54 protein-coding genes and 2 pseudogenes (2 of these 56 only partly in view) are annotated in these 56556 nt (G+C 57.1%); 13 read left to right on the forward strand and 43 right to left on the reverse strand.

The features are described from left to right. A protein-coding gene (gene dnaB / locus IM295_RS18790) for a replicative DNA helicase (RefSeq protein WP_008503375.1) crosses the window boundary here: on the reverse strand, positions 1 to 1123 show its 5' portion. The gene continues 290 nt to the left of window position 1, outside the view; only the first 1123 of its 1413 coding nucleotides appear in the window; the start codon lies at positions 1121 to 1123; the stop codon falls past the left edge of the window. A gap of 66 nt (positions 1124 to 1189) precedes the next feature. Between dnaB and IM295_RS18795 the strand changes: the two genes are divergently transcribed. Next, positions 1190 to 2173: a quinone oxidoreductase gene (locus IM295_RS18795; protein ID WP_063437700.1), complete on the forward strand. Its 984-nt coding sequence runs from the start codon at positions 1190 to 1192 to the stop codon at positions 2171 to 2173. Positions 2174 to 2357: 184 nt separating this feature from the next. Here the strand turns inward: IM295_RS18795 and pspG are convergent, their stop codons facing one another. From pspG to IM295_RS18815, 4 genes are all read right to left on the reverse strand, one after another. Beyond that, complete coding sequence (gene pspG, locus IM295_RS18800; RefSeq protein WP_028015168.1) at positions 2358 to 2600, reverse strand: envelope stress response protein PspG; 243 nt, start codon at positions 2598 to 2600, stop codon at positions 2358 to 2360. Between the two features lie 135 nt (positions 2601 to 2735). Next, positions 2736 to 3731: a tRNA dihydrouridine(20/20a) synthase DusA gene (dusA, locus tag IM295_RS18805; protein WP_136344138.1), complete on the reverse strand. Its 996-nt coding sequence runs from the start codon at positions 3729 to 3731 to the stop codon at positions 2736 to 2738. An 82-nt stretch (positions 3732 to 3813) separates the two neighbouring features. Continuing rightward, the gene (gene traF / locus IM295_RS18810) at positions 3814 to 5073 is read right to left on the reverse strand and encodes a conjugal transfer protein TraF (protein ID WP_153657273.1); all 1260 of its coding nucleotides are present in this window, start codon (positions 5071 to 5073) and stop codon (positions 3814 to 3816) included. 225 nt (positions 5074 to 5298) lie between these two features. Then, on the reverse strand, positions 5299 to 5787 hold the full coding sequence (locus IM295_RS18815) for a cupin domain-containing protein (RefSeq protein WP_045260944.1): 489 nt from the start codon (positions 5785 to 5787) through the stop codon (positions 5299 to 5301). 115 nt (positions 5788 to 5902) lie between these two features. Between IM295_RS18815 and zur the strand changes: the two genes are divergently transcribed. Next, entirely contained in the window at positions 5903 to 6415 is a 513-nt protein-coding gene (gene zur, locus IM295_RS18820; protein WP_028015164.1) for a zinc uptake transcriptional repressor Zur, read from the forward strand. Between the two features lie 48 nt (positions 6416 to 6463). Here the strand turns inward: zur and IM295_RS18825 are convergent, their stop codons facing one another. The 5 genes and pseudogenes from IM295_RS18825 to IM295_RS18840 all read right to left on the reverse strand — a co-directional run bounded on the left by IM295_RS18825 (position 6464) and on the right by IM295_RS18840 (position 9280). Next, positions 6464 to 6673: a CsbD family protein gene (locus IM295_RS18825; protein ID WP_014882139.1), complete on the reverse strand. Its 210-nt coding sequence runs from the start codon at positions 6671 to 6673 to the stop codon at positions 6464 to 6466. A gap of 49 nt (positions 6674 to 6722) precedes the next feature. Further along, positions 6723 to 6797: pseudogene (locus IM295_RS23305) on the reverse strand (hypothetical protein); the annotation flags it as partial. Further along, a complete protein-coding gene (gene dinF / locus IM295_RS18830; RefSeq protein ID WP_193067168.1) occupies positions 6794 to 8131 on the reverse strand; it encodes an MATE family efflux transporter DinF in 1338 nt (445 codons plus the stop codon). The gene dinF and the pseudogene IM295_RS23305, both read right to left, overlap by 4 nt. A 63-nt stretch (positions 8132 to 8194) precedes the next feature. Beyond that, the gene (gene lexA / locus IM295_RS18835) at positions 8195 to 8803 is read right to left on the reverse strand and encodes a transcriptional repressor LexA (protein WP_028015162.1); all 609 of its coding nucleotides are present in this window, start codon (positions 8801 to 8803) and stop codon (positions 8195 to 8197) included. 108 nt (positions 8804 to 8911) lie between these two features. Beyond that, the gene (locus IM295_RS18840) at positions 8912 to 9280 is read right to left on the reverse strand and encodes a diacylglycerol kinase (protein ID WP_049137653.1); all 369 of its coding nucleotides are present in this window, start codon (positions 9278 to 9280) and stop codon (positions 8912 to 8914) included. Positions 9281 to 9434: 154 nt separating this feature from the next. On the opposite strand from IM295_RS18840, the gene plsB reads away from it, so the two are divergent. After that, complete coding sequence (gene plsB / locus IM295_RS18845; protein WP_028015161.1) at positions 9435 to 11855, forward strand: glycerol-3-phosphate 1-O-acyltransferase PlsB; 2421 nt, start codon at positions 9435 to 9437, stop codon at positions 11853 to 11855. Positions 11856 to 11957: 102 nt separating this feature from the next. Here plsB and gntU read toward each other — a convergent pair whose 3' ends face one another. The 5 genes from gntU to IM295_RS18870 form a co-directional block, all read right to left on the reverse strand. After that, on the reverse strand, positions 11958 to 13298 hold the full coding sequence (gene gntU / locus IM295_RS18850; RefSeq protein WP_193067169.1) for a gluconate transporter: 1341 nt from the start codon (positions 13296 to 13298) through the stop codon (positions 11958 to 11960). Positions 13299 to 13301: 3 nt separating this feature from the next. Further along, positions 13302 to 13829 carry a gluconokinase gene (gene gntK / locus IM295_RS18855; RefSeq protein ID WP_045260947.1) on the reverse strand — a complete coding sequence of 176 codons (528 nt, stop codon included), beginning with the start codon at positions 13827 to 13829 and terminating at the stop codon, positions 13302 to 13304. Positions 13830 to 13955: 126 nt separating this feature from the next. Next, positions 13956 to 14951, reverse strand: coding sequence for a gluconate operon transcriptional repressor GntR (gntR, locus tag IM295_RS18860; RefSeq protein WP_014882133.1), 996 nt, complete (start codon positions 14949 to 14951; stop codon positions 13956 to 13958). Positions 14952 to 15042: 91 nt separating this feature from the next. Further along, positions 15043 to 15738, reverse strand: a complete 696-nt coding sequence (locus tag IM295_RS18865; protein ID WP_003861565.1) for a pirin family protein — start codon at positions 15736 to 15738, stop codon at positions 15043 to 15045. A 123-nt stretch (positions 15739 to 15861) separates the two neighbouring features. After that, positions 15862 to 16899: an oxidoreductase gene (locus tag IM295_RS18870; protein ID WP_028015159.1), complete on the reverse strand. Its 1038-nt coding sequence runs from the start codon at positions 16897 to 16899 to the stop codon at positions 15862 to 15864. Positions 16900 to 17155: 256 nt separating this feature from the next. Between IM295_RS18870 and yhhY the strand changes: the two genes are divergently transcribed. Next, complete coding sequence (yhhY, locus tag IM295_RS18875) at positions 17156 to 17644, forward strand: N-acetyltransferase (protein WP_193067170.1); 489 nt, start codon at positions 17156 to 17158, stop codon at positions 17642 to 17644. 86 nt (positions 17645 to 17730) lie between these two features. Here yhhY and ggt read toward each other — a convergent pair whose 3' ends face one another. After that, positions 17731 to 19476: a gamma-glutamyltransferase gene (ggt, locus tag IM295_RS18880; RefSeq protein WP_193067171.1), complete on the reverse strand. Its 1746-nt coding sequence runs from the start codon at positions 19474 to 19476 to the stop codon at positions 17731 to 17733. A gap of 123 nt (positions 19477 to 19599) precedes the next feature. On the opposite strand from ggt, the gene IM295_RS18885 reads away from it, so the two are divergent. After that, positions 19600 to 19971, forward strand: coding sequence for a DUF2756 family protein (locus IM295_RS18885; RefSeq protein ID WP_045260950.1), 372 nt, complete (start codon positions 19600 to 19602; stop codon positions 19969 to 19971). Here the strand turns inward: IM295_RS18885 and ugpQ are convergent. The 10 genes from ugpQ to livK form a co-directional block, all read right to left on the reverse strand. Beyond that, on the reverse strand, positions 19961 to 20701 hold the full coding sequence (gene ugpQ / locus IM295_RS18890) for a glycerophosphodiester phosphodiesterase (RefSeq protein ID WP_193067172.1): 741 nt from the start codon (positions 20699 to 20701) through the stop codon (positions 19961 to 19963). The two genes, IM295_RS18885 and ugpQ, sit on opposite strands and share 11 nt — an antisense overlap. Next, positions 20698 to 21768: a sn-glycerol-3-phosphate import ATP-binding protein UgpC gene (locus tag IM295_RS18895; RefSeq protein WP_028015154.1), complete on the reverse strand. Its 1071-nt coding sequence runs from the start codon at positions 21766 to 21768 to the stop codon at positions 20698 to 20700. Before IM295_RS18895 ends, ugpQ begins: the two co-directional genes overlap by 4 nt. Position 21769: 1 nt before the next feature. Beyond that, positions 21770 to 22615: a sn-glycerol-3-phosphate ABC transporter permease UgpE gene (ugpE, locus tag IM295_RS18900; protein WP_193067173.1), complete on the reverse strand. Its 846-nt coding sequence runs from the start codon at positions 22613 to 22615 to the stop codon at positions 21770 to 21772. After that, a complete protein-coding gene (gene ugpA / locus IM295_RS18905) occupies positions 22612 to 23499 on the reverse strand; it encodes a sn-glycerol-3-phosphate ABC transporter permease UgpA (protein WP_023618241.1) in 888 nt (295 codons plus the stop codon). The genes ugpE and ugpA overlap by 4 nt, the downstream gene beginning before the upstream one ends. Positions 23500 to 23604: 105 nt before the next feature. Continuing rightward, entirely contained in the window at positions 23605 to 24921 is a 1317-nt protein-coding gene (ugpB, locus tag IM295_RS18910) for a sn-glycerol-3-phosphate ABC transporter substrate-binding protein UgpB (protein WP_023310025.1), read from the reverse strand. Between the two features lie 256 nt (positions 24922 to 25177). After that, positions 25178 to 25891 carry a high-affinity branched-chain amino acid ABC transporter ATP-binding protein LivF gene (livF, locus tag IM295_RS18915; protein WP_008500102.1) on the reverse strand — a complete coding sequence of 238 codons (714 nt, stop codon included), beginning with the start codon at positions 25889 to 25891 and terminating at the stop codon, positions 25178 to 25180. 1 nt (position 25892) lies between these two features. Then, positions 25893 to 26660, reverse strand: coding sequence for a high-affinity branched-chain amino acid ABC transporter ATP-binding protein LivG (gene livG, locus IM295_RS18920; RefSeq protein WP_028015149.1), 768 nt, complete (start codon positions 26658 to 26660; stop codon positions 25893 to 25895). Continuing rightward, positions 26657 to 27934, reverse strand: a complete 1278-nt coding sequence (locus IM295_RS18925; RefSeq protein WP_045631383.1) for a high-affinity branched-chain amino acid ABC transporter permease LivM — start codon at positions 27932 to 27934, stop codon at positions 26657 to 26659. The genes livG and IM295_RS18925 overlap by 4 nt, the downstream gene beginning before the upstream one ends. Beyond that, a complete protein-coding gene (gene livH, locus IM295_RS18930; RefSeq protein WP_193067174.1) occupies positions 27931 to 28857 on the reverse strand; it encodes a high-affinity branched-chain amino acid ABC transporter permease LivH in 927 nt (308 codons plus the stop codon). Before livH ends, IM295_RS18925 begins: the two co-directional genes overlap by 4 nt. 46 nt (positions 28858 to 28903) lie before the next feature. Continuing rightward, a complete protein-coding gene (gene livK, locus IM295_RS18935; protein WP_028015146.1) occupies positions 28904 to 30013 on the reverse strand; it encodes a high-affinity branched-chain amino acid ABC transporter substrate-binding protein LivK in 1110 nt (369 codons plus the stop codon). Positions 30014 to 30437: 424 nt separating this feature from the next. On the opposite strand from livK, the gene panM reads away from it, so the two are divergent. Further along, positions 30438 to 30827 carry an aspartate 1-decarboxylase autocleavage activator PanM gene (gene panM / locus IM295_RS18940; RefSeq protein ID WP_028015145.1) on the forward strand — a complete coding sequence of 130 codons (390 nt, stop codon included), beginning with the start codon at positions 30438 to 30440 and terminating at the stop codon, positions 30825 to 30827. Between the two features lie 95 nt (positions 30828 to 30922). Here panM and livJ read toward each other — a convergent pair whose 3' ends face one another. The 6 genes from livJ to ftsY form a co-directional block, all read right to left on the reverse strand. Further along, complete coding sequence (gene livJ, locus IM295_RS18945; protein ID WP_072201786.1) at positions 30923 to 32023, reverse strand: branched chain amino acid ABC transporter substrate-binding protein LivJ; 1101 nt, start codon at positions 32021 to 32023, stop codon at positions 30923 to 30925. Between the two features lie 197 nt (positions 32024 to 32220). Continuing rightward, positions 32221 to 33486, reverse strand: coding sequence for a 4-aminobutyrate--2-oxoglutarate transaminase (locus IM295_RS18950; protein WP_126346026.1), 1266 nt, complete (start codon positions 33484 to 33486; stop codon positions 32221 to 32223). Positions 33487 to 33622: 136 nt separating this feature from the next. Further along, complete coding sequence (gene rpoH / locus IM295_RS18955; protein WP_028015143.1) at positions 33623 to 34480, reverse strand: RNA polymerase sigma factor RpoH; 858 nt, start codon at positions 34478 to 34480, stop codon at positions 33623 to 33625. Positions 34481 to 34731: 251 nt separating this feature from the next. Beyond that, positions 34732 to 35787 (reverse strand): permease-like cell division protein FtsX, encoded by a 1056-nt coding sequence (ftsX, locus tag IM295_RS18960; protein ID WP_028015142.1) that lies wholly within the window; start codon positions 35785 to 35787, stop codon positions 34732 to 34734. Beyond that, positions 35774 to 36445 (reverse strand): cell division ATP-binding protein FtsE, encoded by a 672-nt coding sequence (gene ftsE / locus IM295_RS18965; RefSeq protein WP_003861525.1) that lies wholly within the window; start codon positions 36443 to 36445, stop codon positions 35774 to 35776. Before ftsE ends, ftsX begins: the two co-directional genes overlap by 14 nt. A gap of 2 nt (positions 36446 to 36447) precedes the next feature. Beyond that, entirely contained in the window at positions 36448 to 37908 is a 1461-nt protein-coding gene (ftsY, locus tag IM295_RS18970; protein WP_126327285.1) for a signal recognition particle-docking protein FtsY, read from the reverse strand. Positions 37909 to 38035: 127 nt separating this feature from the next. On the opposite strand from ftsY, the gene rsmD reads away from it, so the two are divergent. Both rsmD and IM295_RS18980 read left to right on the forward strand, forming a co-directional pair. Next, positions 38036 to 38638 (forward strand): 16S rRNA (guanine(966)-N(2))-methyltransferase, encoded by a 603-nt coding sequence (gene rsmD / locus IM295_RS18975; protein WP_193067175.1) that lies wholly within the window; start codon positions 38036 to 38038, stop codon positions 38636 to 38638. After that, complete coding sequence (locus tag IM295_RS18980) at positions 38622 to 38903, forward strand: DUF1145 family protein (RefSeq protein ID WP_014882110.1); 282 nt, start codon at positions 38622 to 38624, stop codon at positions 38901 to 38903. The genes rsmD and IM295_RS18980 overlap by 17 nt, the downstream gene beginning before the upstream one ends. A gap of 59 nt (positions 38904 to 38962) precedes the next feature. Here IM295_RS18980 and IM295_RS18985 read toward each other — a convergent pair whose 3' ends face one another. Next, positions 38963 to 39319, reverse strand: a complete 357-nt coding sequence (locus IM295_RS18985; RefSeq protein WP_028015139.1) for a DUF2500 domain-containing protein — start codon at positions 39317 to 39319, stop codon at positions 38963 to 38965. A gap of 129 nt (positions 39320 to 39448) precedes the next feature. Here IM295_RS18985 and IM295_RS18990 point away from each other — a divergent pair, with 129 nt between their 5' ends. Beyond that, complete coding sequence (locus tag IM295_RS18990; protein ID WP_028015138.1) at positions 39449 to 40075, forward strand: lysoplasmalogenase; 627 nt, start codon at positions 39449 to 39451, stop codon at positions 40073 to 40075. 76 nt (positions 40076 to 40151) lie between these two features. Next, complete coding sequence (zntA, locus tag IM295_RS18995; RefSeq protein ID WP_193067176.1) at positions 40152 to 42323, forward strand: Zn(II)/Cd(II)/Pb(II) translocating P-type ATPase ZntA; 2172 nt, start codon at positions 40152 to 40154, stop codon at positions 42321 to 42323. Between the two features lie 93 nt (positions 42324 to 42416). On the opposite strand, the gene IM295_RS19000 is transcribed toward zntA, so the two are convergent. The 8 genes and pseudogenes from IM295_RS19000 to malK all read right to left on the reverse strand — a co-directional run bounded on the left by IM295_RS19000 (position 42417) and on the right by malK (position 50559). Beyond that, the gene (locus IM295_RS19000) at positions 42417 to 43703 is read right to left on the reverse strand and encodes a TRAP transporter large permease (RefSeq protein ID WP_028015136.1); all 1287 of its coding nucleotides are present in this window, start codon (positions 43701 to 43703) and stop codon (positions 42417 to 42419) included. 10 nt (positions 43704 to 43713) lie between these two features. After that, a pseudogene (locus tag IM295_RS19005) lies at positions 43714 to 44223 on the reverse strand (TRAP transporter small permease). A gap of 12 nt (positions 44224 to 44235) precedes the next feature. After that, positions 44236 to 45207: a TRAP transporter substrate-binding protein gene (locus IM295_RS19010; protein ID WP_060573129.1), complete on the reverse strand. Its 972-nt coding sequence runs from the start codon at positions 45205 to 45207 to the stop codon at positions 44236 to 44238. Between the two features lie 200 nt (positions 45208 to 45407). Beyond that, on the reverse strand, positions 45408 to 46277 hold the full coding sequence (gene ubiA, locus IM295_RS19015; protein WP_028015133.1) for a 4-hydroxybenzoate octaprenyltransferase: 870 nt from the start codon (positions 46275 to 46277) through the stop codon (positions 45408 to 45410). Positions 46278 to 46289: 12 nt separating this feature from the next. Further along, complete coding sequence (ubiC, locus tag IM295_RS19020; RefSeq protein WP_193052750.1) at positions 46290 to 46787, reverse strand: chorismate lyase; 498 nt, start codon at positions 46785 to 46787, stop codon at positions 46290 to 46292. Positions 46788 to 46967: 180 nt separating this feature from the next. Then, positions 46968 to 47921, reverse strand: coding sequence for a maltose operon protein MalM (malM, locus tag IM295_RS19025; protein WP_045631390.1), 954 nt, complete (start codon positions 47919 to 47921; stop codon positions 46968 to 46970). A gap of 113 nt (positions 47922 to 48034) precedes the next feature. Further along, positions 48035 to 49378 carry a maltoporin gene (locus IM295_RS19030; RefSeq protein ID WP_028015131.1) on the reverse strand — a complete coding sequence of 448 codons (1344 nt, stop codon included), beginning with the start codon at positions 49376 to 49378 and terminating at the stop codon, positions 48035 to 48037. 71 nt (positions 49379 to 49449) lie between these two features. Then, on the reverse strand, positions 49450 to 50559 hold the full coding sequence (malK, locus tag IM295_RS19035; protein ID WP_028015130.1) for a maltose/maltodextrin ABC transporter ATP-binding protein MalK: 1110 nt from the start codon (positions 50557 to 50559) through the stop codon (positions 49450 to 49452). A 370-nt stretch (positions 50560 to 50929) separates the two neighbouring features. Here malK and malE point away from each other — a divergent pair, with 370 nt between their 5' ends. The 3 genes from malE (at position 50930) to malG (ending at position 54690) form a co-directional block, all read left to right on the forward strand. Continuing rightward, positions 50930 to 52120 (forward strand): maltose/maltodextrin ABC transporter substrate-binding protein MalE, encoded by a 1191-nt coding sequence (malE, locus tag IM295_RS19040; protein ID WP_032644952.1) that lies wholly within the window; start codon positions 50930 to 50932, stop codon positions 52118 to 52120. Positions 52121 to 52240: 120 nt separating this feature from the next. Next, complete coding sequence (gene malF, locus IM295_RS19045; RefSeq protein ID WP_047362613.1) at positions 52241 to 53785, forward strand: maltose ABC transporter permease MalF; 1545 nt, start codon at positions 52241 to 52243, stop codon at positions 53783 to 53785. A 14-nt stretch (positions 53786 to 53799) separates the two neighbouring features. Beyond that, positions 53800 to 54690 carry a maltose ABC transporter permease MalG gene (gene malG, locus IM295_RS19050; protein ID WP_006810496.1) on the forward strand — a complete coding sequence of 297 codons (891 nt, stop codon included), beginning with the start codon at positions 53800 to 53802 and terminating at the stop codon, positions 54688 to 54690. 96 nt (positions 54691 to 54786) lie between these two features. Here malG and psiE read toward each other — a convergent pair whose 3' ends face one another. Continuing rightward, on the reverse strand, positions 54787 to 55197 hold the full coding sequence (psiE, locus tag IM295_RS19055; protein ID WP_136195995.1) for a phosphate-starvation-inducible protein PsiE: 411 nt from the start codon (positions 55195 to 55197) through the stop codon (positions 54787 to 54789). 162 nt (positions 55198 to 55359) lie between these two features. Further along, positions 55360 to 56556 carry the 3' portion of a YjbH domain-containing protein gene (locus IM295_RS19060; RefSeq protein WP_028015126.1) on the reverse strand. It continues 900 nt past the right edge of the window, so the window shows 1197 of its 2097 coding nt (coding positions 901-2097); its start codon lies off the right edge, out of view; its stop codon occupies positions 55360 to 55362.

Consider the following 56556-nt stretch of genomic DNA (forward strand, 5'->3'; position numbering starts at 1 on the left):
GCAGCTCTTTAGCTAACGCCTTGAGCGAGCGGGAAATCTCTGCAATTTCCAGCGTACGGTTGTCTGAGAGCGACGGGACGCGCATCAGCTGAAGGTAGTCGATCATGATAAGGCCGATGCCGCCGTGTTCGCGGGCGATGCGGCGCGCGCGGGAGCGCACTTCCGTCGGCGTCAGGCCGGAGGAGTCATCGATATAGATGTTCCGTTTTTCCAGCAGAATGCCCATGGTGCCGGAGATGCGCGCCCAGTCCTCGTCGTCGAGCTGGCCGGTACGGATGCGGGTCTGATCCACGCGCGACAGGGATGCCAGAGAACGCATCATAATCTGCTCCGAGGGCATTTCAAGGCTGAAAATAAGCACCGGCTTATCCTGCAACATCGCCGCATTTTCGACGAGGTTCATCGCAAATGTTGTTTTACCCATCGACGGACGCGCCGCGACGATAATTAAATCCGACGGCTGTAAACCGGCAGTTTTTTTGTTCAGATCGTCATAGCCTGTGTTCACCCCGGTCACACCGTCGTGCGGCTGCTGGAAAAGCTGCTCTATACGCGCAACGGTGGCGTCGAGCACGTCGGCGATGTTTTTCGGGCCTTCATCTTTGTTGGCACGGCTTTCGGCGATTTTAAAGACGCGGGACTCGGCAAGGTCGAGCAGGTCTTCGCTGGTGCGGCCCTGCGGGTCGAATCCGGCTTCGGCGATTTCGTTCGCTACCGAGATCATCTCGCGGACGACGGCACGTTCGCGCACGATGTCGGCGTAAGCGCTGATGTTAGCCGCACTTGGCGTGTTTTTTGACAGTTCTGCCAGGTAGGCAAAGCCGCCGACGCTGTCCAGCTGCCCCTGACGCTCCAGCGATTCCGCGAGCGTGATCAGGTCAATCGGGCTGCCGGACTCCTGTAGGCGCGCCATTTCGGTAAAGATATGGCGGTGCGGACGGGTGTAGAAATCTTCAGACACTACGCGCTCGGCGACGTCGTCCCAGCGTTCGTTATCCAGCATTAAACCGCCCAACACCGACTGTTCCGCTTCAATCGAGTGCGGCGGGACTTTTAACCCTGCGACCTGGAAATCACGCTCGCGAGGTTCAGTCTGTTTGTTGAAGGGTTTGTTTCCTGCCATAGTGAATGGAGTTACCGAGATAAAGAGTGGGTCGAAAGATTACCATATTTTTCTTACGGAGGGAGCATGGCAACGCGCATTGAGTTCCAGAAACACGGCGGTCCTGAAGTGCTGAAAGCGGTGGAGTTCACCCCCACCGCGCCTGGCGAAAACGAAGTGCAGGTTGAAAACAAAGCCATCGGCATAAACTACATCGATACTTATATTCGCGGCGGGCTCTACCCGCCTCCGTCAATGCCGAGCGGCCTGGGCACTGAGGCGGCCGGCATCGTCAGCAAAGTGGGCAGTGCGGTTAAGCACATCAAAGAAGGCGATCGTGTGGTATACGCACAGTCTGCCCTGGGCGCTTACAGCTCCATCCACAACGTCCCGGCGGACAAAGCCGCCCTGCTGCCGAACGCCATCACCTTTGAGCAGGCGGCCGCCTCATTCCTGAAAGGGCTGACGGTCTATTACCTGCTGCGCAAAACCTACGAAATTAAGCCCGATGAGCAGTTCCTGTTCCATGCTGCCGCCGGTGGCGTGGGGCTGATTGCCTGCCAGTGGGCGAAAGCTTTAGGCGCGAAGCTGATCGGCACCACAGGCAGTGCGCAAAAAGCCCAGCGTGCGCTGGACGCGGGCGCATGGCAGGTGATCAACTACCGGGAAGAGAGCATCGTCGAGCGGCTAAAAGAGATCACCGGCGGCAAAAAAGTACGCGTCGTGTATGACTCGGTGGGGAAAGACACCTGGGAAGCGTCGCTGGACTGCCTGCAGCGTCGCGGGCTGATGGTGAGCTTTGGTAACGCCTCAGGCGCTGTCACCGGCGTCAATCTCGGTATTCTGAATCAGAAAGGGTCGCTGTACGTGACGCGCCCTTCTTTGCAGGGTTACATCACCAACCGGGAAGAACTGGAGGAAGCCAGCAACGAGCTGTTCTCGCTAATAGCCAGCGGCGTGATTAAGGTGGATGTGGCGGATGCGCAGAAATACCCGCTAACCGATGCGCAGCGTGCGCATGAGGTGCTGGAAAGCCGGGCGACGCAGGGTTCAAGTCTGCTAATCCCCTGACCCCCAAAAAGAAATTGGGCTTCCCGTGGGAAGCCCTTTCTTTTTTTAGTTCGGCTGTATGTAGGGTACAGCTCGATGAATTCTGTAGCGGCAGCCATAGTGACAGATTCGATAAGTAAATCCTATTCTGTTCTAAGCCATGCTGCCGGAAAAGTTACAAGTATGTGACGAACCCCTCAATACCTTAGTAACGGAAGCGGTTATTGCGCTGATAAGTCGGCAGTTTTGGCGCTTTAATCGCCCGTATTACCCACACCACGGCGATAGCCAGCAGCAGCCACGGCAGCAGTTTGATCGTCAGGGCAAATAATCCGCCGATAAACATAACTACCGTGGCCACAACGAGCGCGGCCAGAATGCCGAGCAGCGACACGCCCGTGACCATCAGCATGACAAAAAAGCCAATCACAAAAAGTAGTTCAAGCATGGTGCTCTCCCACGAGTTCCCGAATGATGCTGCAATCATTACAAGAATCATGCCAAAGCTAACCTATTGTTCTTAAAGCAAAAAGCCCCGCGAGGATCCGCAGGGCGTGGTGAATTTGACGATCTTTTAGCGAAATTATCGCTTATCCGCCACCAGCCGCAGCGCATGTTCCAGCACCTCAATATCGGCACCGGCTTTATGCGCGTTCTCACTGAGGTAGCGACGCCACTGGCGCGCGCCCGGAATACCCTGGAACAGGCCAAGCATATGGCGGGTGATGTGGCCTAGATAGGTGCCATTGCTCAACTCGCGCTCAATGTAAGGGTACATGGCACGCACGACGGTAACCGGATCGGTGTCTGCGCCTGCAACGCCAAAGATTTCGCGATCGACCGTCGCCAGAATGCCCGGATTTTGATACGCCTCGCGCCCGACCATCACGCCATCCATATGCTCAAGGTGCGCTTTCGCCTCTTCCAGCGACTTAATACCGCCGTTGATTGACATCGTCAGGTGCGGGAAATCACGTTTCAGCTGGTACACGCGCGGGTAGTCCAGCGGCGGGATCTCACGGTTCTCTTTCGGGCTAAGGCCTGAAAGCCAGGCTTTGCGGGCGTGGATGATAAACATCTCACACTCGCCTTTCCCTGACACCGTATTGATGAAATCGCACAGGAATTCGTAGCTGTCCTGGTCGTCAATGCCGATACGGGTTTTGACCGTCACCGGAATGGAGACCACATCGCGCATCGCTTTGATGCAGTCCGCCACCAGCTGTGCGTTACCCATCAGACAGGCGCCGAACATGCCGTTTTGCACGCGGTCGGAAGGGCAGCCAACGTTCAGGTTGATCTCGTCGTAGCCGCGTTCTTCCGCCAGCTTTGCACACTGGGCCAGCGCGACCGGATCGCTGCCCCCCAGCTGCAGCGCAACCGGATGCTCTTCTTCACTGTATGCCAGGTAGTCGCCCTTACCGTGAATAATTGCGCCCGTGGTCACCATTTCGGTGTACAGCAGCGTATGGCGGGAGAGCTGGCGCAGGAAATAGCGGCAGTGTCTGTCCGTCCAGTCGAGCATTGGCGCAATAGAGAAACGGTGTGCAGGAAAAGCGGTCTGGAGTTCTGACGACATGGCGAAGTTTTAAGCATCTGGTGGAAAAGGGGCGCTACTATAGCACAAAGAAAAGCCGGAGGCGCAGCGCCTCCGGTGTACTTTAGAACGTCATGCTCAGCTGAGCCCCTGCGCCCCAGGTTTCGTCCTCGCCATACAGACCCATCAGGTCAACATGAACGGTATTAAACGGCGCGAAACCGACACCGCCGGTAAAGACGTTGCTGTCGTTCCCTTTCATATCCGCACGATAACCGGCACGCACCGCCAGCCAGCTCAGCGGAGTCACTTCAGCACCGACCCCAACATACTGCGACGTATCTTCGCTCTTAAATCCTTTGGTTTCGGTCAGATCGCCATCGGCGGTCAGGGTCACCAGATCGTTGTGCCAGGCAGCACCCGCGGTCACTAGCGGACGGATCTGGTAGGTGTCTTTATAGCTCACCACTTCCCCCGTACGCCCGTTGCGGATGCGGATATCTTTGGTGTCGATATCGCGCGACATCAGGTTTTGCCCGCTCACGCCGACCGTCCAGTTTTCGCCAAAATCAGCGGCAATACCGGCATCGACGTTAAAGCCGGTATCGTCTGTACGGTAGCGGCTATCGTTCCACTTATTACTGTCGTAATCGTAGATCGAGGTGGTGTAGTTATAGATCCAGCTTTTTTGCAGTTTTGGCGTCACGCCCACGGAAACCGGAACGCCGCCAAGGTCAAACTGACGGGCAACGGCAATACCGTAGTCGGAGATAATCGCCGCCCGACCGGACGCCGTTGAGTTGAGGTTTTTAGTGATCTGGTCCGTGCCGTTCAGCGCAGCGTCCAGGGCAACGCCGGCAGCCACCAGATTGCTTCTTTGAATACCGCGCAGATAATCAATATCCTGCTGGTCGATAGACGAACTTACCCGGCCATGGGCGTACCCTTTCGCCATAAAGGCCACGGAAAGCACATCGTTAGGGATACTCACGGCAAGGCCTGCTCCTGCCGTCGCGCGAGCGGTTTTGCCCTTGAGATAGTCCAGCTCATCGGCCAGATCTTTGGCCGCGCCCTGGAACTGGTTGATGGAGCCTAACGGATTAGTAATAACCTCGATTGGCGTAAGGTTATCAACCACATCCTTATAGTGATTGATTTTGTCGTTGATGGTATCAATCTCATCCTGAAGATTGTCCTCATCCGTTACCTGCACCCCAACGGATGGCAAAATAACCGTCACGTCATCGTCCGGTTTTGCCTTTGCCAGCAGCGCGGGGTTAATTAACGCCCCGCTACCATAATTGCCCGAAGCAACGCCGGTGCCCCCCATCGCGTCGCTACGTGATTCTGTCCAGGTATTGGCTGCTCCCGCCTGATTTGCCATAAACAAGGAGACAGCGATGCTAACCACCGAAAATTTAAAATGTTTTTTCACAGTATGCCCGTCTTATAGTCTGTTATGAAATAACCCCTGTCTGTTATCCCCCAAACAGGCGCGAACTATTGCTGTGAATAAAGATAAAAAGACCCGCTAATTCATTCCCTAAGTAAAACTTCCTTACGGCCTGTTGTAATTTGTGACGGCCCTCAATATTTATAGAAGAGGAAATTATTTTTTCCCAGGTTTTCCATCGTGCGGCCCAAAAAACTGTGGCGGATGGTCTACCCAGCGATCTTCCCGCGTGGCGGCATAAACCGGGTTAAGCGGATAGTAGATGCGGTTGTGCTTCTTGTTGGCCTCCCCCACCACCAGCAACCGCACCTCTTCTTCCGTGTTGTTGATAAAGGTGTGGCACACCCCCGTTCCGGCGGGAAAGCCCACGCTGTCTCCGGGTTCGAGTTTCCACAAATAGCCATTAATCCAGGCTTCAGGATAGCCCTCAAGCACGTAGATAAACTCTTCTTCGTCACTTTCCGCATGGGGATAGGACGTCCGACGCCCCGGCGGTAAACGTTCATGATGAATGCCTATACGCCTGAGGCCCAGGCTGCGCGCCAGCGGCGATCCGATGGAAAAAAGCTCGTTACTGTCGGGGTAGGTGGCGTCATCTGGCCCTTCTACGTCGCGCCAGTGCTTGATACAGTCTGGTTTTTTCATTGTTACATTCCCGGTTTGCGATGCGTCAGGTATAGCACAGCCTGGCGGATATCGGTGTTTTTGCCAGAACATGATAAAGTGAGGGTTTTATCTCCCAGAACATCCGAGGTGCTAAATGGATAAGTCCACAAAAGAGCTGTTAGCGCAGGCCGAAAAGCTGTGCGCGCAACGCAATGTGCGCCTGACCCCGCAGCGCCTTGAAGTCTTGCGCCTGATGAGCCTGCAACAGGGGGCGATCAGCGCCTACGATCTACTCGACCTGCTCCGCGAAAGCGAGCCGCAGGCTAAACCGCCCACGGTGTATCGCGCGCTGGATTTCCTGCTGGAACAAGGGTTTGTGCATAAAGTCGAATCCACAAACAGCTATGTCCTGTGCCATCTTTTCGATCAGCCAACGCATACATCGGCCATGTTTATCTGCGATCGTTGCGGCGTAGTGAAAGAAGAGGGAGCGGAAGGCGTAGAGGACATTATGCACACGCTGGCGGCAAAAATGGGTTTTGCCCTGCGTCATAACGTGATTGAAGCGCACGGGCTGTGTTCTGCATGCGTTGAGGTGGAAGCCTGTCGACATCAGGATGCGTGTCAGCACGACCACTCAATTCTGATAAAGAAAAAGCCGCGTTAGCAGCAATAGAAAGGCGGCTCTTAAGCCGCCTCTGTGGGTTATTCAGCGCTACCAGCGGTAGTCGTTACGGGTTTCCCAGTCTTTGACTTCGTTTTCCGCCTGATCTTTCGCGTAGCCGTAACGTTCCTGAATTTTACCGACAAGCTGATCGCGCTTGCCTTCAATGACGGTCATATCGTCATCAGTCAGCTTACCCCACTGTTCTTTCGCTTTACCTTTGAACTGCTTCCAGTTGCCGCCGATTTCGTCTTTATTCATCATCGTGTCCTCTTAGTTAAGCGTCGGGTCGTAACGTCCGTTACGTTCTTTTCTGCTGGACGTGATAATAATTGTAGCTAAGGATTCGGCAGTTGATTTCATATTCGGAATCTTTAACCGTCACGATATATCGTGACGGGAAGGAAGCCAGGTATTATTTTGCCAGTGGCGATGCCAGATAAAGGCAAGGGAGAGGCCGCGCAGGGAGAGAAAGACCGCAAGCGCCAGCCACAAACCGTGATTACCCAGCCACGGAAGCGTCAGCAGCGTCAAACCAAACCCCGCCGCCGCAACCGCCATACTGTTGCGCATTTCCGCTCCGCGCGTCGCACCGATAAACATGCCGTCCAGCAGATAACACCACACTCCCACCACCGGCAAGATCACCTGCCAGACGATGTAGTGGTCCGCCAGTTCGCGTAAAGCCGGGATCGAAGTGAGTAATGCAATAATGTCACGGCCAAAACAGGCATAAATCAGTGCAAACGCCAGCGCGACCAGTCCCGCTTGTCGACAGGCTGCCCGCCAGACATCCCTAAGCTGGCCACTTTCCCGCGCGCCGTACGCCTGCCCGGAATGCGCCTCAACGGCGTAGGCGAAGCCGTCCAGCGCGTAGGCGGTAAACGTCAGCAATGTCATCAGGACCGCATTCACCGCGACGATCTCAGGCCCAAGACGGGCACCAAAAACCGTCAATGCGCCAAAACAGAGTTGTAGCAGAAGCGAGCGCAGCATGATGTCACGGTTGAGCGCCAGCAGTTTACGGATATTGCCGCGCCATGCGGTTTTCAGCATTACGAGGGATATCCCGCGCAGGGCCAGCACGCGCCAGACCATCCACAGCCCAATGAGTAAGGTTCCGTATTCGGCAATCGCCGTCGCCAGTGCCGCCCCGCGCACGTCCATATGCAGGCCCATCACCAGCCAGAGATCGAGCACAATGTTGAGAAGGTTTCCCACGACCAGCAAAATCACTGGCGCACGGGCGTATTGCATACCCAGTAACCAACCCAGCAGAACCAGGTTTGCCAGCGAAGCGGGCGCGCTGAGCCAGCGGATTTCCAGGAAGCGACGCGCCTGCTCCAGTACCGCCTCGCTGCCACCAACAACATGGAGCGCAAGGTCTATCAGGGGCGTGCGCAGTAAAACAATGAGTACCCCCGCGCCAAGCGCCAGGATCAGCGGCTGCACCAGCGCACGCGCCAGACGTAACGGATCTTTCGCACCATACGCCTGTGCCGTGAGCCCGGTAGTACTCATACGCAAAAAGAGCAGCAGCATAAACAGGAAGCTGGTTGCCGTCGCGCCAATCGCCACGCCGCCAAGATAAACAGGGGAATCGAGATGACCAATAACGGCCGTATCGACCAGACCCAGCAAGGGCACGGTGATATTGGAGAAAATCATCGGCAGGGCAAGACGCCACAATGCCTTATCAGATGCCGTCAGCAGTGACATGAGAGATACCGGGAAGGGTAAATGAAGCAGGCTACAGCGGAAGCGTAGCCTGTCAGGAAGAGATTACAGCCATTCGCCGTTACGAATCACGCCAACAGCCAGACCTTCAATAGAGAAGCTCTGTTCGCGGAGGTCGACCACAATCGGGGTGAACTCGTTGTTTTCGGGCAACAGCTGAACAGTGTTACCCTGTTTTTTCAGGCGCTTAACGGTCACTTCGTCATCAATGCGCGCAACCACCACCTGGCCGTTTCGCACATCCTGCGTTTTGTGAACGGCCAGAAGGTCGCCATCAAGAATGCCGATGTCTTTCATCGACATCCCGCTAACGCGCAGCAGAAAATCAGCGCTCGGCTTGAACATACCAGGATCGACCTGGTAGTGACCTTCAATATGCTGTTGTGCCAGCAGCGGTTCACCTGCAGCAACGCGGCCTATCAGCGGAATGCCCGTCTCTTCTTCCACCAGCAGGCGGATACCACGCGACGCGCCTGACACAATCTCAATCACACCCTTACGCGCCAGCGCTTTCAGGTGTTCCTCGGCAGCATTCGGAGAACGGAAACCCAGACGCTGCGCGATTTCCGCACGCGTGGGTGGCATACCCGTCTGGCCGATATGATCCCGAATGAGATCAAACACCTCTTGCTGCCTGGTCGTTAATGCTTTCATTCCGCCCCCTGGGTGTATATACAGTTATGCTGTGAGTATATACAGTCAAAGGCGATTTTGGAACCAAAAACTGCACAAAAAACCAGGGACTTAATTATTCCTCGAGCATCATCGGAAATGTGACCAAAGCAGCGTGACCCAGGTAATGGCTGCGGTGATAATCGCCAGCAGGACAGCGGCGGAGCCCATATCTTTCGCACGGCCAGAGAGCTCGTGAAATTCAGAACCGATCCGGTCGACCACGGCCTCAATAGCGCTATTGAGAATTTCCACTATCATCACCAGAAGTACGGAACCGATGAGAAGCACGCGGGTAATGGCATCTACATCAAGGAAACAGGCGATGATAACCGCGACGATAGCGGCGACACCTTCCTGGCGAAAAGCAGCTTCATTGACCCACGCGGCACGGAAACCTTTCCATGAATAGCCGGCGGCTTTGATGATACGCGTCAACCCAGTGGTATTATTGGCCATTAAAAGAACCTTTTTTAAAAAAGAGCGTCAGTAACAGGAGCTGCAGCGCGTTTCGCTGCCGCCTGAAGTATGACGGGTAACAACAGAAATTTTGCGCGCTTTCTGTTATCCTTGCGCCGCAATTGCATTATTAACCAGAGGCTTTACATCGTTTATGTCCGGCTGGCCACGAATTTACTACAAATTACTTAATTTACCATTAAGCATACTGGTAAAAAGCAAGTCTATCCCAGCAGAACCCGCGCTGGAACTGGGGCTCGATACGTCGCGCCCTATTATGTACGTTTTGCCTTATAACTCTAAGGCCGACCTGCTAACGCTCCGTGCCCAGTGTCTGGCGCATGATTTACCCGATCCGCTTGAACCACTGGAAGTTGACGGCACTTTGCTGCCGCGCTACGTGTTCATTCACGGCGGGCCGCGCGTGTTTACCTATTACACACCGAAAGAAGAGTCCATCAAGCTGTTCCACGACTATCTCGACCTGCACCGCAGCAATCCTGACCTGGATGTGCAGATGGTGCCGGTATCGGTGATGTTTGGTCGCCGTCCGGGCCGCGAAAAAGGCGAAGAGAACCCGCCGCTGCGCATGCTTAACGGCATCCAGAAGTTCTTCGCGGTCTCCTGGCTGGGACGCGACAGCTTTGTGCGCTTCTCCCCTTCCGTCTCCCTTCGCCGAATGGCGGACGAGCACGGCACTGACAAGATCATCGCGCAAAAACTGGCGCGCGTGGCGCGTATGCACTTTGCCCGTCAGCGCCTGGCGGCCGTAGGGCCACGTCTTCCGGCGCGTCAGGACCTGTTCAACAAGCTGCTGGCCTCCAAAGCGATCGCCCGCGCCGTTGAAGACGAAGCGCGCAGCAAGAAAATTTCCCATGAGAAAGCCCAGCAGAACGCCATTGCGCTGATGGAAGAGATCGCAGCGAACTTCTCCTACGAGATGATTCGCCTGTCCGATCGTATTCTCGGCTTTACCTGGAACCGCCTGTATCAGGGCATCAACGTGCATAACGCTGAGCGTGTACGTCAGCTGGCGCACGATGGTCATGAGATTGTCTATGTCCCCTGCCACCGCAGCCACATGGACTACCTGCTTCTCTCCTACGTGCTCTATCACCAGGGACTGGTACCGCCGCACATTGCCGCCGGTATTAACCTGAACTTCTGGCCAGCAGGCCCGATTTTCCGCCGCCTGGGCGCGTTCTTTATTCGTCGTACCTTCAAGGGCAACAAGCTCTACTCCACCGTGTTCCGCGAGTATCTCGGCGAGCTGTTCAGCCGCGGCTACTCCGTAGAGTACTTCGTCGAGGGCGGGCGCTCCCGTACCGGTCGTCTGCTCGATCCGAAGACCGGCACGCTGTCGATGACCATTCAGGCGATGCTGCGCGGCGGTACGCGTCCAATCACGCTCGTGCCAATTTACATTGGCTATGAGCACGTGATGGAAGTGGGCACGTACGCCAAAGAGCTGCGCGGCGCGACCAAAGAGAAAGAGAGCCTGCCGCAGATGCTGCGCGGCCTGAGCAAGTTACGCAACCTGGGTCAGGGCTACGTAAACTTTGGCGAGCCGATGCCGCTGATGACGTATCTGAACCATCATGTTCCGGATTGGCGCGAGTCTATCGATCCTATCGAAGCGGTGCGTCCGGCCTGGCTGACGCCAACGGTGAACGGTATCGCGTCCGAACTGATGGTGCGCATTAACAACGCCGGTGCGGCCAATGCGATGAACCTGTGCTGTACGGCGCTGCTGGCTTCACGTCAGCGTTCCCTGACCCGTGAACAGCTCACGGAGCAGCTGGACTGCTATCTGGACATGATGCGCAACGTGCCATACTCGGTTGATTCGACAGCTCCTTCTGCTACCGCCAGCGAGCTTATCGATCACGCGCTGCAGATGAACAAGTTCGAAGTCGAGAAAGATACGATCGGCGATATCATCATTCTGCCGCGCGAGCAGGCCGTACTGATGACGTACTACCGCAACAACATCGCTCATATGCTGATGCTGCCGTCGCTCATGGCGGCCATTATCACCCAGCATCGCCGTATTTCACGTCAGGAGCTGTTGCGCCACGTTGAGACGCTCTACCCGATGCTTAAAGCGGAGCTGTTCCTGCGCTGGAGCAAGGAAGAGCTGGCCGTTGAGCTGGATAAACTGACGGAAGAGCTGCGCCGTCAGGGGCTGATCACCGTTGCGAACGACGAGCTGCACATCAATCCGTCACGCTCCCGTACCCTGCAACTGCTGGCGGCCGGTGCGCGCGAAACGCTGCAGCGCTACGCCATTACGTTCTGGCTGCTGAGCGCGAACCCGTCGATCAACCGCGGCACGCTGGAGAAAGAGAGCCGGACGCTGGCGCAGCGCCTGTCCGTTCTGCACGGCATTAACGCCCCGGAATTCTTCGACAAGGCGGTATTCAGCTCGCTGGTGCTGACGCTGCGTGACGAAGGCTTCATCAGCGATACGGGCGATGCCGAGCCGGAAGAGACGCTGAAGGTTTACCAGATGCTGGCTGAACTGATTACGTCGGATGTGCGCTTGACGATTGAGAGCGCGACGCAGGGCGAGTAACACAATGCCGGGTTATGGCCCGGCCTGATGCCCTGGATAATAAAAAAGGCCCGGTAAGCGCTGACGCTACCGGGCCTTTTTTGCCTTGTTAAATCATTGCATTTAGCTGAGCAGCGTAAAGGCAATCATCCCGACAATGGCCCCGGTGGTGCCGAGGATGGTTTCCATCAGCGTCCAGGTTTTCAGGGTTTGCGCTTCGGTCGCACCAGTAAACTTGCCGAACAGCCAGAAGCCAGCGTCGTTAACGTGCGAGACGACAATCGAACCGCCCGCGATGCAGATAGACAGCGCGGCCATCTGCGCACCGGAGTAGTTCAGCTGTTCAATCACCGGCATCACCAGACCCACGGCGGTTAAGCACGCCACGGTTGCAGACCCCTGAATGATACGCACCGCCGCAGCCAGCACGAAGCAGGTTACCGCAATCGGCAGGCCCATTCCGGTCAGTGCTTCACCCAGAGCCGGGCCCACGCCGGAATCCACCAGCACCTGCTTGAACACGCCGCCGGCACCGATCACCAGCAGGATAATACCCGCAGGCTGCAGCGCGGCACCGCAGATCTCCATCACGCGGTCTTTCGGCATACCCTGGCGCATCGCCAGGCCGTAAATCGCCACCAGACACGCCACCAGAATCGCCGTGAACGGGTGACCAATGAACTCAAACCATTCGTACGCGGTAGAACCGACCGGCACAAAGCGCGCGGCAATGGTTTTCAGACCCACCAGCACCAGCGGGAGCAGGATCAAAGAAAGGCTAAAGCCGAATGACGGCATTTTGCCTTCGCCCAGGTGCGGCTCGGAGATGTCGTCCGGGATGTGCAACTCGACGTAGCGGCTGATGAAGTTGCCCCACAGCGGCCCGGCGATAATCATCCCCGGGACGGCCGCACACAGGCCAATCAGGATCATCCAGCCAAAGTCGGCGTGCATCTGGGAGGCCAGCAGCATCGGCGCCGGCCCTGGCAGCAGAAACGCCGCAGCCGCCGCCACGCCCGCAAACAGCGGAATGACCAGCTTCACGAGGTTAGTGCCGGTATGGCGCGCCATGGAGAAGGCGACGCTGATGAGCAGCACCACCGCCACTTCGAAGAACAGCGGCAGTGCGCAAATCAGACCGGCCAGGCCAATCGCGTAGTGCGCGCGGCTGTGCCCGAAGGATTTGAGCATTTTGACGGCAATCTGGTCGACCGCGCCCGTCTCATGCAGAATCTTGCCAAACATCGCGCCCAGCGCGACCACAATCGCCAGGAAGCCCAGCGTGCCTCCCATCCCTTTTTCCATCGTCGCGGCGATCTTGTCGAGCGGCATACCGGAAAAGAGACCTGCACCAATAGAAACCACCATCAAAGCAACGAAAGCGTGCATACGCGCCTTCATCACTAAAAACAGCAGCAGCAATACCGAACCCACTGCTGTCAAAACTAGCGTTAATGTACTCAAAACTTACTGCCTTTTGTTAATGACCTCGATGGTGCTGGCTACAACACCTTCCAGCGGCTGATCGATATCAACCACTAAGACGTCTTTTTCATCTTCACCCGGCTCCTGAAGCGCTTCGAACTGCGTCACCAGCATCTGGGTTTTAAAGAAGTGGCCTTTACGCGCTTTCAGACGGCTTTCAATCACCCCGAAATCGCCTTTAAGGTAGATGAACGAGAGGTTCGGATTGCCGTCGCGCAGCAGGTCGCGGTAGGTTTTTTTCAGCGCGGAGCAGACGATCAGTGAAACTTTATTGGTACGCTGCATCGCGAACGCGGCGTCATTCAGAGCCTGCAACCACGGTTTGCGATCGTCGTCGTTCAGCGGTTCGCCGGAGGCCATTTTCATGATGTTGCTGCGCGGATGGAGGAAGTCACCATCAAGAAACGCAGCCTGAAGTTGATGCGCCACTTCGCTCGCCACGGCAGATTTACCGCTACCGGACACGCCCATCAGGACGTAAACGTGGTGATCGTGATTAGTCGTGCTCAAAGGGTGTCCCTCAGTCAATTGTTACGGGTAACAGTTATCGGTAACATTGTCCTGCTGGGGCAAAAGAGAAGCAATATCCAAACGTGCGCGAAGTGAATAAGTGTGAGCTACTTCAAATTTGTCAGTTCAAATAGATCCACCCGGTGACAAGGTGAAACCTAAATCTAACATTTTAGGGGTAACCGTCTCTCCACGAATGCGCGCCAGCAGGCGTTCTGCACCAATGCGGCCCATGCGTTCACGCGGGGTCAGGACGCTCGCCAGACGCGGCTCCATCACCTGACCAATATCGTGGCCGTGGAAGCCGGCAATCGCCATATCCTCAGGGATCTTCAACCCCAGACGCTGGCATTCGAACGCTGCACCGACCGCAAGGTCATCGTTGGTACAGAAAATACCGTCCAGTTGCGGATACTCGCGTCGTGCCTGACGCATCAGCTCAATACCCGAGGTGTAAGATGAGGACTGCTCCACCATCACGCTGTACGGGGTTAAATTTGCGTCGAGCATGGCCTGCTCGTATCCCTTCTGTTTGATGATAGTACGTTCATCAAGACGCGCACCCAGATAGGCAATATGACGATGACCGCGGGCGATGATCGCCGCTGTCATCTGACGAGCCGCTTCAAAGTTATCGAACCCAACGGCGATGTCGAGGCATGGCGACTGGCTGTCCATGAGCTCCACCACCGGAATACCGGCGACTTCAATCATTTTGAGCGTGCGGGCAGTGTGGGTACGTTCGGTTAAAATCAGGCCGTCAATGTTCCAGGAAAGCATTGATTCAAGACGTTCCTCTTCCAGTTCCGGCTTGTACCCATAGTGAGCGAGCATGGTCTGGTAGCCAAAAGCATCGGTAACGCTTTCAATGCCGCGCAGAACTTCAGCGAAAACCTGGTTGGTCAGGGAAGGAAGCAGAACGCCCACCGCACGGCTGGTCGCATTGGAGAGAATATCGGGGGCGCGGTTGGGAATATAACCCAGTTCATCAAGGGCGGCGGCAATCTTGCCACGCAACGCCACGGAAACCTGTTCCGGGTTACGTAAAAAACGGCTGACCGTCATTTTGGTCACACCGACGCGATCGGCGACATCCTGAAGTACGGGGCGTTTCTTTTTCATCGTCCTGAGAAATCTTGAAGTGAGAGATTTGCTCAGTTTATCACGGACAAAGCTCAACCTTCCCCGTTTAAAGGGAAGGTTGAGAAATTATTTAGACCGGAGGCAGGTCAAACAGCAGGATTTCGCTTTCGCTGTCGGCGTGCACGGAGAGCGCCTGCTCATCCCAGACGGCCAGACCATCGGCGGTGGTGGCTTTGGTGCCGTTGATAGACACTTCCCCTTTCACCACCTGGATCCAGACGCGGCGGTTGGCGGCAATCTGGTGCACGGACTGCTCGTCTTTCGCCAGCGCCCAGCGGTACAGCTCCATATCCTGATGCACTTTCAGGGAACCTTCACGCGCGTCCGGGGACAGCACCAACTGTTTGCCCTGTTTCGCGTCGAAGCGGCGCTGCTCGTAGCGTGGCGTGATGCCGGTCTCTTCCGGAATGATCCAGATTTGATACAGGTGCAGTTTTTCCGTTTTGCTCGGGTTGTACTCAGAGTGACGCACCCCGGTACCCGCGCTCATAATCTGGAACTCGCCCGCCGGCACCTGCTCTTTGTTGCCCATGCTGTCCTGGTGCTCAACCGCCCCTTCCAGCACATAGGTCAGGATTTCCATGTCTTTGTGCGGGTGGGTACCGAAGCCCTGGCCTGCATCAATCACGTCGTCGTTAATCACGCGCAGCGCGGAGAAGCCCATGAAGTTCGGGTCGTAATAGTCGGCAAACGAGAATGAATGCCATGAGTCCAGCCAGCCATGATTTGCGTGACCGCGTTCGTTTGCTTTGCGTAAGTAGATCATTGTTTTCACCCTCAGTTCGTTTCGATGGAGTAAGTGTGGACTCAAACGGTCGGGGATCATAGAGGGTGAAAATTGACTCCTCTGTTCAAAAATTATGAACAAGCCCAGAGGAGCCGTTTTTGCTTATTTCGCGAGGGTTACCGTGGCAGGAGAAGCCTGCTCGAATGCCCGTTCAAGGATTTCCAGGTTGGTCAGAACGTCAGATTCCTTGACGTAATTCGGCGCGCCGCTGGTAAGGGTTTCATACAGTGCATCGTAGACGCGGCCATAGTCGCCGGTTTCCGGTTTCAGCTCTTCTTTGACCGTTACGCCCTCATCGTTCACGTACTCCAGCACGCCCACGGAATCGTCCGCCGCAAAGCCCGGTTCGCCCGGCATGATGTTGGCCTTCAGGCTGGTCTCCTGCTGGTCAATGCCGTACTTAATGAACGAACCTTTGGTACCGTGAACGATAAATTTTGGGTAGTCGATTTTCACCAGATGACTGGTTTTAACGATAGCCTTAAGGTCGCCGTAGAACAGCTGCGCCTCGAAGGTGTCGTCCGGGTTGGCTTTATTGCGCAGGCTGCGGATGTCGTAAGCCACGTGGTCCGGGCGGCCAAACAGGGAGATGATCTGGTCCATGGTGTGTACGCCCAGACCATAGAACGAGCCGTCCTGCGGCAGGCCGGGCTGGGTTTCCGCCACCGGGCGGTAGTAATCGAAGTGGCTTTCGATTTCCACAATGTCGCCAAGCTTGCCGCTCTCAATCGCCTTTTTCGCCGTCAGAAAACAGCTGTCAAAGCGACGGTTCTGATACGGGGTGACGGTCAGCCCTTTGCTTTTCGCCAGCGTAAACAGCGCTTTCGCTTCGGCAATGGTCGGGGTGAACGGCTTTTCCACCAGCACGTTCTTGCCCGCTTCGAGCGCGCGTTTAGCATAGTCAAAATGGCTGTCGGCGTGGGTGCAGACAACCACCAGCTTTACCTGCGGGTCATTCAATACTTCATCGAGATCGCTGGTGAAGTGAATGTGGGAGTACTGCGGGGATTGCTCTTCCGGCTTCGCGCGGCGGCGGTAGATATGGGCCACATGCCAGGTGTCTTTACGGTGGAGGACATACGGAAGGTGGTAACGCGTGGTGCTTTTGCCAAATCCAATAAATGCGCAATGTAGTGTCATGGCTCAGTCCTTTTAGAAGGTTACTGAGTTTAACCATAACAAAAAAAAAGCCAGCGAGAAGCTGGCTAAAGTAATACTGGAAGCAATGTGAGCAATGTCGTGCTTTCAGGTTCCCGTAGGGGTCCTCCTGAATGCAAAGCAATAATAATCATTCTCATTCGCACTTGTCCAATACTTTTTGCAAAAAATAGCGGTTGACTCAAATTTTAAAGTCATTGATGTTGGAGGGGACTTTTAACCGACTGAGGAACAAGGAATGAGTGAGATAGTGATACGCCACGCTGAACCGAGAGATTACGATGCCATTCGTCAGATCCACGCCCAGCCGGAGGTGTACCACAACACGCTACAGGTTCCTCATCCCTCAGAGCAGATGTGGCATGACCGGCTAACCGATCAGCCCGGCATTAAACAGCTGGTGGCTTGTATCGACGGGACCGTCGCCGGGCACCTGTGCATTGCCGTCGCACAACGCCCGCGTCGCAGCCACGTTGCCGATTTTGGCATTTGTGTGGGTGCGCAATGGCAAAATCGGGGCGTTGCCAGCGCGCTGATGCGAACCATGATTGATATGTGCGACAACTGGCTGCGCGTCGATCGCATTGAGTTAACGGTATTTGTTGATAACGAACCGGCAATCGCGGTGTACAAAAAGCACGGGTTCGTAATTGAAGGCACCGGCAAGCGCTACGCCCTGCGCAACGGCGAATATGTGGATGCGTATTATATGGCGCGGATGAAGTAGTTCTTTGCCGGGTGGCGGCTTCGCCTTACCCGGCCTACGTTCGTGCAGTTGTAGGCCCGGTAAGCGCAGCGCCACCGGGCAACGTATCAGTACCCCGCCGTCAAATCATCCACCGAACGCGGATCCGACGCGCCAAACAGCGCGCCGTCTGGCCCCACCATAATGCTCTGGGTGCTGCCCATCGCCTCTTTCACCGCAACCTTCTGTCCGCGCTGCTCCAGCAGCTTAATGGTGTCCGGGCTAAAGCCCTTCTCCACGCGCAGTTCATCCGGCAGCCACTGATGATGGAAACGCGGCGCATTGGTCGCCTCGGCGACGTTCATGCCAAAGTCGATGGTGTTCACCACCATCTGTAGCACGGTAGTTATGATGCGGCTCCCGCCAGGGCTGCCGGTCACCAGCCAGGTTTTCCCGTCTTTCACCACGATGGTTGGCGACATGGACGACAGCGGACGCTTCTTCGGCCCCACCGCATTCGCATCGCCGCCGACCAGCCCGTAAACGTTCGGCACGCCCGGCTTGGCGGAGAAGTCATCCATCTCGTTGTTCAGCAGAATGCCGCTGTTACCCGCTACAATCCCGGTACCAAAGGTAGTGTTGAGCGTGTAGGTCACCGCCACCGCATTGCCGTCTTTATCCACCACCGAGAAGTGCGTCGTCTGGTTGCTTTCATACGGCGCCAGCTTGCCGGGGCGGATCTCGCTCGACGGCTTAGCCTTGTTGATGTCGATCTGATCGGCAATGGATTTTGCATACGCCTTGTTGGTCAGCGCCTGCCACGGCACCTTCACGAAGTCCGGATCGCCGAGGTATTCCGAGCGGTCGGCATAGGCGCGTTTTTCCGCCTCCGCCATCACCTGCATGGCATCCGCGCTGCCGAAGCCGAACTTGTGCATATCAAAGTTTTCAAGAATATTGAGGATCTGCACGATGTGAATGCCCCCGGAAGACGGCGGCGGCATGGAGAAGACCTCGTAGCCGCGATAGGTGCCGCTAATCGGCTCGCGCTCCACCGCCCTGTATTCCGCCAGATCCGCTTTGGTGATAAGCCCGCCGTTCTTCTGCATCTCTTCGGCAATCTGGTCGGCAATCGCCCCTTTGTAGAAGGCGTCCGGGCCGTGCTCCGCAATCAGCTCCAGGCTTTTGGCGAGGTTCTTCTGCACCAGCTTATCGCCCTTCTTCAGCGGTTCACCGTCCTTCCAGAAGATCGCCTTGCTGTTTTCGTGATTGGGAATGACTTCACTGCCGTAGGTCTTGAGGTCGTCCGCCAGGGCGTCATTGACCACAAATCCCTCCCGCGCCAGCCTGATGGCAGGCTGCACTACCTTGTTCAGCGGCATCGTGCCGTATTTTTCCAGCGCCAGCGAGAAGCCCGCAACGGTGCCCGGCGTGCCGGAGGCGAGGTGGGAGGTCAGGGATTTTTTGCTGTCAGGGTTACCCTGGTCGTCGAGGAACATATCGCGGGACGCCTGAGAAGGCGCCATTTCGCGGAAGTCGATGGCCGTGGTTTTGCCGTCTTTGGTGCGCAGCATCATAAAGCCACCGCCGCCCAGATTCCCCGCCTGCGGGTGCGTTACCGCCAGCGCGTACCCGACCGCGACCGCTGCATCCACCGCGTTACCGCCCTGCTTAAGAATATCGACGCCCACTTGGGTCGCCAGCGCGTCAACCGAGGCCACCATGCCGTGCGTGGCCCGCACGGGGTGAAAAACATCCTCCTCCACGCCGTAAGAGACGGGAGGAGCGGCGGGCGGGTTGGCCGCCACGGTAAATGTGCCGCCTGCCATCAGCGCGGCGATGGCGACCCAGCGCAAGAAGGTTGGTTTCATCATTATTGTTCTCCAGGTGAAGGGATCCATATTCCCCGCTTAAGCCTGGTTCACAACTCCTAAAAAATCATCGTCATGGTGAAATCAGGGTAAACTTAAGAGAGGCCTCAAGAGGAGGAAATGACAATGAAACGCTTGATGATTATTGCGGCGCTGATCCCGTTTGCCGCGCTCGCACAGCCACTCAACACCATGAACAACCCGAATCAGCAGGGTTACGTTATCCCGAGCCAGCAGCGTATGCAGACCGAGATGATGAGCCAGCAACAGCAGCAGAAAGGGATGCTCAATCAGCAGCTGAGAACGCAGACCCAGATGCAGCAGCAGAGCCTGCAAAACCAGATGAACGCCAACACCCAGCGCGTGCAGCAGGGACAGGTGCGCGAGCAGCCGCTGCCAAATAAAAACGGCGGGATGTTAGGGGGCGGGATGTCGCAAAGCAGCGGTCAGCAGCATATGCTGCCGACCCAGCAGAACGGCAGTATGCTCAATAAATAAATTTCGGGCCGATCTGGTCAATCGCATCGGTACAGATGCTGTCCACGCCCCAGCGCAGCAGCTCGGCTGCGCGCTGGGGTTTGTTAACGGTGTAGACCAGAATATGCAGACCCGCGTCTTTCAGCATTTTCACCCGCGCCTCATCCAGCAGCTTGTGGTTCAGATGGATAGAGACGCAGCCTAAGCGGCCCGTCAGTTCACGCCAGTCCTCACGCCACTCGTCCAGCAGCAGCCCGCGCGGCAGCTCCGGTACAGCTGCCTGTGCGGCCTCCAGCGCGTCGATGTCAAACGACGACAGCAGCGGCGCGGTCATGCCTTCCCACAGCTCGCGCGCGGCAAGGGCAATCACTTTGCCCGTCAGCGGCCCGGTGCCGGTGGTCGGTTTGATTTCGATGTTGGCCATCATGCCATGTAGACGACACCGGTCTGCCACCTCCGCCAGCAGCGGCAGCGGTTCGCCTTTGAACTCCCTGCTGAACCAGCTTCCGGCGTCCACCTTCAGCAGATCGCGCCACGGCAGTTCACCCGCCACGCCCCAGCCGTTGCTGGTGCGTTCAAGATTGTCGTCATGCAGCAGGAAAATTTCGCCGTCCTTCGACAGCTTGGCGTCGAACTCGATCATCGTGTGGCCGTAGCGCGCGCCGACATCGATCGCCGCCAGGGTGTTTTCCGGGGCCAGCTTACCGCCGCCACGGTGGGCGACGATGTGGGGGTAAGGCCAGTTGCTCATACTCGTTGTCCTGTTTCACCGTCAAAAAGGTGCAGATGGTTTTCCGGCAGGTGGAGCCACAGCGTGCTGCCCGCTTTCGGGCGCTCCTGATGCGCCAGGCGCACCACCATTTTTTGCTCGCCCCAGCGCCCGTGCGCCAGGTTATCTGCACCCAACATCTCCAGCGTGTCCATCACCAGCGGCACGCCGCCGTCCGCCTGAGAGGTTAAACCAATATGCTCGGGGCGGATACCGAGCGTCATCTTACGCCCGGCGTAGCCACGATAGTACCAGTTGATCGGCAGCGCCATCCCGCTTTCCAGTTCAAAGTGGGTGCCCGCGCTGCTGATGCGCCCTTCCAGCAGGTTCATCGCCGGGCTGCCGATAAAGCTCGCCACAAAGCGGGTGGCCGGTTTTTCGTACACTTCCACCGGGGTGCCAATCTGCTCGGCAACGCCTTTGTTCATCACCATTACGCGCTGGGCGAGAGTCATGGCTTCGACCTGATCGTGAGTCACGTACAGAGACGTGGTTTTCAGACGACGGTGCAGCTGCTGCAGCTCAAGGCGCATCTGTACGCGCAGCTTGGCGTCGAGGTTAGACAGCGGCTCGTCGAACAGGAATACCGCCGGGTCACGCACGATAGCGCGCCCCATTGCCACGCGCTGGCGCTGGCCGCCGGAGAGCTCACGCGGGCGGCGCTTCAGCAGACCGTCGAGTTCCAGAATGCGGGCGGCTTCTTTCACGCGCTCCTCAATATGGCCTTTGCCCATGCCGCGAATTTTCAGCCCCCAGGCCATGTTCTCCTCCACGCTCATGTGCGGATAGAGGGCGTAGTTCTGGAACACCATCGCGATGCCCCTGTCTTTCGGCTCCATCTCGGTGACGCGCTGGCGGTCAATCCAGATATCCCCGGACGTGACGCGCTCCAGCCCCGCCACCATGCGCAGCAGCGTAGATTTGCCGCAGCCGGACGGGCCGACCATCACGATAAATTCGCCGTCCGCCACGTCGAGCGTCAGCGGCTGAATGACCTGGGTTTTACCGTCCCAGCTTTTGGTAACTGCCTGAAGTTTTAAACCTGCCATCTTATTTCTCGCTATCGACCAGGCCGCGGACAAACGAGCGCTGCATGGCTAAAACAATGACTACGGGTGGGATTAGGGTGAGCAGCATCGCCGCCATCACCTGGTTCCAGAGGGTGGTGCCTTCACCGGTGGCAATCATGCCTTTGATGCCCGCCACGGCGGTGCCGAGGTTGACGTCCTGAATAATCAGCAGCGGCCACAGGTACTGGTTCCAGCCGTAGATAAAGGTGATCACAAACAGCGCCGCAAGGTTGGTTTTCGACAGCGGCAGCACGATGTCGCGGAAGAAGCGCATCGGCGAGGCGCCGTCGATGCGCGCGGCTTCAATCAGCTCATCCGGCAGGGTCATAAAGAACTGGCGGAACAGGAAGGTGGCGGTCGCCGAGGCCATCAGCGGCAGGGTTAAGCCTGCGTAGCTGTCCAGCATCTTCAGGTTGGCAATCACCTCCACCGTCGGGAAGATACGCACCTCCACCGGCAGCATCAGGGTGATGAAAATCATCCAGAAGAACAGGTTACGCAGCGGAAAGCGAAACCAGACGATGGCGAAGGCCGAGAGCATCGACACCGTAATTTTGCCCACCGTAATGCCGAACGCCATGATGAAGCTGTTGAGCATCATCAGCCAGAACGGCGCGCTGTTGGCGCCCACGCCCTGGGTCCAGATGGTTTTCATGTTCTCGAAAAGATGCCCGCCCGGGATCAGCGTCATCGGCGTGTCGAACACCGCTTTGGTGTCCAGCGTGGCGGCGACAAAGGCCACGTACAGCGGGAACAGGATGACGATAATCCCTAAAATCAGCATGGTATGGCTGAAAATCGTCAGCCCGCGACGGTTCTCAATCATTGGTAGCGCACCTTACTTTCAACATAGCGGAACTGCACCACCGTGAGGATGATGACGAGGAACATCAGCACCACCGACTGCGCGGCGGAGGCCGAGAGATCCAGCCCAGCGAAGCCTTCGCGGTAGATCTTATAAATAAGCGTCGTTGTCGCCTGCACCGGGCCGCCTGCGGTCGCCGCGTCGATCACCGGGAAGGTGTCGAAGAAGGCGTACACGAGGTTCACCACCAGCAGGAAAAAGCTCACCGGGGCAATCAACGGCAGGGACAGTCTGAAGAAGCGACGAATCGGCCCTGCGCCGTCAATCGCGGCGGCCTCCACCAGCGAACGCGGGATGGACTGCAGCGCGGCAAAGAAAAACAGGAAGTTATAGCTGATCTGCTTCCACACCGAGGCGAACACCACCAGGAACATCGCCTGACCGCTGTTCTGGGCGTGGTTCCAGTCGTAGCCGAACTCTGCCAGGAAATGGGTAATCAGCCCGCGTCCGGGGTTAAACAGGAAGATCCACAGCACGGCGGCAACGGCGGGGGCCACGGCGTAAGGCAGCAGCATCAGGGTCTGATACAGGCGGCTGCCGCGCACCACGTAATCCACCAGCGCGGCGAAAAACAGCGAGGCAACAAGACCGCTCACGGTCACCAGCGCGCTGAATTTCATCGTCGTCCAGAAGGAGTCCAGGTAGTAGCTGTCATGGAATAGCGCGGTAAAGTTGTCCAGCCCGACAAACTGGCTGGAGAGCCCGAACGGATCGACGCTTTGTACCGAGTACCACAGCGCTTCGCCCGCAGGCCAGATAAAGAAGATAACGGTGATGACCAGCTGAGGCGCGACCAACAGGTACGGCAGCCAGCGGGAGCGAAACACCGGACGGGATGAGGACATGGAGATTGGGTTCCTGAACAATGCCGGGTGGCGGCTGCGCCTTACCCGGCCTGGATGGGGCACGTCGTAGGCCCTGTAGCACAGCGCCACCGGGCGAATCACAAATTACGATTTCGTCGACTGCTCAAAGCGGCGCAGCAGCTGATTCCCGCGCTCTACTGCGGAATCCAGCGCCTGCTGCGGGGTTTTCTTCCCGGTCCACACGCTTTCCAGCTCTTCATCCACGATGGTGCGGATCTGCGGCATGTTGCCCAGACGCAGGCCTTTAGTGAACGGCAACGGCGGCTTGTTCAGCATCTGACGCGTCGCGATGTCCGCACCCGGGTTTTTGCTGTAGAAGCCCTGCTCGCGGGTCAGGTCGTACGCGGCTTTGGTGATCGGCAGGTAGCCGGTCTTCTGGTGCCATTCAGCAGCGTTTTCCGGTTTGGCCAGGAAATCGAGGAATTCGGCCACGCCTTTGTAGGTGCCCTTGTCTTTACCCTGCATCACCCACAGGCTCGCCCCGCCGATGATGGCGTTCTGCGGCGCGCCCTTCACGTCAGCGTCGTACGGCATCATGCCCACGCCGTAGTTGAATTTGGCGTAGTGACGAATATCCGCCAGCGAGCCGGACGAGGCGGTGGTAATGGCGCAGTCGCCGTTGTAGAACTTCTCGGTGGATTCGTCTTTACGCCCGAAGTAGCTGAAGTCGCCCTTCTTGTTCAGATCGGCAAGCAGCGCAATGTGCTTCACCTGCTCCGGCTTGTTGAACTCGAGTACCGCATCGGTGCCGTCGAAGCCATTGTTTTTGGTCGCCACCGGCAGGCCGTGCCAGGCGCTGAAGTTCTCAATCTGGATCCAGCCCTGCCAGCCGCTGGCGTAGCCGCACTTCATGCCCGCCGCTTTCAGCTTCGCGGTGTATTCGGCCAGGTCCTGCCAGGTTTTTGGCGGCTGCTCCGGATCTAAACCGGCTTTTTTGAAGGCGTCTTTGTTGTAGTACAGCACTGGCGTGGAGCTGTTAAACGGCTGGGACAGCAGGTGACCGGTTTTGGAATCGGTGTAGTAACCCGCTACGGTCGGCACGAACTGGGATTCATCGAAGTTGATACCCGCCTCTTTGAACACTTCATACACCGGCTTGATAGCTTTCGAGGCCATCATGGTGGCGGTGCCCACTTCATACACCTGTAACAGCGCAGGCGCGTTGCCGGTACGGAAGGCGGCGATGCCCGCGCTCAGGCTCTGCTCGTAGTTACCTTTGTACACCGGCACAATTTTGTAATCCGGGTGGGTGTCGTTGAAACGTTGCGCCAGGGAGTCAACTTCTTTACCCAACTCCCCTTCCATGGAATGCCAGAACGGAATGGTGGTCACAGCCATTGCGTTCGTCGCAAAAGCCAGACCCAGTGCCAGACCCAAAGCTGTGTGTCGTAACGATGTCATTGTCATCTCTCTTATTGTGCCGGATGCGCGATATCACGCGTTTTATGCTCGCGAGGTAACATGACATGCTCGAATGACAGAAAAATAACTGTTTGTTTACAGATAAGTGACAGTAAAGGGACAGGGGGATGATGGTTGTGTGAAGGGAATTAGGTGCATGATTGGGTGCGGTCTGGTGCCCTCACCCCGGCCCTCTCCAACAGGGAGAGGGAGAAAACACTAAAAAAGGCAACTTGCGTTGCCTTTTTGCTTTTATCTACCCGCCTAAATACGCGCTCCGCACCGCTTCGTTCGCCAGCAGCGCGTCGCCGGTGTCTTCCAGCACCACGCGGCCGTTCTCCAGCACGTAGCCACGGTCAGCGAGCTTCAGCGCCTGGTTGGCGTTCTGCTCGACGAGGAAGATGGTCATCCCCTCTTTACGCAGCTGCTCGATGGTGTCGAATATCTGCTGGATGATGATCGGTGCCAGACCGAGCGACGGTTCATCCAGAAGCAGCAGACGCGGCTGGCTCATCAGCGCGCGGCCAATCGCCAGCATCTGCTGTTCACCGCCGGACATGGTGCCCGCACGCTGGATGCGGCGCTCCCACAGGCGCGGGAAGAGTTCGTACACCCACTTGATTCGGGTCTGGTATTCATCGCGGTGAGCGAAGAACCCGCCCATCGCCAGGTTCTCTTCCACCGTCATGCGGGAGAAGACGCGGCGCCCTTCCGGGACAATCGCCACCGCCTCACGCATGATTCTGGCGGTCTGCCAGTCGGTAATGTCTTTACCATCGAACACAATCCGCCCGCTGGTGGCGCGCGGGTCGCCGCACAGGGTGCCGAGCAGCGTGGTTTTGCCCGCGCCGTTGGCGCCAATCAGGGTGACGATTTCACCCTGATTGATGTGCAGGCTGACGTCGTGCAGCGCCTGGATCTTGCCGTAGTGCGCATTGACCTTGTCGAACGTTAACATCGCTTTTTCCATCTTATGCCTCACCAAGGTATGCGCGGATCACGTCCGGGTTGTTGCGGATCTCTTCCGGCGTGCCGTTTGCCAGCGGCGTGCCCTGGTTTACCACGTAGATACGGTCCGAAATGCCCATCACCAGCTTCATGTCATGCTCAATCAGCAGGATGGTGGTGTCGTGATGATCGCGCAGCTCGGCAATCAGCTCGTCCAGCTCTTTGGTCTCTTTCGGGTTGAGGCCCGCCGCCGGTTCGTCGAGCATCAGGATCTCCGGCTGGGTCACCATGCAGCGCACAATCTCCAGTCGACGCTGGTCGCCATAGGCCAGGTTGCTCGCCTGACGGTTGGCGTGCTGCAGCAGGCCGATGCGGTCGAGCCAGGTGGCGGCACGATCGAGCGCCTCCTCCTGCGCGCGGCGGAAGGCCGGGGTTTTCAGCAGGCCGGAGAACAGGCCGGTTTTCAGCTGCTGATGCTGTGCCACCAGCAGGTTCTCAATCACCGTCATCTCGCGGAACAAACGCACGTGCTGGAAGGTACGCACCACGCCCATGCGGGCAATCTGCTGGCCCGGCAGCCCTTCCAGGTGCTGGTCGCGCAGCATGATGGTGCCGCCCGTCGGCTTGTAGAAGCCGGTCAGGCAGTTAAAGACCGTGGTTTTCCCCGCGCCGTTCGGGCCAATCAGGGAGACGATCTCTTTTTTATGCAGGTCCAGGTTCACGTTGTTGACCGCCAGCAGGCCGCCAAAACGCATCATCAGACCGTTTACGGATAATAATGGCTGACTCATGCCTGCTCTCCTTTCGCTTCCACATTCTTAAGCTTCAGCTGTGGACGCGTCATCGGCAGCAGACCCTGCGGACGCCAGATCATCATCAGCACCATCAAACCACCCAGCATCAGCATGCTGTATTCGTTAAAGTCGCGCATCAGCTCGCGAGAGACCACCAGCAGGATAGCCGCGAGGATAACGGCGAACTGCGAGCCCATCCCGCCGAGTACCACAATCGCCAGCACAAAGGCCGATTCGGCAAAGGTGAACGACTCAGGGCTGACGAAGCCCTGGCGCGCGGCGAACAGCGTGCCGGCGAAACCGGCAAACGCGGCGCTGATGGTGAACGCGGTCAGCTTGATGCGGGTCGGGTTCAGGCCCAGGGAGCGGCAGGCGATCTCATCTTCGCGCAGCGCTTCCCACGCTCGGCCCAGCGGCATGCGCAGCAGGCGGTTGATCACGAACAGGGTGATGACCACCAGCAGCAGCGCCACCAGGTAGAGCCAGATCACGCGGTCAGATGGATCATATTTGATGCCAAAGAAGTTGCTGAAGGTATCCCAGCCGCCTTCGCGGGCGGTACGGCTGAACTCCAGGCCGAAGAAGGTCGGCTTCGGGATCTGGCTGATGCCGTTCGGGCCGCCGGTCACTTCGGTGTTGTTGAGCAGCAGGATACGGACGATTTCACCGAAGCCTAAGGTCACAATCGCCAGGTAGTCACCGCGCAGGCGCAGCACCGGGAAGCCGAGCAGGAAGCCCGCCGCGGCAGAGACCAGCCCCGCCAGCGGCAGGCAGGTCCAGAAGCCCAGGCCGTAATAGTGGTTCAGCAGCGCGAAGGTATACGCGCCGATAGCGTAGAAACCGCCGTAGCCCAGCACCAGCAGACCAGAGAGACCGACCACCACGTTCAGACCGAGGCCGAGGATCACGTAAATCATGGTCAGGGTGGCGATGTCCACCGTGCCGCGCGACACCATAAACGGCCACGCCACGGCGGCGACCAGCAGCGCCACGAGGAACAGCTTCTGTTTTACCGTTGTACCGTCGATCGCCGGCAGAACGAATTTCGGTCCGGAGACATTTTTCAGCGTTTTCTGGAACAGCGGGCGCAGCAGCTGGAACAGGAACACCACGGCGGTGCCGATAAAGACCCACTGCCAGCGAATATCAGCTGCAGTATCGACAACGAGTTTGGTGCCATTCAGCTCAAGCTGGACGCCCATAAAGACGCTGGCCAGCACGAAGAACATGGCGGCAGACAGCAGCGCCATTGCAAAATGCATCGGTTTCATACTTTCTCTACCTCCGGACGGCCCAGAATACCGGTAGGCATCACCAGCAGAACCAGAATCAGCAGGGCAAACGACACCACGTCTTTATATTCGGTGCTCAGGTACGCCGAGGAGAGCGCTTCCGCCACGCCCAGGATCAGGCCGCCAATCATCGCGCCCGGAATACTGCCGATGCCGCCCAGTACCGCCGCGGTGAAGGCTTTCATCCCGGCCATAAAGCCGATGTACGGGTTAATTACGCCGTAGAACTGGCCGAGCAGCACGCCAGCCACCGCCGCCATCGCCGCGCCAATCACGAAGGTCAGGGCGATTACGCGGTCGGTGTTGATGCCGAGCAGGCTCGCCATCTTCAGGTCTTCCGCACACGCGCGGCAGGCGCGTCCCATGCGGGAGTAGCGGATGAACAGGGTCAGGGCGAGCATGGCGACAAAGGTCACGATCCAGATCACCAGCTGCATCGTGGTAATAGAGGCAGAGAAGTTTTCGCTGGCCCCCACAATCCACTGGCCGTTAAACAGGCTTGGCAGCGCCACGTCGCGCGAACCTTCGGTCAGGCTGACGTAGTTTTGCAGGAAGATCGACATCCCGATCGCGGAAATCAGCGCAATAAGACGCTTGGAGCTGCGCACCGGCCGGTAGGCCACGCGTTCGATGCTCCAGCCGTAGGCGCTGGCGATCACGATCGCGCCAACAAACCCGGCGGCGACCAGCAGCCAGCTGCTGTCGATGCCCATCATCATCAGCGCGGCGATAATCATAAAGGAGACGTAGCTACCGATCATGTACACCTCGCCGTGGGCGAAGTTGATCATGCCGATAATGCCGTAAACCATCGTATAGCCGATGGCGATCAGCGCGTAGGTGCTTCCCAGCGTGACGCCGTTAAACATCTGCTGCAAAAAGTAGAGAAACTGCTCGGACATATGCAAACCTTTTTATACCCGCCCGGTGAGCCGGGCGGTGGGATAATTATTTGGCGACCGAGGACGAACCGTCGGCGTGCCACTTAAAGACACCAAACTCAAATCCCTTCAGATCGCCTTTCTCATCCCAGTTCAGCGGCCCAATCACGGTGTTCGCCCCGTGTGCTTTTAAATCTTTCACCAGATCCAGCGGCTCTTTGCTGCCGGTACGCTCCAGCGCGGTTGCCAGAGACTGCACGGCCGCGTAGGTGATCCAGACGTATGGACCACTCGGATCTTTCTTCTGCGCCTTGAGCGCATCCACGATAGCCTTGTTGGCCGGATCCTGGTCATAGCGTTTTGGCATCGTCACCAGCATGCCTTCGGCAGAATCCCCTGCGATGTTCGACAGGGAGGCGTTGCCCACGCCCTCTGGCCCCATAAACTGGGTTTTCAGACCGGTGGCGCGCGCCTGGCGCAGCATCTGGCCCATTTCCGGGTAGTAGCCGCCGTAGTAGACGAAGTCGATGTTCTCTTTTTGCAGACGGGCGATCAGCGCGGAAAAATCTTTTTCGCCTGCGGTAATGCCGTCGAAGAAGACGATGTTCGCGCCGCCTTTTTTCAGGCCGTCCTGCACGGAGCGCGCCAGGCCTTCGCCGTACTGCTGCTTGTCATGAATTATGGCGATACGCTGTGGCTTAACGGTCTCGAGGATGTATTTGGCCGCGGTTGGCCCCTGGGAGGAGTCCAGACCGGCGGTACGCATGATGTGCTGGTAACCGCGCTGGGTCAGCTCCGGGTTGGTGGCGCCCGGAGTGATCATCAGAATACCTTCGTCTTCGTAGATATCGGACGCGGGCTGGGTGGAGGATGAGCAGAGGTGGCCGATGACGTACTGAATCCCGTCGTTGACGATTTTGTTGGCGACCGCAACGGCCTGTTTCGGATCGCAGGCGTCGTCATACTCCACGCCTACCAGCTTGTCGCCCTTGATGCCGCCTTTGGCGTTGATGTCTTTGATGGCCTGACGCGCGCCGTTAAACTCCATGTCACCCCACTGGGCAACAGGGCCGGACATCGCACCGACTACCGCAACTTTAATCTCTTCCGCCATGGCCGCATGCGAGATCGCCAGTGCAACCATTCCCGCGATAAATGTCTTCGCGTTCCTTTTCATCTCAGAATCCCCATTCGTGATGTCGTGTTTATATTTTGTTTTATTATGGTTAAAAAGCATTCTGTACTTTTAATGAACAACACTATTTTTACCAGTGCCTTTAATGGTTTAGCGCAGTTTTTTGTCAAAAACCAGACTAAAATCTCTATTTTTCAGGCGATTAAGGAAAGATAATATTCTGAAATCAGGCAGAGATAAACAAATAAAAGTGCAGTTTGCAGCATAAAATAACGGTACAAAGCGCCGAATAAATCGCTGCCATTCAGGTTAAAATTCTGCTTATTTTTCGATCCATGTGTTTTCACACTGCCCATTGCATTGCTAAAAAACTAATCACCTGGTTAATGAGAATAAAAAGAGGAAGCCGCTGAGTGAATAAATTGAGTACACTGCCTCTACTCAATTTGCTTTGGACAAGCTGCTAATGAAACTGACTATCGTGCGTCTGGTGACCTTTAGCGACCAGGATCATATCGACCTGGGCAAGATCTGGCCGGAATATTCCCCTTCGTCGCTGCATGTCGACGAGAACCATCGCATTTATGCCGCGCGCTTCAACGAGCGCCTGCTGGCCGCGGTTCGCGTGACCCTGAGCGGCACGGAGGGAGCGCTGGACTCGCTGCGCGTGCGTGACGTGACCCGTCGTCGCGGTGTGGGACAGTATTTAATTGAAGAAGTGATCCGCGAAAACCCGAACGTAAACTCATGGTGGATGGCCGACGTGGGCGTGGAAGACCGCGGCGTGATGGCAGCGTTTATGCAGGCGTTAGGGTTTACGGCGCAGGAGAGCGGGTGGGAGAAGCGTTTGGGATGAATTGTGCGGTGCGGCATGATGCCCTCACCCCGGCCCTCTCCCACGGGGAGAGGGAGAAAACATTAAAAAAGGCAACTTAAGTTGCCTTTTTGCTTTTATTTGGCGTCTGTCGCCGTTCCGTTAGCATGCCAGTCAAACACGCCGAACTCGAAGCCCTTCAGATCGCCCTTTGCGTCCCAGGAGAGCGGCCCCATCACGGTTTCCACCGTGTTGGCTTTCAGCCAGGTGGCAATCTCAGCCGGATCGGCTGACTGGTTCAGACCCGCCTGCAGAGACTGCAGCGCTGCGTAGGTGGTCCAGACGAACGCGCCGCTTGGATCCTGCTTCTTCGCCTTGATGGCATCTACGATAGGTTTGTTCGCTGGCACCTGGTCGTAGTTCTTCGGCTTGGTCACCAGCAGACCTTCGGCAGATTCACCCGCGATGTTAGACAGGGAAACGTTCGCCACGCCTTCCGGGCCCATGAACTGGGTTTTCAGACCCGCCGCGCGCGCCTGGCGCAGGATCTGGCCCATTTCCGGGTGGTAGCCGCCGTAGTAAACGAAATCGATATTCTCTTTCTTCAGACGCGCCACCAGGGTGGAGAAGTCTTTCTCGCCGGCGGTGATCCCATCAAAGAAGACCACGTTGGCATTGCCTTTTTTAAGACCGTCCTGCACCGCACGGGCCAGACCTTCACCATACTGCTGTTTGTCGTGAACAATCGCGATACGCTGCGGCTTCACTTTTTCAAGTATGTACTTAGCCGCCGTTGGGCCCTGATCGGAGTCCAGACCGGTGGTACGCAGGGTCAGCTTGTAGCCGCGCGCGGTCAGCTCCGGTGCGGTCGCAGCCGGGGTGATCATCAGAATACCTTCGTCTTCGTAGATGTCAGACGCGGGCTGAGTAGAAGAGGAGCACAGGTGACCGATAACGTATTTGATGCCGTCGTTGACCACTTTGTTCGCCACCGCGACCGCTTGCTTCGGGTCACAGGCATCGTCGTACTTTACGATCTGCAGTTTTTCGCCCTTGATGCCACCCTTAGCATTAATGTCTGCAACCGCCTGTTCTGCGCCCGTAAATTCCTGGTCGCCGTACTGTGCTACCGGACCGGACATTGCGCCCACCACGGCCACTTTAATATCTGCCTGCGCCATGGTGCTGAATGCCAACGCGATACATCCTGCCAGTAACGCTTTACCCTTCATGTTCATCCTGAGATTCCCCATTATTATGGTTATTACGATTGTTGTGATGTTGTTGTGCAGCGCTTTATTTCAGTTATTGGTGTGCTGTTCGCGCTTTTTCAGCATACTCTGCTAAAACATACCCCATTTTTATGATTTTGGAATAGCTAATTTGAAATGAATATATGATAAGCCCGACAGGATTTACCGCCGGGCTGGTGGCTTTAACGTGTCAGCGACGCGAAGATAATGTCCAGCGCTTTACGGAACTGCGCTTCTGGGATGGTAAGCGGATAAAGGAAGCGGATCACGTTGCCGTAAACGCCGCAGCTCAGGAGCAGCAGCCCTTCGTTCAACGCGCGCTCCTGCACCTGCCGGGTGAATTCCGGCGACGGTTGCCCGGATTGCGGATCGTTAAACTCTACCGCGACCATCGAGCCCTGGGCACGGATGTCGGCGATGAACGGGCAGTTTTCCTTCGCTTTGTTGAGCACTTCTACCAGATGATGGCCGAGGTGCGCCGAGCGCGTGCAGAGATCTTCCTCATCAATCACGTCCAGCACCGCGTGCGCCGCGGCAATCGCCAGCGGGTTACCTGCGTAGGTACCGCCCAGACCGCCAGGTGCAGGCGCGTCCATCACCTCGGCGCGGCCCGATACCGCTGAGAGCGGCATCCCGCCCGCGAGGCTTTTTGCCATGGTGATCAGGTCCGGCTTCACGCAGTGGTGTTCCATCGAGAACAGCTTGCCGGTGCGGGCGAAGCCGCTTTGCACCTCGTCGGCAATCAGCAAAATTCCGTGGGTATCGCACAGGGCGCGCAGCGCCTGCATAAAATCAGCGGGCGCAATGTTGAACCCGCCCTCTCCCTGAACCGGTTCGAGAATAATGGCCGCCACCTGGTCTGGGGCGATATCCGCCTTAAAGATGCGCTCCAGGCTTTTTAATGCTTCCGCCGTGCTGATGCCGTGCAGACCGTCAGGGAATTGAGCGTGGTATACCGAACCGGGGAACGGGCCGAAACCCAGCTTGTACGGCGCGACCTTACCGGTCAGCGCCATGGTCATAAAGGTGCGACCGTGGAACGCGCCGCCGAAGGTGATAAGGCCGGGGCGTCTGGTATACGCGCGGGCAATTTTGACCGCGTTTTCGACCGCTTCAGCACCCGTCGAGAAGAAGGCGGTTTTGGCCGGGCCGTTAATCGGCACGCGCTGGTTGATGCGCTCGGCAAGCGCCACATAGCCCTCATACGGCACAATCTGGTAGGCCGTGTGGGTAAAAGCGTGGAGTTGTTTTTCGATAGCGGAGATAACTTTGGGATGGCGATGGCCAGTATTCAGCACCGCGATCCCGGCGGCGAAGTCGATGTACTCATTGCCTTCCACGTCCCACACCGTGGCGTTTTCGGCTTTATCAGCATAGAAGTTACACATCACGCCGATGCCGCGCGGCGTCGCCTGTAAACGCCGGTCATTCAGTTCGTTATTTTTCACCCTGACCCCCTGAGAAAATCGCCTGCTTAGCGCATCAGTAAGTGTTTGCCAGGGGGGAGAAATTCGCCAGAGCGGGCGCTAAAAAAACAAAACCCCCGAATTTGCATTCGAGGGCTCTCGGTGTACTTCGCAGTAATTACGCTTCGATAGCGGCGCGAAGTTTTTTCATGGCGTTCTTTTCAAGCTGACGGACACGTTCAGCAGAAACGCCGTAGCGGTCGGCCAGCTCCTGCAGCGTGGACTTGTTGTCTTCGTCCAGCCAGCGGGCGCGGATAATATCCTGGCTACGCTCGTCGAGGCCTTCCATCGCATGGGTCAGCTTGTTCGCGGCCTGATCTTCCCAGTTGTCCTCTTCAATGCCGTCGGCAAAGTTAGAGGTTTTATCCTGCAGATACAGAACCGGTGCCATCGGCTGGCTGTCAGATGCGTCGTCGTCGGAGGACATATCAAAGGTCATGTCCTGCGCGGCCATACGGGATTCCATCTCACGGACGTCTTTGCTGGATACACCCAGCTCGCGCGCCACCATTTCCACTTCATCCTGATTGAACCAGCCCAGACGCTGCTTGGTTTTACGCAGGTTGAAGAACAGCTTACGTTGCGCTTTTGTCGTGGCGACTTTCACGATACGCCAGTTGCGCAGCACGTATTCATGAATTTCTGCTTTGATCCAGTGTACGGCGAAGGAGACCAGTCGCACGCCCACTTCCGGGTTAAAGCGACGTACAGCCTTCATCAGGCCGATGTTACCTTCCTGAATCAAGTCCGCCTGCGGCAGGCCATAGCCCGCATAGTTACGAGCAATGTGAACAACAAAGCGCAGGTGAGACAGGATCAGCTTTTTCGCTGCTTCCAGATCGCCCTGGTAATGCAGCTTTTCAGCAAGCTCCTTTTCTTCCTCGGCCGTTAACATCGGCCAGGTGTTCGCAGCCCGGATGTAAGATTCCAGGTTACCAACAGGGGCTAAAGCTAAAGTTTGCATTTCTTTGGTCATTCATTCCTCTCAATGTTTCTTCTGGTCCAGGCTGTCCCCGTCAGGCAACAACCATGCCAAAGCGTTTGAGCAACGAGATTAGCATTCACTCTTTTATCAGACAGTGATTTTATCCACAAGTTCCAGGTGCAACGGTGAATAAATTACGCACAAAATGTGACATGGAGATGATAACAGGGGAAGAGACAACAGGGACGCTTTCCCTGCAGAGCGAACATCTCGGTGCAGGGAAAGATTATATCACGCTTTTATTAGTCGGGAGTAAAGTGGCGTAAATGTTGAACCGTTGCCAGCCATGCGGCAATCCAGCCGATCATGGAGCACACCAGCAGCAACAGCAGGCACTCATCGAAGCCTAAGCCACTGATATCAAACTTAGTTCCGAAAACCTGCGCCACTTCTGTGACGGCAGACGAAAGCCGCATCACCAAAATTTCTGACAATATCAGTGAAAGAAATGCGCCGGAGAAACCGAGCAGTGCGCCACCGTAGAGGAACGGACGCAGGATGAAACCATCCGTTGCGCCAATCAGTTTTTGCACGTTGATGGTATCGCGACGCGCAAAGATGCTCAGACGCACGCTGTTACCGATGACGAGGAACACCGCCGCCACCATCAGCACGCCGATCATCGCCGACACGCGCCCCACCAGCCCGGTCAGCGCCGCAAGACGGGCAAACCAGCTGTCGTCCATGCGCACTTCATCAATCCCGTTGATGCGTGTGATGCGGTCGCGCAGGGTGTTGAGCGAATCGGTACCCTGGAAATCCAGCTTCGGGATCACCACCGCCACGGCGGGCAGCGGGTTCTCTTCCAGCATGTCCAGCGCGCCGCCAAAGCCTGACCAGTTACGGAACTCGCCCAACGCTTCTTCACGGGAGAGATAATTCACCTTCTCCACGCCCTGCTCGGCCTGGATTTGCCCGACCACCTGCGCCGCCGCGTTATCGTCGAGCGCTTTATCCAGATAAACGGTGATCTGCGGTGACGGGTAATACTGCGACGCCGCCTGGTTGACGTTCTTATAGACCATGTAGCAGACGCTTGGCAGCGTCAGGGAGATGGCGATCACCATCACCGTCAGGAACGTCGCCAGCGGTTTGCTTTTCAGATCCTGCAGCGCGCCGTGGAAGGCGTAGCGCACCTGTTCGTTAAACACGTTGGTCTTGCGGGAGGCCGGTTTCGGCGCCGCTTTCTGGCGCTTAGGCGCATTACGATTGCCGTCACCGCCGCCCTGCGGCTTACGGAAACGGTCGAACCGGTTCCCGAACTGCCGAATCTGGTTCATTGCATCACGCTTGTTCACCGTGGCCTCCGTGCAAATGCCCGTCGCTCAGAGTCAGCATGCGGTACGAACGACGGGAAATCAGCCCCATGTCGTGCGTCGCCATCAGTACCGTTACCCCTACGCGGTTGAATTCCTCAAACAGACGCAAAATCCCTTCGGACAGGGCATCGTCCAGGTTACCGGTCGGTTCATCCGCCAGCAGTACGGCAGGCTTGTTCACCACCGCGCGGGCGATGCCCACGCGCTGCTGTTCACCGCCGGAAAGCTGGATCGGGAAGTTCTTCGCTTTGTCCAGCAGTCCGACCTTGTCCAGCGCCGCAGAGACGCGACGGCGGATATCGTCATAGCTGGCGCCGGCAATAATCAGCGGGATCGCCACGTTATCGAAAACGGTGCGATCCATCAGCAGGTGGTGATCCTGGAAAATCATGCCGATCTGACGACGCAGAAACGGCACTTCGCGGTTTTTCAGACGGCTAATTTCGTGGCCGCTGAACCAGATTTTCCCGGCGCTTGGCCGTTCGATCCCACAGATAAGCTTGAGCAGGGTACTTTTCCCCGCGCCGGAATGGCCGGTCAGGAATGCCATCTCGCCTGGCTGCAGGTGGAACGTCACCCCCTGCAGCGCTTGTCTCCCACCGAGATAGGCCTTGCTGACGTGTTCAAAGCGAATCATTGTTAGTCCTCTCGGGCAAATAATGCCTCAATAAAGTCGTCCGCCTTAAACGGACGCAAATCCTCAATACGCTCGCCCACACCGATGTAGCGGATAGGAATGCCGAACTGGTCGGCCACGGAGAAGATCACCCCGCCTTTCGCGGTGCCGTCCAGTTTGGTCAGCGTGATCCCCGTCAGCCCTACCGCTTCATGGAACAGCTTCGCCTGGCTAATGGCGTTCTGCCCGGTGCTGGCGTCGATAGTCAGCATAATTTCATGAGGTGCATCTTCGTCCAGCTTCTTCATGACGCGGACGATTTTCTTCAGCTCTTCCATCAGGTGCGATTTGTTCTGCAAACGCCCTGCGGTGTCGGCAATCAGCACGTCCACGTTGCGCGACTTCGCCGCCTGGATGGCGTCGAAAATCACGGATGCGGAATCTGCGCCGGTGTGCTGGGCAATCACCGGAATGTTGTTGCGCTGGCCCCACACCTGGAGCTGCTCAACCGCTGCCGCACGGAAGGTATCGCCCGCCGCCAGCATCACCGATTTGCCCTGCTGCTCAAACTGGCGCGCCAGCTTGCCGATGGTGGTGGTTTTACCCACGCCGTTAACGCCAACCATCAGAATAACAAATGGCGTTTTGCCTTCAATATTAAGCGGTTCGTCAACTTTTGCGAGAATTTCACCCATCTCGTCTTTCAGCAGGCCGTACAGCGCCTCGGCGTCGCGCAGCTGTTTGCGGCTCGCCCCTTCGGTCAGGTTGGCGATGATCTTACGGGTAGTTTCCACGCCCACGTCCGCAATCAGCAGCTGCTCTTCCAGCTCTTCAAACAGATCGTCGTCGATCTTCTTGCCGCGGAAAAGACTGATAAATCCGGAACCTAAGTTTTCTTTGGTTTTGAGCAGGCTGCGCTTCAGGCGCGCGAAGAAACCTTCTTTGGTCGGTTTTTCCTGCTCCTGAACGATCTCTTCTTCGGCCTGCTCTTCCACCGGCACGACGATTACCGCTTCTTCAGCCGCTTCCGCCGCCAGCGCCTGAGCTTCCAGCTCTTCGTCGGTCAGCTCTGGCTCAAGTGCCGCCTCTTCTTCCACCGCCTCAACGATTTCAACGGTTTCCGCTTCGGCCTGCCACTCTTCGGCAGAAACCTCTTCAGCTTTAACCTCTTCGGGCAGCGGCAGCGCTTCGTGTTCGATAGCGGCCTGCGGCGCTTCGGTAAGGGTTTCTACGATAACCGGCTCTGGCTTCTCGCTCTCCTGAACCTGCTCAGTGACCTCAACCACCTCTTCGGCAAAGGATTCAATCTCTTCTTTGCTGTGCGCTGGTTCTTCCGCTTCGACAACCGCAGCGGTTTCGACTGGCGTTTCAGGCTGTGACGGCTCTTCTACAACCTGTTGCTCTTCGGTTTTCTGTTCTGTTTCTTGCTCTTTTTCACCGAAACCCAACCAGGAAAAGAAGCCACGTTTTTTTTGTTTTGCCATCTGCGACTACACTCCTCGCGGCGCTATATACAGGGAAGCTAAAAAAATGATGAAATAGTCTAACACTTTACTTAATTGACATCACCGCCCGCAATCGCAAGGCTATGGTTAACAGAGCTTTCCAGAGATGAAGAAACCCACCCGCGCCCCGGCCGGTCAAATTCGCATTATCGGCGGCCAGTGGCGAGGCCGGAAATTACCGGTGCCGGACAGCCCCGGTTTACGCCCTACAACTGACCGCGTTCGCGAGACGCTGTTTAACTGGCTTGCCCCATCAATGGTAGACGCCCACTGCCTGGACTGCTTCGCCGGAAGCGGTGCCTTAGGGCTGGAGGCGCTATCGCGCTACGCCGCCAGCGCCACGCTGCTGGAGATGGAGCGCGGCGTTGCGCAGACGCTGCAGCAAAATCTGGCGACGCTGAAGGCGACGAATGCGAAAGTGGTCAACACCAATACGCTGAGTTTCCTCGCGCAGCAGGGTACGCCGCATAACGTGGTCTTTGTCGACCCGCCGTTCCGCAAGGGGTTGCTGGAAGAGACGTTATCCCTGCTGGAGCACAATGGCTGGCTGGCGGATGACGCGCTGATTTATGTAGAAAGCGAAGTGGAAAACGGCCTGCCACCCGTTCCCGTTCTCTGGGATCTGCACCGCGAGAAGGTCGCAGGCCAGGTGGCTTATCGTCTGTATCACCGTCAGGCACAAGGAGGATCCGATGCCGGTACTGATTAACCTGGGACGCTTGCTGATGCTGGGCGTCTGGGCATTTTTGATTTTGAATCTGGTGCACCCGTTCCCGCGCCCGTTAAACATCTTTGTTAACGTGGCGCTGATTTTCACCTCGTTCATGCACGCCCTGCAGATGGTGATGCTGAAAAACGGCCTGCCGAAAGATGGCCCGCCGATGACCGGCTGGCAGCAGCTGCGGGTGTTTATTTTCGGCGTGTTTGAACTGCTGGTGTGGATGAAGAAGTTTAAGGCGCAGGTGAAGAAGTAAGGTGCGGTGTGATGCCCTCACCCTAACCCTCTCCCACGGGAGAGGGGACCGATCGCGCATTATTCAGCCCTAAAACCTACAAAACGCGACCCTTTATAGCTCAGCGTGCCTTTCTCTCCCACCGTCAGCTGATGGTACTGCTGCGCCTCCAGGCGGAAGGTCATCTCCAGACCGCCGGTTTCCGGCTTAAAGCTGGCTTCATAGCGCATGCCGGTGCCCGCAGGCGTCACCTGCTGCTGGCGAGAGCGGCGGTCGTTAAGCGGTTTCTCGCGTTTGTTCGCCACCACTACGCGCTTTTGCATCAGCGGCGCGGCGTCGTTGTCCGCCTTTTCGCGGCGCTGCTGCACGAAGCGAAACGAGGCGGCAATGACGATAATCGCCACCACGATAATGAAAAACAGCGGCATCTTGCTCATTGAAACATCCCATCAGATTATGCGGAATTCAGGATACCTCGCCTGCCCCGGCATTGCCAAACGCCCGCTCGCGTCACTACACTGGATCAGAAACTGATTATTCAGCCTCAACAGTTACAGGGAGTTAATATGCTTTGGTCATTTATCGCTGTCTGTTTTTCCGCATGGCTTTATGTCGATGCGTCCTATCGCGGTCCAGCCTGGCAGCGCTGGTTGTTTAAACCCGTCACGCTGCTGTTGCTTCTGCTGCTCGCCTGGCAGGCTCCGATGTTTAACGCCATCAGCTATCTGGTCCTCGCCGGGCTGTGTGCCTCCCTGATTGGTGATGCCTTAACCCTGCTGCCGCGTCAGCGCCTGCTGTATGCCGTGGGGGCATTTTTCCTCTCCCATCTGCTGTATACCATCTACTTTGCCAGCCAGATGACGCTCTCCTTCTTCTGGCCGCTGCCGCTGGTGCTGCTGGTGATTGGCGCGCTGCTGATTGCGGTGATCTGGTCGCGTCTGGAAGAGATGCGTCTGCCGGTATGCACGTTTATCGCCATGACGCTGGTGATGGTGTGGCTGGCCGGTGAACTGTGGTTCTTCCGCCCGACATCTCAGGCGATGTCCGCGTTCTTCGGCGCGGCGCTGCTGTTAATCGGCAATATCGTCTGGCTGGGCAGCCACTATCGCCGCCGCTTCCGCGCGGATAACGCGATTTCGTCCGCCTGTTACTTCGCCGGGCACTTCCTGATCGTGCGTTCATTGTATATCTAAATAACGCTTGACTCTGGAGTCGACTCCAGAGTGTATGCTGCGGTTAATGAGAAAATTATCATTACCGGAGACTGCCATGTCGACTCCAGAAATTCCAAAAAAAGTCCCACAATTCTCGGCGCTTAAGCTCAGCCCGGTTCCGCCGAAAGACGACTGCTGCTGCGAGGGCGCGTGCGAAACGCAGGTCGACGCGCTGCCTGAAGGCGGCAATCGCTACAGCTGGGTCATCAACGGCATGGACTGCGCGGCCTGCGCCCGCAAAGTGGAAAATGCGGTGAGGCAGGTACCGGGCGTGAACCACGTTCAGGTCCTGTTCGCCACCGAAAAGCTACTGGTCAGCGCCGAAAAAGACGTCAGCAAGCAGGTTGAAGCCGCCGTCAGCAAGGCGGGCTATACCCTGCGCAGCGAAACGGCACCTGCCGAAAAAACCTCTCCCCTGAAAGAAAACCTGCCGCTCATTACCCTCATCATCATGATGGCCCTGAGCTGGGGTCTGGAGCAGATTAACCACCCGTTCGGTAATCTGGCGTTTATTGCCACTACCCTGGTCGGGCTGTTCCCGATTGCCCGTCAGGCACTGCGCCTGATGAGAAGCGGCAGCTGGTTTGCCATAGAAACGTTGATGAGCGTGGCGGCCATTGGCGCGCTGTTCATTGGCGCGACGGCGGAAGCGGCGATGGTGCTGCTGCTGTTCCTGATCGGCGAACGGCTTGAGGGCTGGGCAGCGAGCCGGGCGCGCAAAGGGGTGAGCGCGCTGATGGCGCTGAAGCCAGAAACCGCCACGCGGGTTAATGAAGGCAAACGTGAAACGGTCGCCATCAACACGCTGCGACCGGGCGACGTGATTGAAGTCGCCGCGGGTGGGCGTCTGCCTGCCGATGGGGCTCTCATTACCGCCACCGCGAGCTTTGACGAAAGCGCCCTGACCGGTGAATCCATTCCGGTGGAGCGTGCGGCAGGCGAAAAAGTCCCTGCCGGTGCCACCAGCGTCGACCGCCTGGTGCAGCTCAAAGTCCTGTCCGAGCCGGGCGACAGCGCCATCGACCGTATCCTGAAGCTGATTGAAGAGGCCGAGGAGCGCCGCGCGCCGGTCGAACGCTTTATTGACCGCTTCAGCCGGATTTACACCCCCGCCATCATGCTGGTCGCCCTGCTGGTCACCGTCGTTCCACCGCTGTTCTTCGGCGCGCCGTGGGAGGGCTGGATTTATAAAGGGCTGACCCTGCTGCTGATTGGCTGCCCGTGCGCGCTGGTGATCTCTACGCCCGCGGCGATTACCTCGGGGCTGGCGGCAGCGGCACGTCGCGGGGCGCTGATTAAGGGCGGCGCGGCGCTGGAACAGCTGAGCCAGGTTCAGCATATCGCCTTCGATAAAACCGGCACGCTGACGGTTGGCAAGCCGCAGGTCACCGGCGTCTATCCGCAGGACATCAGCGAAGACGAACTGCTGATAATGGCCGCCGCCGTTGAGCAGGGCTCCACTCACCCGCTGGCGCAGGCGATAGTGCGTGAAGCGCAGAGGCGCGGGCTGGCTATCCCTTCGGCAACCGCCCAACGGGCGCTGGTCGGGTCAGGGATTGAGGCCGTCGTCGACGGCAAAAAGGTGCTGATTGTTGCGGCGGGCGCGTTCTCTCATCCACAGGTTGAGGCGTTAGAGCAGGCCGGGCAGACGGTCGTTGCCGTGATGCAGGACGGCGTGTCGAAGGGCATGCTGGCACTGCGCGACACTCTGCGCGATGACGCCAAAGACGCCGTGGCGGCGCTGCATCAGCTGGGCGTACAGGGCGTGATCCTCACCGGCGATAACCCGCGCGCGGCGGCCGCGATTGCCGACGAGCTGGGGTTGGCGTTTAAGGCTGGTTTGTTGCCAGCGGATAAGGTCAGCGCGGTAACTGAACTGAACAGCCACGCCCCGCTGGCGATGGTCGGTGACGGGATAAACGATGCCCCGGCGATGAAAGCCTCAACCATTGGCATTGCCATGGGCAGCGGCACCGACGTGGCGCTGGAGACCGCCGACGCGGCGCTAACGCACAACCGCCTGACCGGGCTGGCGCAGATGATCGCTCTTGCGCGGGCGACGCGCGCCAATATTCGCCAGAACATCGGCATTGCGCTGGGTCTGAAGGGGATATTTCTCGTCACTACGCTGCTCGGCATGACCGGACTATGGCTGGCGGTGCTGGCGGACACCGGGGCGACGGTGCTGGTCACGGCGAACGCGTTGAGATTATTACGGCGGAAATAAAAACGCCCGGTGGCGGCTGCGCCTTACCGGGCCAATAACAACTCTGAACCGTAGGCCGGGTAAGGCGCAGCCGCCACCCGGCAAAAAACGGCGTTACTGCATCCCCAACATCCTCGGCAGCCACAATGATATAGCCGGGATGTACGTCACCATCCCCAGCACCACCAGCAACATACCGTAAAACGGCAGCATCGCCCGTACCACGGTTTCAATCTTCTGCTTGCTCACCGCGCTCGCCACAAACAGCACCGACCCGACCGGCGGGGTGATCAGCCCGATCCCCAGGTTAACCATCATGATCATCCCGAAGTGCACCGGGTCGATCCCCAGAGAGTTGGTCACCGGCAGCAGCACCGGCGTCAGGATCAGGATGATCGGCGCCATGTCCATCAGCGTGCCGATCAGCAGCAGCATGATGTTGAGATACATCAGGATCACGTACTTATTATCAGAGAGCGACGTGAAGAACTCGGTGATGCGCATCGGCAGCTGCATGTAGGTCATCACCGCGCCAAACGCCGCGGCAAAGCCGATTAAAATCATCACGATGGTGACGGTTTTCACCGTGCGGCACATCAGCTTCGGCAGTTCGCTCCATTTGTAGTCGCGGTAGATAAACATGGTGACGAAGAATGCCCACAGGCAGGCCACGGCGGCGGATTCCGTCGCCGTAAATATCCCGGACAAGATCCCGCCGAGGATAATCACCACCGTCATCAGCCCCCACAGGGCATCAAGTAAAATCTTCACCGCCTGCTTAAACGGGATTTTCTCACCCTTCGGGTAACCGCGCTTGTGGGCGAATCCGAGACAGAGGATCATCAGGCACAGCCCCAGCAGCAGCCCCGGCAGCACGCCGGCGATAAACAGCGTGGCGATGGAGACCGTTCCCCCCGCCGCCAGGGAATAAATCACCGAGTTGTGGCTGGGCGGGATCAGAATCGCCTGCACCGACCCGCTCGCCGTGACCGCCGCCGCGTATTCGCGCGGATAGCCCTTCTTCTCCATCTCCGGGATCATCACGCTGCCGATGGACGCTGTATCCGCCACCGACGAGCCAGAAATCGCGCCGAAGAACGTCGAGGCGACGATGTTCACCAGCGACAGCCCGCCGCGGATAAAGCCGACAAACACATAGGCGAAGTTAACCAGCCGTCGGGCAATGCCCCCTTCCGCCATAATCGCTCCGGCAAGGATGAAGAACGGGATCGCCAGCAGGGTAAATTTGTTCACCCCACTGGTGATCTGGATCATCAGCGCCTCCAGCGGTAAATCAATCCACAGCGCACCTGCCACGGCGCTCAGCCCCACGGCGAAGGCCACCGGCATCCCCAGCGCCAGCAAAATGGCGAGGGTGAATAACAAAACAAAAGCATCCATTGTTCACCCCTTAACTGTGATTGCCGATCAGCACGACCGGACGGTTTTCCTGCGCGCCAAACAGCAGGCGTTCAAGCACGAACAGAATCAAAATCGCCGACCCGATCGGCAGCGGCAGGTAGCTTTCGCCGGAAGTCAGGATCGGAAACTCCGCCACCGGCTGCTCCCAGAGCTCGACGCACAGCCAGTAGCTGTACCAGCACATCAGACCGGAAATCAGCAGCATCAGCAGATCAACCACACGTACACACAGCTTTTGCAGCGACGCGGGCAGACGGTCGGTGAGCATATTGACCGCAATGTGTGACCCGGCGCGGTAGCTCACCGCCGCGCCGATGAAGGTGAACGTCACCATGCAGATAATGGCGACGGGCTCCGGCCAGGATTAGCCGCGGTTGAGCACGTAGCGTGAAAAGATGCCGATGGGGATGACAATCGTCATCACCAGCAGCGAGACACCCGCCACCGCCATGGCGAGCAGGTACAGACGGTCCATCCACTTCAGGTAGAGTTCGGACATACGTACTCCGTATTACTGGACGTCAGCGATGGCTTTCATCAGATCCTGATGCTTGTCGCCATACTGGGCGCGCACCGGCTCTGTGGCCTTGATGAATACCGTCTTATCGATATCGTGGAACTGCACGCCGCCCGCCTTCATTTTCGCCAGCGCCTGGTCGTTATACGCATTCCACAGCTTGCGCTGTTCGAACTGCGCTTCACGGGCCAGGGTCAGGATTTTTTGCTGTTCATCAGCGCTCAGCTTGTCCCATTTCACTTTTGAATAGAGCAGCATTTCCGGAGTGATAAAGTGGCCGCTGAGGGTGTAGTTTTTAGCAACCGGCATGTAGTTGTGGGCGATAAAGGTGGGCGGGTTATTCTCCGCGCCGTCGATCACGCCGGTCTGCATGCCGCTGTAAACCTCGCTAACGCCCATCGCCACCGAGTTCGCCCCCATGTCCTTCAGCGTGGCGAGTGCCACCGGGCTGCCCTGCACGCGGATTTTCTTCCCTTTCAGATCTTCAGGTTTGACGATCGGCTCTTTGGTGATCAGGTTGCGGGTGCCGGAATCCATCCAGCCGAGGAACACCAGGCGGGATTTCGGGTTGGCGGTCAGCTTGTCGCCGATCTGCTTGCCGATATCCCCGTCGATCACTTTATGCATATGATCCTCATCGCGGAAAACGTACGGCAGGGTGAAGACTTCGATATCCGGCAGGATGGCGGCAACCGGCGCCATGGAGACGCGGATCATATCAATCGCCCCCATCTGCGCCTGCTCAATCATCTGCTTTTCATCCCCCAGCACGCCGCCGGGGAAGACCTTAATCTCCAGCTTGCCGTCGGTTTGCTGTTTGAGTTTTTCACCCATCTGCTGAACCGCCACCACGTTCGGGTAGCCTTCAGGATGCACATCGGCGGCTTTGATGGTTTGGGCAGAAACGGTGCAGGCAAAAGCAGACAGGCACAGCGCGGCCAATAACGGCTTGAGGGTCGTTTTCATTGAGTCAGCTCCAGGGTAGCGATGTCAGCGTTAAAACAGTGTTTTATTTTTTTACGCTTAGAAAATAGACTAGCCCGGGAGAAGCGTAGGTGAAGCGCCTCACAAAAGCGCGAATTTATGAAACGATGGTTTAAATTTGTGAGGGCGGTAATGCAGGGTAACGATGCGGCCATACCCGGCGGGGCATGACCGCGCGTCAATCAGGAAAAATAGCTCATGACCAGGCCTAAAAACAGCACCAGTCCGACATAGTTATTGTTCATAAACGCTTTAAAGCAAGCTTCACGTTCGCGTTTTGCAATCAGCTTCTGCTGGTAGGCAAACAGCAGCCCTGCTACCAGTATCGACCAGTAAAATTCCCAGTTCAGCCCGTTCAGGCGCGCAATCGCGACCATCAGCGCCAGTACCGCAACCTGCAGAATGCCAATGATAAGTTTGTCCTGACGTCCAAAGAGAATGGCGGTGGATTTAATGCCAATTTTCAGGTCATCGTCGCGGTCAACCATCGCGTATTGCGTGTCATACGCCACGGCCCAGAGGATGTTCGCCAGGAACATCAGCCAGCAGCTAAGCGGTAAGGACTCACTAACTGCCGCAAACGCCATCGGAATCGACCAGCCAAACGCCGCCCCCAGCACCACCTGAGGCAGATGGGTGTAGCGCTTCATAAAGGGATAAACCCAGGCCAGAGCAAGCGCCGCGACGGACAGCAGAATCGTCATGGTGTTCAGGGTTAATACCAGCAGGAAAGAGAGCAGCACCAGAACGATGAACAGTACGCGCGCTTCTTTCCCGGTCACCTGGCCGCTGGGTAGCGGGCGGTTGGCAGTGCGCTTTACGTGGCCGTCAAATTTACGATCGGCATAGTCATTCACCACGCAGCCCGCCGCGCGCATCAGCCAGACGCCGGCAACGAATACGCCCAGGATCCACAGCGGCGGCATGCCCGGCGTGGCCACCCACAGCGCCCATAAGGTCGGCCACAGCAGCAGCAACGCGCCAATGGGTTTATCGGTACGCATTAAGCGGTGATACGCCAACAGCTTATTCTGCGTCAGGGTCCACTCCATTTTTTCTTCCTCTTAGTACAACGGTGATGCCGGTAAAAATAGCTCCGTCAGGATTAACGGCTTACCGCTCAGACGAAGGCGGGAACGGCGCCCCCACAGTTCGGCATCACGCCCAATTTCAATGAAATCCCTGGTCAGCTCAGATGAGGTGAAAAGATAACGTCCCAGCGGCGTTTTCCCCAGCCGCTGCAGCGCCAGCTCAGGCCCGGATAGGGTAGATTCGGGCACCACCGTCCGCCCGGCAAGCCAAGGATCGCCATCGGCACAGAGTAAAATTTCACGCAGCCAGTAGCGTTCCTCTTGCGGCAACAGCGGCAGCTCGCTGGCGATCTCATCTCCGGAGACAAACCCTTCCTGTATCAGGGTTACCGTGACCGTTTTACCCTGCTGCTCAAAACGTTTTGTCATGGAATCTTCCAGCAGCAACCAGTCCAGCTGCTGCGGATCAAGCGCAGGTATTTGGTCGAAATAGCGCAGCGCACGCAGTTGCGTTAGCGCGGGGTGTGACATGCCAGACTCTCCGATACATAACGTAATGGCATTGTATCGCAGAAACGGGCAATGAGGGGGGGCCAAACGTTATTTAACGATCACTATCGCAACATAGGCGCAACAGCCTGGCGAATACGAAAAAAAGTGCGCCCACTCAGGCGCACTAAACTACTAACAAATCAGCACTGTGGGGAACAGTTACCCCTTGCCTTTTACACTGCTGATAAAGGTGGAACGGGCAGTGGTTGAACCTAAACGTTCGGCTTCATCAAGCAGTTTCAGCGCTTTATCGACATCGCCGCGCTTCACCGCCTGCTTAATGGCGTTGTTGAAGTACTCTTCGGTGTCGTTCAGTACGGGCTCGGCTTTCTTCGCCGGGGCTGGCGCTGCGGCGGCGACCGGTGCGGCTGCCGTGGCAGCAGGCGCGGTGTAAGCAGGTGCTGCGGTATTGCCCACGGTCACAGGGCCGTTACCGGAGGAGCCAAACAGCGGGCCGACCAGCACGCTGGAACCGCTGTTCGTTTTCACCTTCAGCTTTAACGTTCCGTCTGTGACGTGACGAGCAATCGGGTCCGGAATATCAGGAATCGCGTTACCGGTGCCTTTTGCGTAGGCTTTAGCCGGATCGAGCAGTGTGGTGGTCTTCTGGAGGTCTTGCTCGGTGGTAAAAACCAGCACGTAGAGTTTTTGCTGGCCCAGCGCAGGGGTCAGGCGCATGACGCCTTCCAGACGATCGGCGCTCATCACGCCAGGCTCCTGGTAGGTAAAGTATTCGCTTGGGAAAAAGGCTGATGGCGTCATGTTCTGATCGAGAATCAGCACGTTAGGCGCAAATACGCTCGTCTGCTTGTTGACTTCACTGGTCAGGGTAATGGCCAGCTCACCGATATTGGCGGGTACGCTATACGCAGCGACCGGGCCGGTAATACCCGGAACATTAAGCGACTGGCCGCCCGTTGAGAGCTGGGTAGTCTGGGTTTTAGACTGATCGACAGGCGTCCAGACAAGCTGTTGCAGTGCCGCTGTCGGAATAGCTGGCGCAGATGTTGTGTTTTGCGGAACGAAATTGACGTTAGCGAGCGTTACGGCAGGCGCGCTTGCCAGCAGCCCTGCGGATAAACAAAGGGCAAGGAGAGTTTTGTTCATTTTCATTGTTATCACCTCAAAATGCACAGGTTCAGCGGTAGCCAGGCAATAGCGCGCCGTCCCAAGGATTGAGGGGCTTGCGCCCCTCAGTTTGGTCATTACGTCAGATTAAGACGGGATTACCACCAGATTTCCATCTGGGCGCCGAAGGACCACTCGTCGTTGTCGCCACGACCGAAGGAGCTTCCATTGAAACCATCTTTGAACGCTTTACCGTAGTTAGCGTTGTTAGATGGGTTACCGTTGTAGTCATAACCCCACTTCTCATCCCACTTGGCGTAGGTTGCGAATACACGGATTGCCGGGCGAGACCAAATGCTGTCGCCTGCCTGCCACTGTTGTGCCAGGGTGATTTTGTACTGGTTGTTGGTTTCGTCAGCGCTTTGTGATTTCACGTTGTCGTAACCCACTTCCAGCAAGGTGCTCATGATAGGCGTCCATTTGAACATTGGACGAACACCCACGGTCCACCACTTGGTCCCGTTGTTGTTATCCCAGTCGATGTCCTGGTACATACCGACATACATCAGGTCCCAGCGATCGCCCAGAGAGATTGCACCGTGGTCGAGAATACGCAGCAGGCTACCGTTGTTATTAATGTCGTAGGCATAACCCGAGTTAGAATCGATGCCTACACCAGAACCTTGAGACAAGCCTTTACCCTGAGACGTCATTGAGTCAGTGGCATACTGAACCACAAACTTGTTATAGCCCTTCAGCATGCTCTGGGTGTGCTCAGCGGTGAACATCCAACCATCTTTTGAAGCACCATCAACCAGGCGATAATCATCACGCGGGTTAGCACGACCGTAATCAACACCCAGTTCCAGAGTGCCACCTGGGTTGATTTCCATCTGTGCCAGGCGCACGTCAAAGACATCGTTCGCTGTACGAGTGGTGTAATCATAAATGCTGTTGCTGGCGAAGGAGGAAGAACCGCCAGCTTCAGAAGAACGGGTTGCTGCCAGAGAGAGCTTACCAAAACCGACATCGATGTTTTCCAGACCCGCACCAGGACCAGAGATATCCCAGTAGTAGAAGTCGATCATGTGGACGTCATGACGCTGATAGAAGCGCTTACCGGCCCAGATGGTGGAACCTGGCAGCCATTCGATCAGGTTTTTACCCTGCACGTTAGCTTCACGGAACGCCGGGTCAGTGGCTTCCCAGTCGTTCTGCTGCGCCACGGAGTACGCTACGTTGGTGTCGAAGTAGAAGCTCTTGTCACCTTCTTTCCATACTTCCTGGCCCAGCTTCAGTTCCGCATAGGTTTCACATTCGTTACCCAGACGGTATTTACTTTGGGCACCGGTTGCCTGGAAGCACTGTTGTTCGCCGCCACTACCCGTCCAGCCGATACCGGAACGAGCATAACCATGGAAATCCACGGCCAGCGCCTGAGCAGACATTACGCCCGCTGCGACGGCAACTGCCAGAGGAAGTTTGCGCAGAGTAATCATCATTCTATCTCCTGAGATCATTGCTTTTCTTTGAACACTTCACCTGTCGGTTTCGTGTCTTCTTTTGGGATTGCTTAAACGCCTGGCTCTTTGTGCAGCCGACGACATGCGGTGCCATCCTCACGGAACAGATGGCAGCGCTCTGGCGGCAAGCCGATAGCGAATGTGGCACCCTCTTCTACCAACACCACGTCGTTCTGGCGGTAGACCAGGTTCTGACGGATGGCGGGGATCTGGATATGAATCTGTGTTTCGTGACCAAGCTGTTCGACGACCTGAACTTCACCTTCCAGCGTCACATCCGCAATGTGGCTTGGCAGTAGATGCTCAGGACGGATACCGAGGGACATATTTGCCCCGACCTGTACGTTGGCGCTGTCGACCGGGAGCCAGACCTGCTGGCGGTTTGGCAGCTCCACCTGTACCTGTTCAATGGCTGTCGCCGTCACTTTGACGGGCAGGAAGTTCATCTTTGGCGAGCCAATGAAGCCCGCAACAAAGCGGTCTGCCGGGTAGTGATACAGCTCCAGCGGTTTGCCCACCTGCGCCACGCGACCGGCGTCCAGCACCACGATTTTGTCGGCGAGGGTCATCGCTTCGACCTGATCGTGGGTGACGTAAATCATCGTGCGGCCAAGGCGCTTGTGCAGACGGGAGATTTCAATACGCATCTGGACGCGCAGGGCGGCATCCAGGTTAGAGAGAGGTTCATCAAGCAGGAACACGCGCGGCTCGGCCACCAGCGTACGGCCAATCGCCACGCGCTGACGCTGACCGCCGGAAAGCGCTTTCGGTTTACGCTCCAGCAGGTGCGCCAGCTGTAACACTTCCGCCACCTGCGTAACGCGCTGGTTAATGACCTCTTTTTTCGCCCCGGCCAGTTTCAGGCCAAAAGACATGTTCTCGGCAACGGAAAGATGGGGATAAAGTGCATAAGACTGGAACACCATGCCTACGCCACGTTCGGCAGGCGGGATGTCGTTCATTCGGGTATCACCGATCAGCAGGTCGCCGCTGGTGATAGTTTCAAGACCGGCAATCATACGCAGCAGAGTTGATTTACCACAGCCTGATGGGCCGACAAACACCACAAACTCGCCTTCAGTGATGTCCAGATTGATGTCTTTCGACACCACTACGTCGCCCCAGGCTTTCGTTACATTACGCAGCTGTACGCTCGCCATGCCCTTCTCCCTTCGTTACAACCTGTCACCGACAGAAACATTCAAGATAAGTTCACTATGGGGTATCCATTACTTTCGTGAATCCTCCACCCCCCGCCTTTTTTATGGGGGAGGAGGCGGGAGGATGAGAGAACAGGCTCTGCGACCGCAGCCGGGGGGCTGAGGCGAAATTCGTGAAGCCGCCTGCAAAATTCGGTGGGTTTTTATGTGCGCCAGCACTCATAACTTAAATTTATGCAACGGAGATCACACAAACGGGGGGTGGGGCGTAGGGGTTGGGAGGATGGAAAGAGGATGTCAAATAAGGAGACTGAGTCACGTTGAACCACCTTATGTATCCACGAGCACATCACCAAAAAGGATGGCAGATATGAATATCAAGACTGGCGCACGCGTTTTCGCATTGTCCGCCCTTGCAGCAATGATGGTTTCCGCCCCAGCGCTCGCCAAAATTGAAGAAGGCAAGCTGGTTATCTGGATTAACGGCGACAAGGGCTATAACGGCCTGGCCGAAGTGGGCAAAAAATTCGAGAAAGACACCGGTATCAAAGTCACCGTAGAGCACCCGGACAAACTGGAAGAGAAATTCCCGCAGGTTGCAGCAACCGGCGACGGCCCGGACATCATCTTCTGGGCACACGACCGTTTCGGCGGTTACGCGCAGTCTGGCCTGCTGGCTGAAGTCACGCCAGACAAAGCTTTCCAGGACAAACTGTTCCCGTTCACCTGGGACGCCGTTCGCTATAACGGCAAGCTGATCGCCTACCCAATCGCGGTTGAAGCCCTGTCACTGATTTACAACAAAGACCTGGTGCCAAACCCACCGAAAACATGGGAAGAGATCCCGAAACTGGATAAAGAGCTGAAGGCGAAAGGTAAATCCGCCCTGATGTTCAACCTGCAAGAGCCGTACTTCACCTGGCCGCTGATTGCTGCCGACGGCGGCTACGCGTTCAAGTTTGAAAACGGCAAATATGACGTGAAAGACGTGGGCGTGGACAACGCGGGCGCGAAAAAAGGCCTGACATTCCTGGTTGACCTGATTAAGAACAAACACATGAACGCGGATACCGACTACTCCATCGCGGAAGCGGCGTTCAACAAAGGCGAAACCGCGATGACCATCAACGGTCCGTGGGCCTGGACCAATATCGACAAGAGCAAAATCAACTACGGCGTGACCCTGCTGCCAACCTTCAACGGCAAGCCGTCTAAACCGTTCGTGGGCGTGCTGAGCGCGGGCATCAACGCCGCCAGCCCGAACAAAGAGCTGGCGAAAGAGTTCCTGGAAAACTACCTGCTGACCGATCAGGGTCTGGGTGAAGTGAACAAGGACAAACCGCTGGGCGCCGTGGCGCTGAAATCCTTCCAGGATCAGCTGGCAAAAGATCCACGCATCGCGGCAACCATGGATAACGCTCAGAAAGGCGAAATCATGCCGAACATCCCACAGATGGCCGCGTTCTGGTACGCCACCCGTACCGCCGTCATCAACGCTGCAAGCGGTCGCCAGACTGTCGATGCCGCACTGAAGGATGCTCAGGGTCGTATTACTAAGTAAGAAGAAAAACGGCGGGTGGCGCGTGCGCTTACCCGCCCTACGACTACGGCACGATCCGTAGGTCAGGTAAGCGCAGCGCCACCTGACGAAAAGTTTCCACCGTTGTAGAGGAAGAACCCCATGGATGTCATTAAAAAGAAGCACTGGTGGCAAAGCGACGCGCTGAAGTGGTCAGCGATCGGTCTGCTGTGTCTGCTGGTGGGTTACCTTGTTGTTTTAATGTACGTACAAGGGGAATATCTATTCGCCATCATGACGCTGATCTTAAGCTCTGCTGGCCTGTATATTTTCGCCAACCGTAAAGCCTATGCCTGGCGCTATGTCTACCCGGGCGTGGCCGGGATGGGGCTGTTTGTCCTGTTCCCGCTGATCTGCACCATCGCCATTGCGTTCACCAACTACAGCAGCACCAACCAGCTTGCGCAGGAGCGCGCCACTCAGGTGCTTCTGGATCGCTCTTATCAGGCGGGTAAAACCTTTAACTTCGGCCTGTATCCTGCAGGTGACGAGTGGAAGTTAGCGCTCACTGACGGTGAGAGCGGCAAAAACTATCTTTCCGACGCGTTCAAATTTGGCGGCGAGCAGAAGCTGGTCTTAAAAGAGGCCGCGGCCCTGCCGGAGGGTGAACGTGCGAACCTGCGTATCATTACCCAGAATCGCCAGGCGCTGACCCAGCTCACCGCCGTGCTGCCCGATGAAAGCAAAGTGACCATGAGCTCGCTGCGCCAGTTCTCCGGCACGCAGCCGCTATATACCCTGGCGGACGACGGCACGCTGACCAACAACCAGAGCGGCGTGAAGTACCGTCCGAATAACGACATTGGTTTTTATCAATCTGTAAATGCCGATGGCAAATGGGGTGATGACAAGCTCAGCCCTGGCTATACCGTCACCATCGGCTGGGACAACTTTACCCGCGTGTTTACCGACGAAGGTATCCAGAAACCGTTCTTCGCCATCTTCGTCTGGACGGTGGTCTTCTCGGTGCTGACGGTGATCCTGACCGTTGCCGTAGGCATGGTGCTGGCCTGCCTCGTGCAGTGGGAGTCCCTGAAAGGCAAAGCGATTTACCGCGTGCTGCTGATTCTGCCTTACGCCGTACCGTCGTTTATCTCGATTCTGATTTTTAAAGGGCTGTTTAACCAGAGCTTCGGTGAAATCAACATGATGCTGAGCGCGCTGTTCGGTATCAAACCGGCATGGTTCAGCGACCCGACCACCGCCCGCTCGATGATTATCATCGTCAACACCTGGCTGGGCTATCCGTACATGATGATCCTATGCATGGGGCTGCTGAAGGCGATTCCGGACGATCTGTATGAAGCCTCGGCGATGGACGGCGCGGGTCCGTTCCAGAACTTCTTTAAAATTACGCTGCCGCTGCTCATTAAGCCGCTGACGCCGCTGATGATTGCCAGCTTCGCCTTTAACTTTAACAACTTCGTGCTGATTCAGCTGTTGACCAACGGTGGCCCGGACCGTCTCGGCACCACGACGCCGGCAGGCTATACCGACCTGCTCGTGAGCTACACCTACCGTATCGCCTTTGAAGGCGGCGGCGGCCAGGACTTTGGTCTGGCGGCGGCGATTGCCACCCTGATCTTCCTGCTGGTTGGCGCTCTGGCGATTGTGAACCTGAAAGCCACACGTATGAAATTTGATTAAGGAGGGCACTGAACATGGCAATGGTACAACCCAAATCTCAGAAGCTGCGCCTCCTCGCGACGCACTTAGGCCTGCTGATTTTCATCGCGGCCATCATGTTCCCGCTGCTGATGGTTATCGCCATCTCCCTGCGCTCGGGTAACTTTGCGACCGGGAGCCTGATCCCGGATGAAATATCCTGGGAGCACTGGAAGCTCGCGCTGGGCTTCAGCGTGGAGCACGCCGATGGACGCGTCACCCCGCCGCCGTTCCCGGTGCTGCTGTGGCTGTGGAACTCGGTGAAGGTAGCAACCATCACCGCGATCGGCATCGTGACGCTCTCCACCACCTGTGCTTATGCCTTCGCCCGCATGCGTTTCCCGGGCAAAGCAACGCTGCTGAAAGGCATGCTGATTTTCCAGATGTTCCCGGCGGTGCTGTCGCTGGTGGCGCTGTACGCCCTGTTTGACCGTCTGGGCCAGTACGTGCCGTTTATCGGCCTGAATACCCACGGCGGGGTGATCTTCGCCTATCTTGGCGGTATTGCCCTGCATGTGTGGACCATTAAAGGCTATTTCGAAACCATCGACGGCTCGCTGGAAGAGGCGGCGTCGCTGGATGGCGCTACCCCGTGGCAGGCGTTCCGTCTGGTGCTGCTGCCGCTGTCCGTGCCGATTCTGGCGGTGGTCTTTATTCTGTCGTTTATCGCGGCGATCACCGAAGTACCGGTCGCCTCACTGTTACTGCGCGATGTGAACAGCTACACCCTGGCCGTAGGTATGCAGCAATACCTCAACCCGCAAAACTACCTGTGGGGCGACTTTGCCGCGGCGGCCGTACTGTCTGCCATCCCGATTACCGTGGTGTTCCTGCTGGCCCAGCGCTGGCTGGTGAATGGCCTGACGGCGGGCGGCGTGAAAGGTTAAGTTTCATTTGTTATGCCACTGCAACCCTCAACTTTAGACGTATTGTATTGACCCAACTTGTGACTGTTGTTAGGCGCTCTTCGGAGCGCCCTTTTTTTATTCGCGTTTCAGCCGCTTCGAATTACACAGCCAGAGGGTGATCACCAGCAGCAGGATCGCCGCCGAGTAGATCAGCACGTCGAGCGGGGATTTATGATCGATGATGATCAGCCGCACAATGGCGGTGATGCCAATGTAGACAAAATAGCGCAGCGGGAAGTGAAAGCCGGACTGGAAGTACTTCACAATCAGGGCGATAAATTCAAAGTAGAGAAAGTAGACCACCAGACCTTCCACAAGCGCATATTTGCTGGTTTGCTCAGGGGCGAACAGCACATCCGCCAGATGCACCGTCTCTTTGCCGAGAAAGACGACCAGGATCAGGCCAAGGCTCAGCAGACCGAGGTTCAGCACGGTCTGGAGTATCGTTGAGATAAACTCAACGCGCGGGCGAGTCAGGGATGTCATACAGCACCTCATTCTCCAGGACGAGATTCCTGTATAACGCAAAAATGTGACGGGGATCTATATTTTTTGTTTATGTTTGGCGCATTCGCCCGCTGGCGCTGCGCTTACCGGGCCTACAAAAACCGTAGGCCGGGCAAACGCAGTGCCGCCCGGCGTGAAGCATCAGCGGAAGTTAATGTTCTTATCACTGGTCATGTCGTACAGCTGGAACTTACGCCCAAGCTGCTGGCCGCCATCACGCGTCAGCGGCGTCCAGCCCACGGCCGCTCGGCTGCGGGTCGGACCGGATGAGAACAGATCCAGCGGAATCGACACGTAGACCCCTTTGGTGAAGTCCCCTTCCCCGTACTCGTCCGGCGAAACGTTGGTAATAGTGGCGTAGCCGCCCACCACGACGCCGCTGTCGAAGTGTTTGGAGATATCCAGCGTGCCGCCCTTGTCGCCCGCCAGATACTGGCCGACGCTGGCTTTCACCAGCACGTCCTGCGCGAACGAAGGCGTCCAGTAGGCGGTCAGGTGGCCGGTTTTGACGCTGTAGTCGGTGAACTTCATCATGTCCTGCGCGCTGCGCCAGTCACGCTGCTTAACGTAGTTGGCATCAATCCCGAACGCCCAGTTGCTGTCGACGGGACGATACAGCACCTCCGCCCCCGCGCCGCCGAACATAGTCTCCAGGTAGCCTCCGTAAACCTGGCCGTAGAAGCCGTTGCCGAAGTACTGGAAGTAGTTGGCCTGCAGGTTATTCACGTAGACATCGTTCTGCACGTATTCACGCACGCGGGTACGCACGCGCGGCAGCTTCGAGTCGTTCGGCGGGTTCGTGTAGTTAAACTTGTCGTAGTTGTTCGCAATGTTGCCGAACAGGCTGCCGGTGGTCAGCAGGTGGTCGGTGACCCACAGATCCGCCGTCGCCATCGCACCCAACTGATACATGTAGAAGTTTTCCGGCCCGCCGACGGACTGGTTCAGTACCGGATCGATATGGAAATCAAAGCGCGATTTATCGATATACCAGCCCTGCTCGGTGGTTTCCGGCACGATCGGCTCTACGCGTTTTTGCACCAGCTCAGTTTCATGCCCGAGCGGTTCGCCTTCAAGATGGCGCTTGAGGCTGGCGACATCGGTTTCGGTGGTGACCTGCGGCAAATTCAGGCGGTTCTCCGTCACGCGGATCGTGCGGATCCCGTCCGGGAGATCGTTCATCACGATCCGGTTGGCGCGTTCGATCCCTTCCCGCGAGTCGCGGTATTTCACCTGCTCGCCGGTGACGTACAGCGTATCGCCTTTCACCTGAATTTTCGGATCGGCCAGGCCGGCGTTGTATTTCAGCAGGGTCAGCTGGTTTGCCACCACGGAGTG

It is taken from the genome of Enterobacter cloacae complex sp. P14RS (assembly GCF_014895895.1).
GTDB classification, from domain to species: Bacteria; Pseudomonadota; Gammaproteobacteria; order Enterobacterales; family Enterobacteriaceae; genus Enterobacter; species Enterobacter bugandensis.

Coding starts and splice junctions, on each gene's coding strand:
- pspG (WP_028015168.1), bottom strand. CDS start 2,600: ATGCTTGAACTACTTTTTGTGATTGGCTTTTTTGTCATGCTGATGGTC.
- panM (WP_028015145.1), top strand. CDS start 30,438: ATGAAACTGACTATCGTGCGTCTGGTGACCTTTAGCGACCAGGATCAT.
- IM295_RS18815 (WP_045260944.1), bottom strand. CDS start 5,787: ATGAAAAAACCAGACTGTATCAAGCACTGGCGCGACGTAGAAGGGCCA.
- malK (WP_028015130.1), bottom strand. CDS start 50,559: ATGGCGAGCGTACAGCTGCGTAATGTAACGAAAGCCTGGGGCGACGTA.
- IM295_RS18865 (WP_003861565.1), bottom strand. CDS start 15,738: ATGATCTACTTACGCAAAGCAAACGAACGCGGTCACGCAAATCATGGC.
- malF (WP_047362613.1), top strand. CDS start 52,241: ATGGATGTCATTAAAAAGAAGCACTGGTGGCAAAGCGACGCGCTGAAG.
- yhhY (WP_193067170.1), top strand. CDS start 17,156: ATGAGTGAGATAGTGATACGCCACGCTGAACCGAGAGATTACGATGCC.
- IM295_RS18895 (WP_028015154.1), bottom strand. CDS start 21,768: ATGGCAGGTTTAAAACTTCAGGCAGTTACCAAAAGCTGGGACGGTAAA.
- malG (WP_006810496.1), top strand. CDS start 53,800: ATGGCAATGGTACAACCCAAATCTCAGAAGCTGCGCCTCCTCGCGACG.
- traF (WP_153657273.1), bottom strand. CDS start 5,073: ATGGCAAATCAGGCGGGAGCAGCCAATACCTGGACAGAATCACGTAGC.
- IM295_RS18885 (WP_045260950.1), top strand. CDS start 19,600: ATGAAACGCTTGATGATTATTGCGGCGCTGATCCCGTTTGCCGCGCTC.
- IM295_RS18840 (WP_049137653.1), bottom strand. CDS start 9,280: ATGGCCAATAATACCACTGGGTTGACGCGTATCATCAAAGCCGCCGGC.
- IM295_RS18870 (WP_028015159.1), bottom strand. CDS start 16,899: ATGACACTACATTGCGCATTTATTGGATTTGGCAAAAGCACCACGCGT.
- rpoH (WP_028015143.1), bottom strand. CDS start 34,480: ATGACCAAAGAAATGCAAACTTTAGCTTTAGCCCCTGTTGGTAACCTG.
- zur (WP_028015164.1), top strand. CDS start 5,903: ATGGATAAGTCCACAAAAGAGCTGTTAGCGCAGGCCGAAAAGCTGTGC.
- livG (WP_028015149.1), bottom strand. CDS start 26,660: ATGAGTCAGCCATTATTATCCGTAAACGGTCTGATGATGCGTTTTGGC.
- ugpA (WP_023618241.1), bottom strand. CDS start 23,499: ATGTCCTCATCCCGTCCGGTGTTTCGCTCCCGCTGGCTGCCGTACCTG.
- IM295_RS19000 (WP_028015136.1), bottom strand. CDS start 43,703: ATGGATGCTTTTGTTTTGTTATTCACCCTCGCCATTTTGCTGGCGCTG.
- IM295_RS18795 (WP_063437700.1), top strand. CDS start 1,190: ATGGCAACGCGCATTGAGTTCCAGAAACACGGCGGTCCTGAAGTGCTG.
- IM295_RS18925 (WP_045631383.1), bottom strand. CDS start 27,934: ATGAAACCGATGCATTTTGCAATGGCGCTGCTGTCTGCCGCCATGTTC.
- IM295_RS18985 (WP_028015139.1), bottom strand. CDS start 39,319: ATGAGCAAGATGCCGCTGTTTTTCATTATCGTGGTGGCGATTATCGTC.
- ftsE (WP_003861525.1), bottom strand. CDS start 36,445: ATGATTCGCTTTGAACACGTCAGCAAGGCCTATCTCGGTGGGAGACAA.
- malE (WP_032644952.1), top strand. CDS start 50,930: ATGAATATCAAGACTGGCGCACGCGTTTTCGCATTGTCCGCCCTTGCA.
- dusA (WP_136344138.1), bottom strand. CDS start 3,731: ATGTCGTCAGAACTCCAGACCGCTTTTCCTGCACACCGTTTCTCTATT.
- livJ (WP_072201786.1), bottom strand. CDS start 32,023: ATGAACATGAAGGGTAAAGCGTTACTGGCAGGATGTATCGCGTTGGCA.
- livH (WP_193067174.1), bottom strand. CDS start 28,857: ATGTCCGAGCAGTTTCTCTACTTTTTGCAGCAGATGTTTAACGGCGTC.
- plsB (WP_028015161.1), top strand. CDS start 9,435: ATGTCCGGCTGGCCACGAATTTACTACAAATTACTTAATTTACCATTA.
- ubiC (WP_193052750.1), bottom strand. CDS start 46,787: ATGTCACACCCCGCGCTAACGCAACTGCGTGCGCTGCGCTATTTCGAC.
- IM295_RS19030 (WP_028015131.1), bottom strand. CDS start 49,378: ATGATGATTACTCTGCGCAAACTTCCTCTGGCAGTTGCCGTCGCAGCG.
- IM295_RS18990 (WP_028015138.1), top strand. CDS start 39,449: ATGCTTTGGTCATTTATCGCTGTCTGTTTTTCCGCATGGCTTTATGTC.
- ggt (WP_193067171.1), bottom strand. CDS start 19,476: ATGATGAAACCAACCTTCTTGCGCTGGGTCGCCATCGCCGCGCTGATG.
- gntR (WP_014882133.1), bottom strand. CDS start 14,951: ATGAAAAAGAAACGCCCCGTACTTCAGGATGTCGCCGATCGCGTCGGT.
- livK (WP_028015146.1), bottom strand. CDS start 30,013: ATGAAAAGGAACGCGAAGACATTTATCGCGGGAATGGTTGCACTGGCG.
- zntA (WP_193067176.1), top strand. CDS start 40,152: ATGTCGACTCCAGAAATTCCAAAAAAAGTCCCACAATTCTCGGCGCTT.
- IM295_RS18825 (WP_014882139.1), bottom strand. CDS start 6,673: ATGAATAAAGACGAAATCGGCGGCAACTGGAAGCAGTTCAAAGGTAAA.
- ftsY (WP_126327285.1), bottom strand. CDS start 37,908: ATGGCAAAACAAAAAAAACGTGGCTTCTTTTCCTGGTTGGGTTTCGGT.
- rsmD (WP_193067175.1), top strand. CDS start 38,036: ATGAAGAAACCCACCCGCGCCCCGGCCGGTCAAATTCGCATTATCGGC.
- livF (WP_008500102.1), bottom strand. CDS start 25,891: ATGGAAAAAGCGATGTTAACGTTCGACAAGGTCAATGCGCACTACGGC.
- IM295_RS18980 (WP_014882110.1), top strand. CDS start 38,622: ATGCCGGTACTGATTAACCTGGGACGCTTGCTGATGCTGGGCGTCTGG.
- malM (WP_045631390.1), bottom strand. CDS start 47,921: ATGAAAATGAACAAAACTCTCCTTGCCCTTTGTTTATCCGCAGGGCTG.
- IM295_RS19010 (WP_060573129.1), bottom strand. CDS start 45,207: ATGAAAACGACCCTCAAGCCGTTATTGGCCGCGCTGTGCCTGTCTGCT.
- ubiA (WP_028015133.1), bottom strand. CDS start 46,277: ATGGAGTGGACCCTGACGCAGAATAAGCTGTTGGCGTATCACCGCTTA.
- lexA (WP_028015162.1), bottom strand. CDS start 8,803: ATGAAAGCATTAACGACCAGGCAGCAAGAGGTGTTTGATCTCATTCGG.
- ugpB (WP_023310025.1), bottom strand. CDS start 24,921: ATGACATCGTTACGACACACAGCTTTGGGTCTGGCACTGGGTCTGGCT.
- dinF (WP_193067168.1), bottom strand. CDS start 8,131: ATGTCACTGCTGACGGCATCTGATAAGGCATTGTGGCGTCTTGCCCTG.
- ugpQ (WP_193067172.1), bottom strand. CDS start 20,701: ATGAGCAACTGGCCTTACCCCCACATCGTCGCCCACCGTGGCGGCGGT.
- psiE (WP_136195995.1), bottom strand. CDS start 55,197: ATGACATCCCTGACTCGCCCGCGCGTTGAGTTTATCTCAACGATACTC.
- ugpE (WP_193067173.1), bottom strand. CDS start 22,615: ATGATTGAGAACCGTCGCGGGCTGACGATTTTCAGCCATACCATGCTG.